Genomic DNA, 56,704 nt, shown 5'->3' with positions numbered 1-56,704 from the left:
CGCCCTGGCGACACGGCCCGGGCCCCACGGCGATGCGCCGTCTGCCCGCCCTGTGGATGCGGGTCTGTGCCAATCTTCGTCGGACATGTTTCAGCCAATGCTTGTTGAGGAGTGCTGATGGGCGAACAGCCTCTTTACGATTTAGCGCCGCTGCTTGAACTGATGGCCCTGGGTGCCGTCATCGCCCTGGCCCCGCTGCTGTGGGTCTGGCACCGCAACCGCGGCGCCGGCCCTGCCCGCCGCCTGCAGGCCCTGGGCCTGCTGACCCTGTTCCTGACCTTCGACCTGGTGCTGTTCGGCGCCTTCACGCGGCTGACCGATTCTGGCCTGGGCTGCCCCGACTGGCCGGGCTGCTATGGCAACACCAGCCCCCTGGGCGCGCACGCCGAGATCACCGCCGCCCAGACCGCCATGCCCACCGGGCCGGTGACCTTCAGCAAGGCCTGGATCGAGATGATCCACCGCTACCTGGCCACCACCGTGGGCGTGCTCATCATCGCCCTGGTGCTGCTGGCCTGGCGCGAGCACCGCAAGGCCCCGCTGCACGGCCCGCGCCACCCCTGGTGGGCCACGGCCACGCTGGTCTGGGTGCTGATCCAGGGCGCCTTCGGCGCGCTGACGGTGACCATGAAGCTGTTCCCGGCCATCGTCACCCTGCACCTGCTGGGCGGCCTGCTGCTGCTGGTGCTGCTGTGCGTGCAGGCCGTGGGCCACCAGCAGGCCGTGCTGCGCCAGCCCCCCGCCCCCATTCCCGGCACGTTGCGCGCGGCGCTGTGGGCCTGTCTGGCGCTGCTGTTCGCCCAGGTGGCGCTGGGCGGCTGGGTCAGCACCAACTACGCCGTGCTGGCCTGCTCCACCTTCCCGGACTGCAACGGCCAGTGGTGGCCGGCGATGGACTTTGCCCAGGCGTTCGAGATCTGGCGCCCGCTGGGCCTGCTGTCCGACGGCAGCCACATCAGTTTCGCGGCGCTGACCGCCATCCACTACGTCCACCGCCTGGCAGCCTATGGGGTGATCGCGGCCGTGGTCGCCGTGGCCCTGGCGATGCGCAGGCAGCCGGCCCTGGCCGGCCAGGGCCGCTGGCTGCTGGGCCTGATCGGCCTGCAATTTCTGACGGGCCTGTCCAACGTGGTGCTGGACTGGCCCCTGGTGGCCGCCGTGCTGCACACCGGCGGCGCGGCCGCCCTGGTCACGGTGATGACCTGGGCCCTGGCCGCCACCCGCACCCACAGCGCACCCGCGCTGCAAGACGATACACAGGCGCCCCACGGCGCACGGAGAGTTGTGGCATGACTGCACAGACTTTGAGTGACACCCAAGGCTCGCGCTGGAGCCAGTTTTACGCGCTGACCAAGCCCCGCGTGGTGCAGCTGATCGTGTTCTGCGCCCTGATCGGCATGGTCTTGGCCATCCCCGGCGTGCCGACGTTCCAGCAGTTGGGCGACATGGCCGTGGCCTGCCTGGGCATCTGGCTGGTGTCGGCGGCGGCGGCGGCCTTCAACTGCCTGGTCGAGCGCCACATTGATGCGCGCATGAAGCGCACCAGCTGGCGCCCCACGGCCAAGGGCGATCTGACGCCCCAGCAGGCCCTGGCCTTCTCGGCCATCCTGTGCACGGCCGGCGCGGCCATCCTGCTGGCCTTCACCAACACCCTGACCATGTGGCTGACGCTGGCCACCTTCATCGGCTATGCCGTGATCTACACCGTGGTGCTCAAGCCCGCCACGCCGCAGAACATCGTCATCGGCGGCGCCTCGGGCGCCATGCCCCCCGTGCTGGGCTGGGCGGCCATGACCGGCCAGGTCAGCCCCGAGGCGCTGATCCTGTTCCTCATCATCTTCCTGTGGACGCCCCCGCACTTCTGGGCGCTGGCGCTGTACCGCGTGGACGACTACCGCAAGTCCGGCCTGCCCATGCTGCCCGTGACGCACGGCGCCAAGTACACCCAGCTGCAGATCCTGCTGTACACCCTGGTGCTGTTTGCCGGGTGCCTGCTGCCGGTGATCTTCGGCATGAGCGGCTGGCTGTACTTCACCGTGGCCTCGGCACTGTGCCTGGGCTTCAGCTGGTATGCGCTGCGCCTGTGGATGCACTATTCGGACGCCCTGGCGCGCAAGACCTTCCGCTTCTCGCTGATCCACCTGAGCGGCGTGTTTGCCGCCCTGCTGATCGACCACTACCTGGTGACCTGAGCGCCCCGCTAACGGCGCTCCAGCGCCTCTGTCCAGCCCACGCGGGCAGCACTCAGCACCCGCACCCCCCAAGGCCGCCATTGCGGCCTTGTTTTTTGGGCGAGTACCTCCGACCCGCGTCACGCACCACCTCCAGGCACGGTGCTCACTCGACGGAGTAAGGCTGCCTATATGTCGAACAAAAAGGTCTACAGCGCGTGTCCAGCCTGCGCAGACTGCTATGCAAAACAAGGGCCGCGCGCGGCCTGGGAGCGGGTGGACGCAGAACTACCGTCGGAAGGATCTGGGTCGGTCCAGGCCGCCCCGCTCAGGACGGCCGTCTGCGCCGCTCACAGCACACCACCAAGCCCAGATCTCACAAGGCCATCATCGCGGCCTTGTGGGTGGAGGCAGCGGCCTGGCACCCGCGCCACGTTCCACTTCCAGACCAGGCACTCCATCAATGGTGTCACACCGCCCACATTTCAGCCCCAAAGGCCTGCAGCGCCCGTCCAGCCTGTTCAGGCTGCTATGCAAAAAAAACAAAGGCCGCATGCGCGGCCTTAGAGGGGATGGGGAGCCGGGCTCCCGTCGGAAGGATCCGGGTCGGTGCCGACAGTCCCGCTCAGGTCGACCGTTTGCGCCGCTCGTGGCGCACCACCAGCCAGGCCGCGCCGACCACCATCAGGGCCAGGCCGTACCAGGTCAGCGCATAGACCGCATGGGTGTTGGTGAACTGGATCACCGTCAGCCCCGGCCGTGGCCAGGTGGCCGCCACGGCGGCGCCAGGCAGGCCCTGATCGACAAAGAACGGGGCCGCCTGCTGCAGGCCCTTGGCCTGGGCGATCGCCTGCACATCGCGCGAATGCCAGCGGTCTTCCGCAGGCACGTTGTCCCGCATGAAGCCGCCCTTGGGCTCGGAAAAGCGCAGCAGGCCTTCCACCGTCACGGTCGCGCCCGCAGCCTCCTGCGGTGCGGCGGCGATGCGGTCGGCGAAGTCCTTGCGCTGCTCCGCAGGCACAAAGCCGCGGTTCACCAGCAGCTGGTTGCCATCGGCCTGCTGCAGCGGCGTCAGCAGCCAGAAGCCGGCGCCCAGCTCGGTCACGGCCTGGGTCAGCACGCTGCGCCCTTCCATCCACTGGCCCTGGGCCTGCACGGGCAGGTATTCATGCGTGGGCGGCTGCACCTGCGGCCATGCCGCCACAGCCGGCACCGGCACGGGGGCGCTGTGCACGCGGGTGTTGACCCGCTCGATCAGGTCCAGCTTCCAGGCGCGGCGCTGCACCTGCCAGGTGCCCAGGCTGAGGAAGGAAATAAAAAGGGCGATGCCCGCTAGCGCGAGCACCGCCTTCACGAAGGTGGAGCGAGAGCGCCGGGGCGCCCTCGTGGTGTCAACCGTCATGTTCAGTTGCTGCTGTGGCCACTGTGTGCGGCGGCAGGTTCTGCCGCGGGTTGCACGGCCGCAGGGGCCGGCGCCGCGACCGCGGGCTGGTCCACCGGAGGCAGGTCGGTGTGGCTGGGCATCATGTTGGTGTTCATGTGGAACATGACCCACAAGGTACCCGCCAGGGTGATGGCCACGAAGACCACCGAGAAGATGGTGGACAACATGGTCCAGCCGCCCTGGATCTTGCCGTTCATGTGCAGGAAGAAGTACATGTGGACCACCACCTGCACGGCGGCAAACAGGCCCAGCACCATCGCGGCGGTGGCACGGTTGTCAATCACCTTGGCCATGACCAGCCAGAAGGGGATCACGGTCAGGATGACCGCCAGGATAAAGCCGGTGACGTAGCCGCCGGTGGTGACGTGAATCTCTTCCTCACCATGGTGGTCGTCGTGACCAGCATGCAGATCATGCGCGCTCATTTACAGCACCCCCATCAAATACACAAAGGTGAACACACCGATCCAGACCACGTCCAAGAAGTGCCAGAACATCGACAGGCACATCAGGCGGCGGTTGTTTTCACGGGTCAGGCCATGCTTGCCCAGCTGGATCATCAGCACGATCAGCCAGATCAGACCGAAGGTCACGTGCAGACCGTGGGTGCCCACCAGGGTGAAGAAGGCCGAGCCGAAGGCGCTGGACTGGGGTGTCAGGCCTTCGTGCATCAGGTGCGCGAACTCATACAGTTCCACCGCCAGGAAGGCCAGACCGAACAGGCCTGTGATGGCCAGCCAGGTCAGGGTGCCCTTCAGGTTGCCCTTTTGCTTCTGGATCAGCGCAAAGCCGAAGGTGATCGACGAGATCAGCAGGAAGGCCGTGTTCAGGGCCACTAGCTTCAGGTCGAACAGCTCGGCGCCCGTGGGGCCGCCGGCGTAGCTGCGACCCAGCACGCCGAAGGTGGCGAACAGGGCTGCGAAGATGAGGCAGTCGCTCATCAGGTACAGCCAGAAGCCCAGCGAAGTGCCGTTCTCGGGATGGGGCTCGTGCGCGGGGTGGTACTCGCGCTGACCCGCTTGGATGGAAATATTAGACATGGCGTGCGAGCTGTTCAGTACGTGCGTCTTCCGTCGCCTGCACTTCAGCTGCAGGGATGTAGTAGTCGCGGTTGTAGTTGAAGGTGTGGATGATCGAAGCCAGGATCATGCCGACGAAGGACACCACGGCCAGCCACCAGATGTGCCAGATCAGCGCAAAGCCCAGCACCATGGCGATCATGGAGATCACAAAGCCGGCGCCCGTGTTCTTGGGCATGTGCAGGTCTTCGAAGCCGTTCAGCGGACGCTGGTAGCCGTGCTTCTTCATGTCCCACCAGGCGTCGATGTCGTACACCACGGGGGTCTTGGCAAAGTTGTACGCGGGAGGTGGCGAGGATGTCGCCCACTCCAGGGTACGGCCGCCCCAGGGGTCGCCCGTCACGTCACGCAGCTTGTCGCGCTGGAAGTAGGACACCACCAGTTGCAGCAGGAAGGCACCGATACCGCAGGCGATGATGGCCACGCCGACGGCAGCGATCACGAACCAGATCTGCAGCGATTGGTCGTCAAAATGGCTCACGCGGCGGGTCACGCCCATCAGGCCCAGGATGTACAGCGGTGTGAAGGCGACCCAGAAGCCGACCAGCCAGCACCAGAAGGACACCTTGCCCCAGAACTCGTTGAGACGGTAGCCGAAGGCCTTGGGGAACCAATAGTTGATACCGGCCAGCAGACCGAACACCACGCCACCGATGATCACGTTGTGGAAGTGGGCAATCAGGAACAGCGAGTTGTGCAGCACGAAGTCAGCAGGAGGCACAGCCAGCAGCACGCCGGTCATACCACCGATGGCGAAGGTGCACATGAAGCCCACCGTCCACATCATGGGCGGCTTGAAGGCAATGCGGCCCTTGTACATGGTGAACAGCCAGTTGAAGATCTTCGCGCCCGTGGGGATCGAGATGATCATCGTGGTGATACCGAAGAAGGTATTCACCGCTGCGCCGGACCCCATGGTGAAGAAGTGGTGCAGCCACACCAGCCAGGACAGCACGGTGATACACACGGTCGCGTACACCATGGAGGTGTAGCCGAACAGGCGCTTCTTGGAGTAGGTCGCCACGATTTCGGAGAAGATGCCGAAGACAGGCAGCACCAGGATGTAGACCTCAGGGTGGCCCCAGATCCAGATCAGGTTCACGTACAGCATGGGGTTGCCGCCCAGCTCGTTCGTGAAGAACTGCGTGCCGAAGTAGCGGTCCATGGACATCAGCACCAGGGCTGCGGTCAGGATCGGGAACGAGGCGACGATCAGCGCGTTGGTGCACAGCGAGGTCCACACGAACACGGGCATCTTCATCAGGTTCATGCCGGGGGCACGCATCTTGATGATGGTCACGATCAGGTTGATACCCGACAGCGTGGTGCCCACACCCGACAGCTGCAGCGCCCAGATGTAGTAATCCAGACCCACACCCGGGTTCTGGTTGCCCAGATTGGACAGCGCCAGCCAGCCGGAGGTCGAGAACTCACCCAGGAACAGCGACACCATCACCAGCACGGCGCCGGTGGTGGTCATCCAGAACGAGAAGTTGTTCAGGAAGGGGAACGACACGTCGCGCGCGCCGATCTGCAGCGGGATCAGGTAGTTCATGAAACCCGTGACCAAGGGCATGGCCACGAAGAAGATCATGATCACGCCGTGCGCGGTGAAGATCTGGTCGTAGTGGTGCGGAGGCAGGTAGCCCAGGTTGTCACCAAAGGCCATGGCCTGCTGGATACGCATCATCACCGCGTCGGCAAAACCGCGCAGCAGCATGACGATACCCAGGATGATGTACATGATGCCGATCTTCTTGTGGTCGATCGAGCAGATCCAGTCGCGCCACAGGGGACCCCACAGCTTGAACTTGGTCAGTGCGGCCATCATCACGAGGCCGCCGAGCACCACGGCAATAAAGGTCCACAGCACGATGGGCTCATGCGCCATCGGTATGGAGTCCCAGCTGATCCGCCCAATCAGCGGATCGTGGGGCAGCGTTGTTTGTCCAGACATAGTTGTGTCTCTTTCAGTGGCTGCCTGACGCGCCGGAGCGCATCAAGGCCGCCGTCCTTGCTTATTGCTGTGCCACAGCACCCTGGGAATCGCGCTGGTCCAGGAGGGCCACCACGCGGTCTGCGTTCTCCACCGAGCACACATCGTCAGGCAGGTTCAGGCCCACCTTCTTCATGTAGGCCGCGCCGCCAGCAGCGTCGATGGCCATCATGTGGTGCATGCACATCTTTCCCTCTTCCACGCACATGTTCAGCACGCGGTTGTAGAGCCCATCCTGCACGGACGAGAAGCGGGTCACAGGGTGACGCTCGCTGGGCTTGACCAGGTCCAGGTAGGAGGCACGATCGAGCACCTTGCCTTCGGTCTTGGCCTGCTGCACCCAGGCGTCGAAGCCTTCGTTGCTCAGGCCGTGGAACTTGAAGGTCATGCCCGAGAAGCCCGCACCGCTGTAGTGCGAGTTCATTCCCTTAAAGGTACCTTCCTTGTTGATCACGGCGTTCAGCTGGGTCTCCATGCCAGGCATGGCATAGATCATGCCCGCCAGATCAGGCACATAGAACGCGGCCATGGTCGAGGTGGCGGTCAGCTTGAAGCGAATGGGACGGTCCACCGGCGCGGCAAATTCGTTCACCGTGGCAATGCCTTGCTCGGGGTACAGGAACAGCCACTTCCAGTCCATGGACACCACCTGCACTTCCAGCGGCTGGACGTTGGGGTCCAGGGGCTTGGTTTCCGAGATGCGGTCCAAGGGACGATAAGGGTCCAGCTTGTGGGTGCTGATCCAGGTCAAAGCGCCCAAAGCAATAATGATGATTAATGGAACACTCCAGATGACCAGCTCCAGAGCGGTCGAGTGGTGCCATTCCGGGTCGTACTCGGCCTCGGTGTTCGACTGGCGGTACTTCCAGGCAAACAACAGGGTCAGCAGGATCACGGGAACGATGATGATCAGCATCAACAAGGTGGCAGTCACCACCAAGTCGCCTTGCTGAGCAGCAATGTCCCCTGCGGGATTGAGCACGACGGCCTTGCTGCAACCCGTGAGGGTCGCTAGCAGAGCCGCGGCAGCGAGCCAAGCTGGCCCGCGGTTTTCCGTGGATGTAGGCATGCTGTGAACGCGAAAAAACGCGCGTTGTTAGGTGTAAACGCGGATTACAAAACCTGCCGAATTTACTCCGCCCACCCATCTTCTGGCGTCCCCTTGGCACTCAACGCAGTGCCGCGTGTTGTCTTTCTGTAGGAATTTGACAATCCGCCTTGTCCATTGATGGCCGTCAAGCCATCTCTAAATCCTTGTTTTTTCAGGAAATCCTGAAATAAATAAAACCCGTTGATAAATGTCAAGGGCGTCCCCACATTGGGGCAAGCTCGCCACAGACCACGCCCACTTTCAGAGCATGGTTTTTGCCACTTTGGTGTCGCATCCATCTCCCGATAAACCCTTTTCCTACACGGCAGGCAGACAAATCTCGCTTGTTGATACATATCAAGCGGCGTACAAGAGGTGCATTGTTTCGAGGAGATTGCACCTATGAACAGCTTGGCCCACCCTGGCACCCCTTCTGGTTCTGCATCCATCGACCAACGACAGGCACCCGCCCACAGCCACGACGACGTGAGCCCAGGCGAAATCGCCGCCGGCGTGATCATCGGCCGGGCCTCCGAATACTTCGACTTCTTCGTGTTCGGCATCGCCTGCGTGCTGGTGTTCCCGTATGTGTACTTCCCCTTCCTGACCACGCTCAACGGCATGTTGGCCGCCTTTGCCGTGTTCGCACTGGCCTTCATCGCGCGGCCGGTCGGCACGGCCGTGGGCATGGCCGTGCAGCGCCGCTGGGGCATGGCCGTCAAGCTGACGATTGCCCTGTTCCTGCTGGGCAGCGCCACCGTGGGCATCGCCCTGCTGCCGGGCTATGAAAGCATCGGCGTGGCGGCCATCTGGTGGCTGGTAGGCCTGCGCGTGGCGCAGGGTCTGGCCGTGGGCGGCTCCTGGGAAGGGCTGCCGTCCTTGCTGGCGATGAATGCGCCCAAGGCCAAGCGGGGCTGGTACGCCATGATCGGGCAACTGGGTGCGCCGATCGGCTTCGTGGCGGCCGCCTCGGTGTTCGCCTACATCTACACCCAACTCTCGCACGAGGAGCTTCTGGCCTGGGGCTGGCGCTATCCTTTCTGCGTGGCCTTTGCCATCAACGTGGTGGCCCTGTTTGCCCGCCTGCGCCTGGTCGCCGACGAGAGCTACACCACCATGTTCCAGACCCTGGAGCTCACGCCCACGCCCACGCTCGAGCTGGCGCGCAGCGGTGAGGGCCGCAACGTGTTCCTGGGCGCGCTGGCCGCGCTGGCCAGCTTTGCCCTGTTCCACCTGGTCACCGTGTTCCCGCTGTCCTGGATGACCTTGTACGGCGAAGCCTCGCCCCCGCAGATCCTGTGGACCCAGGTGGCGGGTGCGCTGGTGGCCTGCGCGGCCATCGTGCTGTCGGGCTGGATGGCGGACCGCTTTGGCCGTCGCAACACCCTGGGCGCCATGGCGGTGCTGATCGGCTTGTTCAGCTTTGCCACCCCGATGCTGCTCAATGGCGGCACCGCCGGCCAGAACCTGTTCATCCTGATTGGCTTTGCGCTGCTGGGCCTGTCGTACGGCCAATCCTCGGGCACGGTCACGGCCAACTTCTCGCGCAAGTTCCGCTTTGTGGGGGCGGCCTACTCGGCCGACCTCGCCTGGCTGCTGGGCGCGGCCCTGGCGCCGCTGGTGGCCCTGTACCTGTCCTCGCATTTCGGTCCGGTGGCGGTCGGTGGCTACCTGCTGTCGGGGGCCGTCTGCACCCTGGCCGCGCTGGGCATCAACCGGGCGCTGGAGACCTCGCGCAAATAAGGCCTCCACGCCGCACCACCCCAGGCCTGCTGTCACCAGCAGGCCTTTTTGCTGCCCGTTTACCAGCACGGACCGCATGCGCTTTGACCAGACCGGCCGATCCACGGCATCAGCCTGCCTAGAATGGTCGGCCGCTTTGTTTTTGACGCTTCTTCTTCGCGCAGCACACCATGACCCAAGGCCAGATCCGCATCCGTGGCGCACGCCAACACAACCTGCAGAACGTGGATGTGGACATCCGCACGGGCGAATTGACCGTCGTCACTGGGCCCAGCGGCTCAGGCAAGTCCAGCCTGGTGTTCGACACCCTGTTTGCCGAAGGCCAGCGCCGCTACGTGGAAACCTTCAGCGCCTACGCGCGCCAGTTCCTGGACCGCATGGACAAGCCGGCCGTGGACCGTGTCGAAGGCGTGCCGCCGGCGATTGCCATTGACCAGACCAACCCGGTGCGCAACTCCCGCTCCACCGTGGGCACGATGACGGAGCTGAACGACCACCTCAAGCTGCTGTTCGCGCGCGCTGCCCATCTGTTCGACCGCCAGACCACCCTGCCCGTGCAGCACGACACGGCCGAGACCATCTTTGCCGCCCTGCAGCAGCGCTGCGAACAGGCCGGTGACCCGCGGATTGCGCTGACCTTCCCGGTCGAGTTGCCCGCCAACACCTCGCAGGAAGAAGTGGAGCAATGGCTGTCGGCCAGCGGCTTCACCAAGGTGCAGGCCGAACGCGACGTCGAGCGTGCGGCCACCGTCGAAGAACCCGCCAAGGGCAAGAAGGCCAAGGCCGCCGCCCCCGAAAGTATCAAGGTGCTGGACGTGGTGGCCGACCGCTTCCGCTTCAGTCGCGTGGAGCGCGCCCGGGCCATGGAGGCCATCGAGGTCGCCCTCAAGCGCGGCAACGGCCACCTGACCGTGTACGTCATGCCCGAAGCGGGTGAGGCGGAGACGTGGAAGTTCTCGCAGGGTCTGCACTGCCCCGAGAGCAACCTCAGCTACACCGCGCCCATGCCGTCGCTGTTCTCCTTCAACTCCGCCGTGGGTGCCTGCGACGCCTGCCGGGGTTTTGGCCGCGTGATTGGCGTGGATTGGGGCCTGGTGATTCCCAACGACAAGCTCACGCTGCGCACCGGGGCCATCAAGCCCATCCAGACGCCCGGCTGGAAGGAGATCCAGGACGACCTGATGCGCCATGCCGAGGCCGAAGGCATCCCACGCGACATCGCCTGGAGCAAGCTGACCCCGGAACAGAAACACTGGGTGATCGAAGGCTCGCCGCTTTGGAAAGGCCAGTGGAACAAGCAGTGGTACGGCATCCGCCGCTTCTTCGAGTACCTGGAAACCAAGACCTACAAGATGCACATCCGCGTGCTGCTGTCCAAGTACCGCAGCTACACGGAATGCCCCACCTGCGCCGGCGCACGCCTGAAGACCGAAAGCCTGCTGTGGCGCATCGGCAGCAAGGCGCAGGCCGATGCGGTGCTGCCCCCTGCACAACGCTTCCTGCCCACCGGCGTGGCCTGGAGCCGTGCCCAGCTCGAAGCCCTGCCCGGCCTGTGCCTGCACGACCTGATGCGCCTGCCCATCACGCGGCTGCGCAGCTTCTTCGACAGCCTGCACCTGGGCAACCAGACCGGGCTGGCCGAGGGCGAGCTGCAGGCGTTGAAGCTGCTGAACGAAGAAATCGGCACGCGCCTGAAGTACCTGGTGGACGTGGGCATTGGCTACCTCACGCTGGACCGGCAAAGCCGCACGCTGTCCGGCGGCGAGGTGCAGCGCATCAACCTGACCACCGCGCTGGGCACCAGCCTGGTCAACACGCTGTTTGTGCTGGACGAGCCCAGCATCGGCCTGCACCCGCGCGACATGGAGCGCATCACCCAGGCCATGCACCGTCTGCGCGATGCCGGCAACACCCTGGTGGTGGTGGAGCACGACCCGGCCGTGATGTTTGCCGCCGACCGCATGATCGACATGGGCCCGGGCCCCGGTGCGCGCGGCGGGCAGATCGTGTTCGACGGCACGCCCGAGGAACTCAAGCGCGCCGACACCCTGACCGGCGCCTACCTGGGCGGGCGCAAGCAGGTGGGCTTTGGCGTGAAGCGCATGGTGACCGAATCCACCCCGCGCCTGATTCTGGAAGGCGCACGCCAGCACAACCTGCAGAACCTCAATGTGGACTTCCCGCTGCAACGCCTGGTCACCATCACCGGCGTGTCGGGTTCGGGCAAATCCTCGCTGATCCAGGACATCCTGGCCCCGGCCCTGCTGCGCCACTTTGGCAAGCCCACCGACAGCCCCGGCGCGCACGACCGCCTGCTGGGCGCCGACCACCTGGCCGACGTGGTGTTTGTCGACCAGTCGCCGATCGGCAAGACCGCACGCTCCAACCCCGTCTCGTACGTGGGCGCGTGGGACAGCCTGCGCGAGCTGTTTGCGCTGGCCCCGCTGTCGGCCCAGCGCGGCTACACGGCCAGCAAGTTCAGCTTCAACAGCGGCGATGGCCGCTGTCCCACCTGCGGCGGCTCGGGCTTCGAGCACGTGGAGATGCAGTTCCTGTCCGACGTCTACCTGCGCTGCCCCGACTGCAACGGCAGCCGCTACCGCGCCGAGATTCTGGAAATCACCCTGGAACGCGATGGCCGCGCCCTGAACGTGGCCGATGTGCTGGAGCTGACGGTGGCCGAGGCCGCCCAGCTGTTCCGCCAGGATGCCGAGGTCCTGCGCGCCCTGCAGCCCATCGTCGATGTGGGGCTGGAGTACGTGAAGCTGGGCCAGCCCGTGCCCACGCTGTCGGGCGGCGAAGCCCAGCGGCTGAAGCTGGCAGGCTTTCTGGCCGAGGCGGCCAAGACCGCCTCCAAATCCAAGCAAAAGATTGCGCGCAAGGGCACGCTGTTCCTGTTCGACGAGCCCACCACCGGCCTGCACTTCGAAGACATCGCCAAGCTGATGCGCGCGCTGCGCAAGCTGCTGGAGGCGGGCCACAGCCTGATCGTCATCGAGCACAACCTGGACGTGATCCGCGCCAGCGACTGGCTGATCGACCTGGGTCCCGAGGGCGGCGACGGCGGCGGCCAGATCGTGGCCCAGGGCACGCCCGAGGACGTGCGCCAAGTCAAGGGCTCGCACACCGCGCAGGCGCTGCGCGAGTACGACCTGGCCATGGGCGTGGGCGGCCAGCTGGTCGAAGAAGTGGCGCCCATGCTCTACAAAAAAGAGCTGTCAGCGCCCGCCCGCAAAGCGCCAGCAGGCAAAAATGCCATTGAAATCGTCAACGCCCGCGAGCACAACCTCAAGGGCCTGAGCGTGGACATTCCGCGCGGCAAGTTCAATGTGGTGACCGGCGTGTCCGGCTCGGGCAAGTCCACGCTGGCGTTTGACATCCTGTTCAACGAAGGCCAACGCCGCTATCTCGAATCGCTGAACGCCTATGCGCGCTCCATCGTGCAGCCCGCGGGCCGACCCGAGGTGGATGCCGTCTGGGGCATTCCGCCCACCGTGGCCATCGAGCAGCGCCTGTCGCGCGGCGGGCGCAAGTCCACCGTGGGCACGACCACCGAGGTCTGGCACTTCCTGCGCCTGCTGTACGTGAAGCTGGGCACCCAGCACTGCGTGCACGACGGCGCCGCCGTGGAGCCGCAAACGCCCGAGCGCATTGCCGCCCAGTTGCTGACCCAGTTCAAGGGCCAGCACATCGGCCTGCTGGCCCCGCTGGTGGTGCACCGCAAGGGCGTGTACACCGAGCTGGCCGACTGGGCCCGCCCCAAGGGCTACACGCACCTGCGCGTGGACGGCGCCTTCCTGCCGACCACGGGCTTCCCGCGCCTGGACCGCTTCAAGGAACACACCATCGAGCTGCCCGTGGCCAGCGTCAAGGTCACGGCGGCCAACGAGAAAGAGCTGCGCGCGCAGTTGGCCAAGACGCTGGAGATCGGCAAGGGCGTGGTCCATGTGCTGTCCGGCATCGACACCCTGGAGGCCGCGATTGGGGCGCCCGAGCAGGGCAAGGGCGTGGGCACGCTGCAAGTGTTCTCCACCCAGCGCGCCTGCCCGGTCTGCGCCACCAGCTATGCCGAGCTGGAGCCCAGCCTGTTCAGCTACAACAGCAAGCACGGCTGGTGCCCCGACTGCGTGGGCACGGGCGTGAAGCTAACCAAGGAGCAGCGCAAGGTCTACGACGACAGCACCCTGGCCGAAGACAACCGCGGCCGCGAGCTGACGCTGACCGCCAACGAGGTCGAAGACCTGGAGGAATGCACCTGCCCGACCTGCGAGGGCACACGCCTGAACGCCCGCGCCCGCGCCGTGCGCTTCCACGGCAAGACCATCACCGAGCTGGCCCACCTGTCGGTCAGCGCGCTGCGCCAGTGGTTCCAGCAGCTGACGACGACCGGCCGCGAAACCGACATCGCGCGCGACCTGCTGCCGGAAATCCTGGGCCGCCTGGAATTCCTGGAGGAGGTCGGGCTGAACTACCTGACCCTGGACCGGGGCGCGCCCACGCTGTCCGGCGGCGAGGCACAGCGCATCCGCCTGGCGGCGCAGCTGGGCAGCAACCTGCAGGGCGTGTGCTATGTGCTGGACGAACCCACCATCGGCCTGCATGCGCGCGACAACCACATCCTGCTCAACGCCCTGCACAAGCTGGGTGACAAGGGCAACACCCTGGTGGTGGTGGAGCACGACGAAGACACCATCCGCCGTGCCGACCACGTGATCGACATCGGCCCCAGCGCGGGCAAGCGCGGCGGCCAGCTCGTGGCCCAGGGCACGCCGGCCGACATCATGGCCGCCGCCGATTCGCAAACCGGCCGCTACCTGCTGCACGCCATGCGCCACCCCTACCAGGCGCGCCGTGCGGTGCATGGCGTGGCGGATGCAGCCGCTATCCCAACAGAAGCTGCCAGCGCAGATGCAGCGAGCACAAAACCCAAAAAACGCACCAAAAAGCAGATCGCGGCCGATGCCGCCACCGCCTTGGCCGCCGACAGCGCCGCCCTGAATGCCGAGCTGGCCAACCCCAGCCAAGCCACCGGCCCGCTGCACTGGCTGGTGGTGAATGGCGCGAACCTGCACAACCTGCAGGACATCGAAGCCAGCGTACCCCTCCAGCGTCTGGTGGCCATCACCGGCGTGTCCGGCTCCGGCAAATCCACGCTGGCGCGCGATGTGCTGCTGACCAATGTGGCCAGCCTCGTCAGCCAGCGCGCCACCAAGGCGGGCCGCGAAGCGGCGCAAGCGGGCCAGACACCAACGCTGGTCGGCTGTGAAGCCGTCTGGGGCACGGAAGCCATCGACCGCGTGCTGGAGGTGGACCAGACGCCGATCGGCAAGACCCCGCGCAGCTGCCCCGCCACCTACATCGGTTTCTGGGACACCATCCGCAAGCTGTTTGCCGATACTTTGGAGGCCAAGGCCCGTGGTTACGGCGCGGGGCGCTTCAGTTTCAATACCGGCGAAGGCCGCTGCCCGGCCTGCGAAGGCCAGGGCATGCGCACCATCGAGATGAGTTTCCTGCCCGATGTGAAGGTGCCCTGCGAAACCTGCCAGGGCGCGCGCTTCAACCCCGAGACGCTGGCCGTCACCTGGCGCGGCAAGAGCATTGGCGACGTGCTGCAGATGGAGGTGGACGAGGCCGTGGAGTTCTTTGCCTCCATGCCCAGCATCGCCCACCCGCTGCAACTACTGAAGGACGTGGGCCTGGGCTATCTGACGCTGGGCCAGCCCTCGCCCACGCTGAGCGGCGGCGAGGCCCAGCGCATCAAGCTGGTGACCGAGCTGACCAAGGTGCGCGACGACATCACCAAGCGCGGCAACAAGGCGCCCCACACGCTGTATGTGCTGGACGAACCCACCGTGGGCCTGCACATGGCCGACGTGGACAAGCTGATCCGCGTGCTGCACCGCCTGGTGGACGGCGGCCACAGCGTGATCGTCATCGAGCACGACCTGGACGTGATCGCCGAGGCCGACTGGATCATCGACCTGGGCCCCGAAGGCGGCAGCGGCGGTGGCTGCATTGTGGCCGCCGGCACCCCCGAAGAGGTGGTGGCCCTGGGCACGCACACGGGCCAGGCGATTGCGCCGGTGCTGGCGCGTACCGCCTGAGCGGCCAGCCCGCCCCGCTGGCCCGCCTCAGGCCCGCGCCAAATCGCAGGTCTGGGGCACAGGGTGGCGTACCGGCAGGTAACGGCTCCAGGCCGTCAGCAGCAGGCCCACGGCCGTCAGCGCGGCGGCGACCCAGCCCAGGTGCACCAGGCCCAGCCCCCCGGCCAGGGCCAGGCCACCGGCCCAGGCCCCCAGTGCATTGCCCAGGTTGAAGGCCGCGATGTTCAGGCTGGACACCAGGTTGGCGCCGTGGGGACCGGCCTGGTCCAGCACGCGCATCTGCATCGGGGCCACGGTGGCAAAGGCCATGACACCGAGCACGACCACATAGGCCATGGCCACGCCCGGGTGCCCGAAGGCCCAGCGGCCCAGCGCCAGCACCACCAGCAGGGCCACGAGGCTCCAGGTCAGGGCCCGCAGCACGCCGCGGTCGGCCAGCTTGCCGCCCAGCAGGTTGCCCGCGGCCAGGCCAGCGCCGAACAGCAGCAAGGTCAGGGCCACCAGGCTGCCCGCCATCCGGGTCACCTGGGTCAGCAAGGGCTCGATGTAGGTGTAGAGCGCGAACACGCCGGCAAACCCGAACACGGTGATGCCCAGGCCCAGCCAGACCTGGGGGTGGCGCAGCGCGGCCAGTTCCTGCTGCAGCGGGGGCACGGCCGGACGGCCCAGGTCTCGCGGCACAAAGGCCACTAGGATGGCGAAGGCCACCACGCCCACACCCGCCACGGCAGCGAAGGCCATGCGCCAACCGAAGTGCTGGCCGATCCAGGCCCCGGCGGGCACGCCCAGCAAGGTGGCCAGGGTCAGGCCCGAGAACATCAGCGCGATCGCCGAGGCCTTTTTTTCCAACGGCACCAGGCTGGTGGCCACCACAGCCCCCACGCCGAAGAAGGTGCCGTGGGTCAGCGAGGTCAGCACCCGCGCCGCCATCAGCGCGGTGTAGTTCGGCGCAAACACCGCCGCCAGGTTGCCGGCGATGAAGATCAGCATCAGTGCCAGCAGCAGGCGCTTGCGCGGCCAGTGGCGCGTCAGCAGGGTCAGTACGGGCGCGCCCACGGCCACGCCGATGGCGTAGCCCGAGATCAGGGTGCCGGCCGTGGGAATGCTGATCCCCAGGTCGCTGCCGACCTGGGTGAGCAAGCCCATGATGATGAATTCCGTGGTGCCGATGCCAAAGGCACCGGCCGCCAGGGCCAGAAGAGAGAGCGGCATGGGAAAGGTCCTTGGGGTATCCAGAAAAATCCGAGGGGGTGACTGTGCCCCCGACCAGGATCTTTGTGTAGATGGAATAATGGCAATGCATTTGTTCCCAAGCGGAACAAATTACCTCCTGGTTCCCGCCCTGCAATTCCGGAGACTCCATGCCCGACACCCCCCGCTTGTCGCCCTTGGCTGCCCAGGGCAGTGAGGTCAACCGCTCCGGCGAACTGGAGGTGCTGGTGCTGGTGGCCGAACAGGGCAGCCTGTCGGCCGCCGCGCGGCAGATGGGTGTGTCGCCCTCGGCCATCAGCAAGACCGTGTCGCGGCTGGAGGCCCGCCTGGGGGTGCAGTTGTTGCAGCGCAGCACGCGGCGCATGCAACTGACAGCCGAAGGGGCGCAACTCGTGGAGCGCGGCAAGCGCCTGCTGGCCGACCTGGACGAGCTGGAGGCCACCGTGGCCGCCCGCAGCGCCCCTAAGGGCGTGGTGCGCATCAGCGCCAGCACCTCCACCGGCCAGCGCCTGCTGGTGCCGCTGGTGGCTCCGCTGATGGCGGCGCACCCGGGTCTCCGGCTGGAGCTGTTCTTCACCGACCAGATCGTGGACCTGGTGGAGGACAGCATCGACATCGCCATCCGCTGGGGACAGTTGCCCTCCTCGGACATGGTGGCGCGGCGCCTGGGCTGCACGCGCCAGGTCATCGTCGCCGCCCCGGACTACCTGGCCCGCCATGGCGTGCCGCAGCACCCGAAGGATCTGGCGGACCACCGGCGCATGGGCTGGACCTACCCGCGTGCGATCCCGCACTGGCCGTTTCTGGTCGAGGGCGAGCGCATGGCGGTGGAGATCGGCCAGGCGCTGCGCGTCAACGACGGCGATGTGCTGCGCGGCCTGGCTTTGGGCGGCGCCGGGTTGGCGCGGCTGTCGCTGTTCCACGCCTGGGAGGACCTGCAGGCCGGCCGGCTGGAGGTGGTGCTGGAAGACTTCAACACCGGCGACCTGGAGCCCATCCACGCCGTCTACCCGGGCAAGCCCGATCGCCTGCCACCGCGCACGCGGGCGGTGCTGGACTTTCTGCAGGCCCACGTCGACCTGGCACATGCCGAACAACTGCCCGCCGCCTGGCGAGCCTAAGATCGCGCCATGGCCTTCCACGCAGTCCTCCCGCCAACCGTCGCCGCCACGGCGCGCCGCCCCGGTCCACGGGCACCGGGGGCACCGCGTGCCTAAACGCATCATCTACCTGCAGCCGGCGGCACCGGCCAAACCCGCCATGGGCACGCCCTGCAATGGCTGCGGCATGGTCAGCGATCCTGGGGCCGTGCTGGGCTGGCGCCGCCCCTGGGCCGTGCGCCTGGTGGCCCGGCTGGCGCGGCGCTGGATTGCGGCGGGCATCGGCTGCGATACCGATTGGGAGCCCCAGCCCCCACGCTAAAGGCCCTGGCCCCATGGCCACAAGACACACCGCGTGGGGCGGCATGCGGTACGGCCCCAGGCCGTGCTATGTGCGCGCCGGCTGGCACGGATTCAATTGCCGACCACCTCTGCCGCCAGCAATTCCGCCAGCCACTGGCGGCCCTGGGGCCAAGGGCCCAGACCGCTGTCGGCATTCAGATGGCCCAAGGCACCCGCCACTTCCAGACGGGCGCCCCAGGCGGTCGCAAACACCTGGGCCCGCTCCAGCGTGACCCGGGGGTCGTTCGTGCTGGCGACCACCAGGGTTGGAAACGGCAAGCGCTGCATCGGCATGGGGGCAAAACCCAGGGGACCCGGCGGCCAGGTGGGAGATTCCACATCGCTGGGGGCCACCAGCAAGGCCCCGCGCACGGGCAGGGGTCGGTCCGGGTGGTACCGCGGCCAGGCGGCCACCAGGTGATTCACCAGGGCCACGGCCACCGAATGCGCCACCAGCACGGCCGGCGTCTGGCGCTGTGCCAGCACCGCCACCAGGGTCTGCACCCAGTCGGCGCACTGGGGGGTCTGCCATTCCCGCTGCCACACCCGCTGCATCCGTGGGTCATCCGCTTCCCAGTGGGACAGCCAATGCTCCGGGTTGGCATTGCCACGGCCCGGCAGCAGCAAAATCGAGGGTTCTTGCATGTCGCTCCTTGTACGAGGGCCGCCCGGCTCGGCAGCGCCTGTGCCCCATTGTGGCCTGCGGGGGAACCCCGACGGGACACCCCCGCTGGCTTGATGCCCCTGCGACAGCCGCCGAGGGATTGCCCTCGGTATGGCCGCGCGATGCGGCTTTTACAGTACAAATGTCGCGCTCACAAAACCAGCCCGACATTCAGGGAGTGGCAGCCCCTGCTGCCCGCATAACGAGACAACTGGAGATTCCCCCATGGCATTTGCCCCTCATCGCAGCCGTCGCTCGGCCCTCTGCGCCGCCCTGGCGCTGTCCAGCCTGGCCCTGACCGGCACCAGCTGGGCCCAGGAACCCACCGCCCAGTGGCCCAGCAAGCCCATCAAGCTGATCGTGCCCTACACCCCCGGCGGTTCGACCGACATCGTCAGCCGCACCGTGTTCGAGGCCGTGGGCAAGCGCCTGGGCCAACCCGTGGTGATCGAGAACAAGCCCGGCGCCAACAGCACCATCGGCGTGACGCAGACAGCGCGTGCGCCGGCCGACGGCTACAACTTCGTCAGCGTGCTGGCCGCCTACACGGTCAACATGTCGCTGTACAAGAAGCTGCCCTACCAGCCCAGCGACCTGGTGGCCGTCAGCCATGTGGCCGACCTGCCCATGTTCCTGTTCGCGGCCAACAAGCTGCCGGTGAAGAACGCCAAGGAACTGGCCGAATACGGCAAGAAGCAGCCGCTGAACTACGCCTCCAGCGGCACCGGCGCCAGCGCCCACATGATCGGCGCGCGCTGGGCGCAAGAAAACGGGCTGAATGCCCAGCACGTGCCCTACAACGGCAGCGCCCCCATCCTGGCCGACCTGATGAGCGGCCAGGTCGACATGCTGTTCGACCCCGCCCTGGTGCCCATGCCCCACGCCAAGAGCGGCAAGATCAAGGTGCTGGCCGTGGCGTCGAAGCAGCGCTGGCCCGGTGAGCCCGACATCCCCACCATGGAGGAAGCGGGCTTTCCCGGCTTTGTGATGAACTCCTGGGTCGGCGTGCTGGCGCCCAAGGGCACGCCCCAGCCCATCGTCGACAAGCTGTCCAAGACCATCGCCGAGGCCGTGCAGTCGCCCGAGGTCAAGGCCAAGCTGACGCAGCTGGGCTTCGGCGCCATCGGCAGCACGCCCGCGCAGTTCCAGCAGCTGATCGACCAGGACACGGCGATGTACAAGGCCGTGATCACCAAGGCCCAGGTCAGCATCGACTGAGCGCGGCCCCGCCCACCAAAAAGCCCGCAGGCGACAGGCCATGCGGGCTTTTTTTATTTCAGGAGCAGTTACCGCGCGTCCTGGGTAGGTTTCAGCGGTTTTTTATATGGAAAACCAGGAATATCGCGCGCCAAACGCTCTTATTTTGCAAGCAGGTGGTCCGCCAGCTGCACAAAGCCATCGCCGCGCTCGGCCGTGGTCACATAGCGCGGCAGGTGCTGCAGCTGGGGCACGAAACGCGCGATGTTGGCCACGCCCACGCTGTGGGGCATGTGCTGGAACATCAGTTGGTCGTTGGTCGAATCGCCGATGTAGACCCACTGGCCCAGCGTCGCGTCCAGGTCGATGCCGAACAGGCTCTGCACGATCCAGCGTGCGCCTTCGAGCTTGTTGTGCGTGCCAAACCAGCCGTTGATGTGGATGGAGCTGACGGTGGCGTTCATGCCGGCGTCGCGCATGATGGCCACGCAGGCATCGATCTGCGCCTGCGACAGGGTGGTGAACTCGCTGTGGTCCACGGCGATGTCGCACTCGCGGCCGTGCGAATCGGTGGCGCGCTGCGCGCCGGGTACCTGCTGCTCGATCTGCGCCAGCACCTCCTGCATCTTGGCGAAGTTGTGCACGCGCGTGTCGTCGTCCTGCTGGTAGAGCTTGTCCAGTCCGCCCCGGTCGTTGCGGCGCAGGGCCACGGCACCGTTCTCGGCGACGATGGCCTCCACCGGCCAAGCGCGCGCAAACGGCACGCTCCAGCCCACGGGGCGACCGGTGATGGGCACCACCTTCAGGCCCGCAACCTGCAGGCGGCCGATGGCGGCCACCACGTGCGCAGGCACCACGCCCTCGGTGGTCAGGGTGTCATCGATGTCGGTCAGCACGCCCAGCAGGTTCGCGGGCACCGGCAGTTCAGACAAGGGGCGCAGAAATTCTTGGCTCACAGCAAACTCTCAACAACCAACCCGTGCCAGGCACGGGTGAGATCAAACACAGCGTAGAAATCAGTAGCGGCCAGCGCAGCGGTGCAGGCGAGGCGCCGGATCGAAGCCAGTAGCAGCGCTACGGCGAGATTCGGCAACGACGCATGCAGGCCGCTAGTGATTTCAATTAATGGGCACTACCCAGGGCCAGGCCGGCGTGTTCGCGCAGGGGGTGGAAGTGGATCTTGGGGAAGCGTTCCTGCGCCAGGCGCACGTCATAGGGGCTGGTGCACAGGAAGGCCAGGGTGTCGGCCGCATCGTGCGCCAGGCGCATGGGGTAGGCGTTCTCGAACTCGCGCAGCTCGGCGGGCGAATCGGCCGTGATCCAGCGCGCGCCGGTGTACTGGCAGCCTTCCAAGCGCACGTCGCAGTCGTACTCGGTCTTCAGGCGATGCTGCACCACTTCAAACTGCAGCTGACCGACCGCGCCCAGCAGCATGTTGCCGCCGACATCGGGCTTGAACACCTGGATCGCGCCCTCTTCGCCCAGCTGCATCAGGCCCTGCTGCAGCTGCTTGGTGCGCAGCGGGTTCTTCAGCACCACGGTCATGAACATTTCGGGCGCGAAGAACGGCAGGCCGGTGAACTGCAGGCTGGGGCCGTCGGTGATCGAATCCCCCAGCTGCACGCCGCCGTGGATGGTGAAGCCGATGATGTCGCCGGCGTAGGCCTCGTCCACCGCCTCGCGGCGCTGCGACATGAAGGTCACCACGGACGTGGGGCGCAGCTCCTTGCCGGTGCGCTGCACCTTCATCTTCATGCCGGGCGTGTACTTGCCGCTGGCCACGCGCACGAAGGCGATGCGGTCGCGGTGGTTGGCATCCATGTTCGCCTGGACCTTGAACACCACGCCGGCGAAGGTCTTGTCTTCGGGGTGGATGGTGACTTCTTCGCGGTTGCGGTTCACCTCGGTGAAGGCGATGCGCGGGCCGGGCGGGGGCGACATGTCGACCACGGCGTTCAGCACTTCCATCACACCGAAGTTGTTCACGCCGGAGCCGAAGAACACGGGGGTCAGCTTGCCTTCCAGGAAGGCCTGGTGGTCCCACTCGGCGGACGCGCCCTGGGCCAGTTCCATGCTCTCGATGGCATCGTCAAAGGCCTGGCCGAAGCGCGCACGCAGCCGGTCGGTTTCGGTCAGCGGGATCACCTCGAAGTCCTCGGGGCGCTTTTCGCTGCCGGCGGCAAACACCGTCATGGTCTGCGTCTGCAGATTGATGATGCCGCCGAAGCTCTTGCCCTGGCCCACGGGCCAGGTGATGGGGCAGCAGGGCATGCCCAGCTCGCGCTCGACCTCGTCCAGGATGTCCAGCGGGTCGCGCACTTCGCGGTCGAACTTGTTGACGAAGGAGAGGATGGGCGTGTTGCGCTGGCGGCAGACCTCGATCAGGCGGCGGGTCTGCGATTCCACACCGTTGGCCGCGTCGATCACCATCAGCGCCGAGTCCACGGCCGTCAGCACGCGGTAGGTGTCTTCCGAGAAGTCCTTGTGGCCGGGGGTGTCGAGCAGGTTGATCACGTGGTCGCGGTAGCTCATCTGCATCACCGACGACGCCACCGAGATGCCGCGCTGCTTTTCGATTTCCATCCAGTCCGAGGTGGCGTGGCGGCTGGCCTTGCGCCCCTTCACGGCACCGGCGATCTGGATCGCCCCCGAGAACAGCAGCAGCTTTTCGGTCAGCGTGGTCTTACCCGCATCCGGGTGGGAAATGATGGCAAAGGTGCGGCGACGCCGGGTTTCTGGAGCGTATGACACTGGTCGGGGACGGGTTCGGTCGTGGCGGCGGCCACGCGTTTGCGACAAAGGGCCGCAAGCGCAGCAGTGCGCAGCGGGCCTCTCAAGGTAAAGAGGGTCGATTTTAAGGGAAAGCACGAAACTCCACCGGCCCCGGAGAATGCGCGCCCACGGCGTCCGTGGCCCACCCCGCAAGGCGGGACAGCCCCAATGCCCAGCCGTGCGCGTGGCCCGCAGACTGGCCGGCATGCACCTGCTTGCCCACCTCCATCCGCTGCAATGGGCCATGGCCCTGTGCGCCCTGCTGGCGATGCTGGCCGGCCACCTCGGGCCCTTCGCCGCCTATGCCCTGCTCAAACCCCTGCCGCTGCTGCTGTGCCTGGCCCTGGTCTGGCGGCGCGCCGACCACCACGGCCAGCCCGTGGCCACCCGCTGGCTGCTGGCCGGCCTGGCGCTGAGCCTGCTGGGCGATGTCTGCCTGCTTCCTCGCCGGCCTGGCGGCGTTCCTGCTGGCCCACGGCTGCTACATCGTGCTGTTCCACCGGGGCCTGCCGTGGCTGCCGCACCGCCCGGCCCTGCTGGCGGTGCTGGCCTGCGCCGCGCTGGTCTACGGCTACCTGGCGACGCACGGCCTGCCTGCCGACATGCGCCTGCCCGTGGCCGCCTATGTGCTGGTGATTGCCGGCATGGCGGCCCAGGCCATCGGCCGCGCCCAGGTGCTGCGCAGCGCGGGTGCACGCTGCGTGGCCTGGGGTGCGCTGAGCTTCATGGTCAGCGACAGCATCCTGGCGATCGACCGCTTCGTGCAGCCCCTGCCCGCCGCCACCGTGTGGGTGCTTGGCAGCTATTACCTGGCCCAGGGTCTGATCGTGCACGGCATGCTGCAAGTGCTGCGCGTGCCACAGACAAAATAAGAGCACCCTGCGCAGGCAGGACGAGCGCCAGCAGCCAAAAACACTACATGTGCGGCGTGTGCGTGTCCTGGGCGATCTGGCCGTCGACCATTTCCACCAGCCGGTCGCAGCGTGCCGCCAGGCGCGGGTCGTGGGTGACGATCAGAAAGGCCGTGCCCTGCTGGGCATGGATCTCGCGCAGCAGCGCGAACACATCGTCGGACGATTGCGTGTCCAGGTTGCCCGTGGGCTCGTCGGCCAGCACCAGGGCCGGCTGCTGCACCAACGCCCGGGCGATGGCCACGCGCTGCTGCATGCCGCCCGACAGCTCCGACGGTTTCTTGTGCAGCGCCTGGCCCAGGCCCACGGCGCGCAGCAGTTGCAGGGCGCGGTCCTTGTCCGCGCCGGACACCACCCCGTGCGCCATCAGCGCCGGCAGGGTCACGTTCTCCAGCGCGGTGAAGGCCGGCAGCAGGTGGTGGAACTGGAACACGAAGCCCAGGCTCTGGCGGCGCAGCAGGGTCAGGCGGTCGTCGCTGAGCCGGTGGGTCTCCTGCCCCAGCAGCTGGTAGCTGCCGCTGCTCATGCGCTCCAGCAGGCCCAGGATGTTCAGCAGGGTGCTCTTGCCCGAGCCCGACGGGCCGACCAGGGCAATGAACTCACTGGCGCGCAGCTGCAGGTCGATGCCGTGCAGCACCTCGGCCTCGCTGGGCTGGCCCACGTTGTAGGACTTGCGCACGGCCGACAGCTGCAGCAGGGGCGCGGTGGTGGGGTCGTGGGCCATGGGGGTCACATCCGTATCGCCTGGGCCGGGTCCATGGACGCGGCACGGCGCGCCGGCACCACGGCCGCCAGCACGCCGCACACGGTGGCAATCAGCGCCGCACTCAGGGCGTCGGGCAGGGTCAGGTGAATCTCGAACAGCGCGCCGCCCTCGGCGCTGCGCGCCAGCGTGGTGAACAGCTGCACCATGGCCCAGGACAGCAGCACCCCGCCGACCGAGCCCAGGGCCCCGACCACCGCGCCCTGCAGCAGAAACACGCGCAGCACCTGGCCGCGCGTGGTGCCCATGGCGCGCAGGATGCCAATCTCGCGGCGTTTTTGCACCACGCTGACCACCAGCACGCTGGCAATCCCCAGCACCACCACCACCAGCACCACCGCGCGGATCACCGTGGTGCTGATGGTCTGGGCCTTCAGCGCCGAGAGCAGCTGCGCATTCGTGTCCTGCCAGCTCTCCACGTCATAGTCGTAGCGCGCACGCAGCTGGCGCGCGATGGCATCGGCCTGCCACACGTCGGCCACCTGCATCTCCAGCACCGTGGCGCCGCCGGGCACGCCCAGCAGGCTTTGCGCGCTGCGCAGCGGGATGATCACGGTGCGGCGGTTCAGGTCCTTGAGGCCCAGGTCCAGCAAGGCCGTCACGCGCACCGGCTCGTTCACCGCGCCGGTGGCGATGGTGAAGCGGTCGCCCGGGCGCACGCCCAGGTCGGCGGCCAGCTCGGTGCCGATCATGGCCTCGCCCGGGGCCAGGCCCCAGGCACCGGCCACCAGCTTTTCGCGCAGGTTGACGATGCGCTGGTAGCGCTCCAGCTCCACCCCCATCAGGGCGATGGACTGCGAGGCCTCGCCGCGCAGCGCCAGCCCGGCGCCCGAGACCATGGGCGACACGGCGATCACGCCCGGTTCGCGCTCCAGCACCGGCAGCAACTGCTGCCAGTTGGCCACCGAGCGCAGGCGCTGGGCGCGCGGCTGGGTGTCCGACAGCAGCACCGCATCGCCCACCGCCGGGCGCGGCAGGGGCGTGACCACGTCCTCGGGCGCCCGCAGGCTGATGTGGGCCTGCGTGCCCAGCGTCTTGCGCACGGTGTTGGCCTGCAGGCCATGGATCAGCGCCGTGATGTAGGTGACCACGGCCACGCCCGCCGCCACCCCGGCGACGATCATCAGGCTTTGCATGCGCCCTTCGCGCAGAAAGCGCAGGGCCACCTGCCACTCGAAGCCCCAGGGCATGCGCACGGCCATCAGTGCTCCTGCTGTGGCGCGGCCGCGCGCACCCGCTGGCCGGCCTGTGCCGGGGGCAGCAGCACGGTGTCCCCGGCGTGCAGGCCGTCCACAATTTCCGCAGCCTCCAGGGTGCGCAGGCCCACCTGCACCGGGCGCGGCGTGGCCCGGCCGGCCTGCAGCACCAGCACCTGGGCGGCGCTGTGGCCTTCACGCAGGCCTTGCAGGGCCTGCAGCGGCAGCACCAGGGCCTGGGCCTGGCGGCCGGTCTCGACCTGCACCGACAGGCTCATGTCCTCGCGCAGGAAGTCCGGCGGCGCGGCCTGCAGCGCCAGCTTGACCTCCACCGCGCCACGCTGCGCGTCCACGCCCGGGGCGATCGACACCACGCGCGCCGCCAGGCGCTGGTCGGCAAAGGCATCGGCCACCACCTGGGCGCTCTGGCCCTCGCGCAGCTGGTCCAGGAAACGTTCATCCACCTGGGCCACGATCAGCGTCGGCCCCTCCAGGGCCAGCTGCAGCAGCGCCGTGCCGGCCTGCACAATCTGGCCGGGCTCCACCGCGCGCGCCAGCACCTTGGCGGCGCTGGGCGCGACGATGTGGGTCTGCTGCAGCTTGGCCTGGGCGGCCGCCAGGGCCGACTGCGCCTGCTGCACCTGGGCCTCGGCGGCCTGCAGTTCGGCCCCACCCTCGGCCGCCGCCTGGGCCTGGGCCTGGGCGGCCTGCAGCTGCGCCTGGGCCACGCCCAGGGCCTTGCGTTTTTCGTCCAGGCTGGCCTGGCTCAGAAAACCTTGCTGCACCAGTTGCTGGTTGCGCGACCAATCGGCCTGGGCCTGCTGCAGCGTCACCTGGGCCTGGGCCACCTGCGACTGCTTGCCGATGCGCCCATTGGTGCGCACATTGGCCAGCTGGGCCCGCGCCTGGGCCAGGCTGGCCTGGGCCTGCTGCACGCTGGCCTGCAGTTCGGGGGGCTCCAGCTGCACCAGCAGCTGGCCGGCCTGCACGTGGTCGCCTTCTTGCACGGCCACGCGCTCGACGCGGCCGACGATGGTGCTGCCCACGCCCACGCGCGAGCGGGTCTCCACCCGGGCCGAAAACTGCAGGCTGCGCACCAGTGCCTGGGCCTGCACCTGCACGGCGGGCACCTGCGGGCCGCGCCAGCGCTGCACGCCCCAGACGGCAGCCAGCAGCAGCACGGCAGCGGCGCCGGCCAGCCACCACCAGCGGCGCGGGCGGCGGGCGGGTGCCGAGTGGGTGGTTTCAGATGCGTGTGGACTCACAGTGCGTTCCCCTGGTCCCGGGTGCCGGTGCGGCCGGCCCCGGTTGCGGCCTTATTCGTTGAACAGACTGCCGGCCGCCTGCGGTGCCACCAGCCCCAGGTGCTGGTAGGCGGCCTTGGTGGCGATGCGCCCGCGCGGCGTGCGCTGCAGATAGCCCTGCTGGATCAGGTAGGGCTCGATCACATCCTCGATCGTGCCCGCGTCCTCGCCAATGCTGGCCGCGATGTTGTCCACGCCCACCGGGCCGCCGTCAAAGCGGTGCACCACGGCTTCGAGCAGCTTGCGGTCCATCACGTCGAAGCCGCGCGGGTCCACGTCCAGCATGGACAGGGCCTTGCGCGCCATGTCCTGGGTGATGGTGCCGTCGCCCTTGACCTCGGCATAGTCGCGCACGCGGCGCAGCAGACGGTTGGCGATGCGCGGTGTGCCGCGCGAGCGGTTGGCGATTTCCTGCGCGCCCGCCGCATCGATGGGTGCGCCCAGCAAGCCGGCACTGCGCGTGACGATGCGCGCCAGCTCCTCGGCGTTGTAGAACTCCAGCCGCGCCACGATGCCGAAGCGGTCGCGCAGCGGGTTGGTCAGCATGCCGGCGCGCGTGGTGGCCCCGACCAGGGTGAAGGGCTGCAGGTCCAGCTTGATGGAGCGTGCGGCCGGCCCCTCGCCGATCATGATGTCGATCTGGTAGTCCTCCAGCGCGGGGTAGAGGATTTCCTCGACCACGGGGCTGAGGCGGTGGATCTCGTCAATGAACAGCACATCGTTGGCCTCCAGGTTGGTCAGCAGCGCCGCCAGGTCCTTGGGCTTTTCCAGCACCGGGCCGCTGGTCTGGCGCAGATTCACACCCAACTCGGCGGCGATGATGTGCGACAGCGTGGTCTTGCCCAAACCGGGCGGGCCGAACAGCAGCACGTGATCCAGCGCCTCGCCGCGCTTGCGCGCCGCACCGATGAAGATTTCCAGCTGCTCGCGCGCCTTTTCCTGGCCCACGTATTCCTGCAGCAGCTTGGGGCGCAGGGCGCGCTCCAGCACCTCTTCGTGCTTGTTGACCGGCGCGGGCGAGATGGCGCTGCTGCGCACGGCGGGCTGGCCCGGGTCGTCCGGGCGCGGCGCCTGGGGCGCGGCCTTGGCGCGCGGCTTGCGCGCCGGCGCGGCCTCGAAATCGCCAAAATCTTCGGTGTGGATGCTCATGGCGGCTTACTTTGCCAAGGCCTTGAGGGCCAGCTTGATGCCCTCGCTCACGCCCACATCGGCGGGCAGGGCTTTGAGGCTGGCGGCCGCTTCCTTGTCCGAATAGCCCAGCGCCAGCAGCGCCTGCAGGATGTCGGACTGGGCATCGTTTTTGACCTGCGCCGCGGCCGTACCCACCACGGCATCGCCCAGCTTGCCCTTGAGCTCCAGCAGCAGGCGCTCGGCGGTCTTCTTGCCGATGCCCGGCACCTTCACCAGCCGCCCCACTTCCTGCAGGGCGATGGCCTGCACCAGGTCCTCGATGGTCATGCCCGACAGCAGGGACAGGGCCATGCGCGGACCGATGCCGCTGACCTTGATCAGCTCGCGGAATGTCTGACGCTCCTGTGCGGTCGCAAACCCATACAGCAGCTGCGCATCCTCGCGCACGATAAAGTGCGTCAGCAGACTGACCGGCTCCCCCAGTGCGGGCAGGTTGTAGAACGTGCTCATGGGCACCTGCACCTCGTAACCCACGCCATGGCAGTCCACCAGGACTTGGGGCGGGTTCTTCTCCAGCAGGGAACCTGTCAATTTGCCTATCATTGCGATCCTTTGTTGCCGCCCGGCGCGGCCTTCCTTCAGGGAATTATCAGCGTGATCTTGCGCCACACCTTCACACCGCACAACAACCTGCGCCTGACCCACCTGTGTGGCCCGGCCGACGCCCACCTGCGCACCATCGAAACCGGCCTGCAGGTCAAGATTGCCCACCGCCACGAGCAGTTCAAGGTCGACGGCCCCAAGGCCAAGGCCCAGCAGGCGCTGGAGCTGCTGCAGGCGCTGTATGAAATGGCCGACCACGCCATCCCCGAGGACACGCTGCAGCTGATGCTGGCCGGCGATGCCGAGATGCTGGAGCCCGACGCCACCGCCGTGCAGCTGACCACGCGCCGCGCCGACCTGCGCGCGCGCACGCCCAACCAGGCGCTGTACCTGCAGAACATTGCCGAGCACGACATCACCTTCGGCATCGGCCCTGCCGGCACCGGCAAGACCTACCTGGCCGTGGCCTGCGCCGTGGACGCGCTGGAGCGCAGCGCCGTGCAGCGCATCGTGCTGACCCGCCCGGCCGTGGAGGCCGGCGAGCGCCTGGGCTTCCTGCCCGGTGACCTGACGCAGAAGGTCGACCCCTACCTGCGCCCGCTGTACGACGCGCTGTACGACCTGATGGGCTACGAGAAGGTGCAAAAGGCCTTCGAGCGCAACGTGCTGGAGATCGCCCCGCTGGCCTTCATGCGCGGTCGCACGCTGAACAACGCCTTCGTCATCCTGGACGAGGCGCAGAACACCACGCCCGAGCAGATGAAGATGTTCCTGACCCGCATCGGCTTTGGCGCCAAGGCCGTGGTCACCGGCGACGTCAGCCAGATCGACCTGCCCAAGGGCGCGATGAGCGGCCTGATCGATGCCGAGCGCGTGCTCAAGCGCGTCAAGGGCATCAGCATCAACCGCTTCACCAGCGCCGACGTGGTGCGCCACCCGCTGGTGGCACGCATCGTGGACGCCTACGATGCCAGCAACGGCCGCAGCCGCAGCTGAGACTCTCAGAATCCATAGCTAACAGCGCTTGACCAGCAAGCGCCAGAGCCCCAAATGGCACTCAACAACCTGTCCCTCTCCCTGCAATTCGGCCAGTTCGACAACCTGGCCGCGCACCGCGCCCTGCTGACCCGCGCGCGCGTCACCAAGTGGATCAAGCACGCCCTGGCCGTGGACGCGGAAATGGCTGTGCGCATCGTCGGCGAGGACGAAGGCCGCCAGCTGAACGCCCAGTTCCGCAAGAAGGACTACGCCACCAACGTGCTGACCTTCGACTACCAGCAGGCCCCCACGGTGATGGCCGACCTGGTGATCTGCGGCCCGGTGATCGAGCGCGAGGCCCAGGAGCAGAACAAGTCGCTGGAAGAGCACTACGCCCACATGCTGGTGCACGGCACCCTGCACGCCCAGGGCTGGGACCACGAGACCAGCGAGGAGGACGCCGACGAGATGGAGGCCTACGAGACCGACATCCTGGCCGAGCTGGGCTACGCCGATCCCTACGCCAAGGACTGAGGCCCGCCTGCACGGGCACCCGCGCAACGCAGCCCCCCTATGCAAAAAGGACGCCCTGTGGCGTCCTTTTTTTGTGGTCCCTGGGGGGGCTTCAGCGGTCGATGCCCGTGGCCAGCACCACCAGCAGCAGCACGGCGCTGACCAGGCCCAGCCAGGGCTGCAGGCCCACCAGCAACATGGGCACGCACCACATCAGCAGGCGCACCGCCAGCGCATAGAAATGCCCGGCACGGCGCAGGCTGGTCTGCCCCAGGGGCAGCCACTGCGCGCGCAGCGGGCTGTCCGTGGGCATGCCGGCCACAAAGCCGGCATGGTGCCACTGGCGCGCCGCCAGCATGGAGCTGATGAAGGACAGGCCCAGCAGCACCAGCACCGCCAGGGTGTGCAGCTGCAGCACCTCGGCACGGCCGTTGGTCGCCGCCTCGGCCCAACTGCTGTGCAGCAGCGAGACCCCGCCCATCAGCGCCAGCGTGGCCGTGGTCGCCGTCATGGTGCAGGACATCAGGGAGTTGCGGATGGTCTGCACGCCCAACACTTCCGTGCCCTTGCTGTCCGAGATGGCCTGCAGCCAGTCCTGGCGCAGCTGGTCGTGCATGCGCGTGGCGCGCGCCGGGCGCAGCCATTGCTTGGCAAAGTAGGCCAGCGCCAGTCCCAGGGTGACCCACATGGGCCAGATGTATTCATACATGGCTGCTCACTCCATCGTCCATCCCGTGCCAGACCGGACCTCTGCACATGAAAAAGGCCTGCAGCCCAATCGCCACCTGCGCGGGCTGCTCTGGTTTTTTAAGACCCACTCCGCTTCGCCCAGGCGTGCTGCGCCAGCATGCCCACCAGCATGGCGGCGACGAACAGCCAGACCTCGCCATGGCCGGTGCTCAGGTTCATCAGCGCCGGACCCGGGCAAAAACCGGCCAGCCCCCAGCCGATGCCGAACAGCGCCGCACCGGTCAGCAGCTTGCCGTCCAGGGCCATGGCCGTGGGCAGCTGCATGGGCTCGCCCAGCAGCGAGGTCTTGCGCCGCTTGGCCCAGGTGAAGGCGAAGATGGCGACCGCAATCGCGCCCGCCATGACCAGGGCCAGCGACGGGTCCCAGGTGCCGAAGACATCCAGAAAATTCTGGACCTTGGCCGGGTTGCCCATGCCCGACAGGATCAGGCCCAGGCCGAACACCAGGCCTGCCAACAATGCCACGAATGCGATCATGGTTCAGCCCCCCAGCACATGGCGCACCACGAACACCGTGGCCACGCCGGTGGCGATGAACACCACCGTCGCCGACAGCGAACGCAGCGACAGCCGCGAAATCCCGCAGACCCCGTGGCCGCTGGTGCAGCCCGAGCCCAGGCGGGTGCCAAAGCCCACCAGCAAACCGGCGGCGATGATGACCAGCGGGTTGCCCGGCATCTCCATCGCCGGCAGCGGCGCAAAGCCCTGCCACAACAGGGGCGCCGCCAGCAGGCCGACCACGAAGGCCGCACGCCAGCGCCATTGGGGCGCGCTGCGCCAGGTGCCAGCCTGCAACAGCTGGCCCACGATGCCGCTGATGCCCGCGACGCGGCCCAGCAACACCACCATCAGCGCGGCGGCCGCGCCGATCAACAGCCCGCCGGCCAGCGCGGCCCCGGGCGTGAACAGGTCCCATGCAATGCTCATGCAGGTTCTCCTTGCTTGCAAAACAGCTGGTGCACCACCTGCATCAGTTGCAGGGCGCGTGCATCGGCCAGCTGGTACCAGATGAATTTGCCTTCGCGGCGCGTCGTCACCAGGCCTTCGCGCCGCAGCACGCCCAGCTGTTGCGACAGCGTGGGCTGCTGAATGCCGGTGAGCTGCTCCAGCTCGCCCACCGTGCGCTCCTGCAGCGTCAGCTGGCACAGCAGCATCAGCCGGTCCTGGTTGCCCAGCACCTTGAGCATGGCCACGGCCTCGTCCGCATGGGCGCGCAGGGCGTCCAGGTCCAGGGTGTCAGCACGGGTGTCGGTCGAAGATGGCTGGGTCATGGCAACAAATGCGGTGGGTGGCGAAAAGGCAGGGCCCTGACCTTAGGGGAAAACGCAAAGCGCTGCCCCCGACAAGGCCAAGCCCCCCGGTCCGGCCGCGGCGCCTTACTTGCGCGACGACAGCGGGCAGCTGCTGATGCCCAGCAGCGGGTACAGCGGGCAAAAGCGCAGCAGCCCGGTGGCCAGCGGCACCACGCCCAGCCAGCCCCACCAACCCACCGTGCCGGTGGCGGCCAGGGCGATCAGCACCAGCCCCACCAGGATACGCAGGACGCGGTCGATGCCGCCAACATTTGCTTTCATGGTCTTCTCCTTGCAGTTGATCCACACTGTCCAGATCCGGCCGGCGCCCCATGCGCCAGCCCGTGGTCACGACACGCCGGGCTGACCCTGCCAGTCCTCGCCATCCAGAAAGAGAAAGGCGTGCGTCACAATCTGTTTTTATATATTATATTAAAAAGTAAATTGATGCGGCCCACAGCAGCTTCCCGACTGTTCCCCCGCATTGGCGCCTGAAAGGACACACCATGCACATCGAACCCTTCTACGACGACGTCACCGGCACGGTGAGCTACGTGCTGGCCGACACCGCCAGCGGCCAGGTCGCGGTGATCGACCCGGTGCTGGATTTCGAGCCCAAATCCGGCACGCTGACCAGCGCCTCGTCCGACCGCATCATCGACTACGTGCGCGCCCAGGGCTGGCAGGTGCAGTGGATCCTGGAAACCCACGCCCATGCCGACCACCTCTCGGGCGCGCAGCACATCCGCCACCACCTGGGCGGGCAGATCGCCATCGGCACGCACATCCGCACGGTGCAGCAGATGTTCCGCAGCATCTTCCACTTCGAGCGCAGCTTCCTGCCCGACGGCAGCCAGTTCGACCGCCTGCTGGCCGACGGCGAGCGCTTCCAGGTCGGTGGCCTGACGGTCACGGCCCTGCACGTGCCCGGCCACACGCCGGCCGACATGGCCTACCAGGTCGAGGACGCAGTCTTCGTCGGCGACACCCTGTTCCTGCCCGACGTGGGCACGGCGCGCGCCGACTTTCCGGGCGGGCATGCCGCGCAGCTGTACCACTCCATCCAGCGCCTGCTGGCCCTGCCCCCCGCCACGCGCCTGTTCGTCTGCCACGACTACCCGCCCCAGGGCCGCGCCCCGGCCTGGGCCTGCACCGTGGCCGACCAGAAGGCACGCAGCATCCACGTGCGCGACGGTGTCACCGAGGCCGACTTCGTCGCCATGCGCACCGCCCGCGATGCCACGCTGGCCATGCCCACGCTGATCCTGCCGTCCGTACAGGTCAACCTGCGCGCCGGCAAGCTGCCGCCCGCGGCCGAGGACGGACGCACCTACATGCAGGTGCCGATCAATGCCTTTGCGCTGCACCAGCCCGCGCCCGACGGCGTCTGGCAGCCGGCCCGCGCCGACTGAGTGCCACCGCCTTTTCTTTCATCCACCGAGGAGACCTGCATGAGCAGCTTTGACCACCAGCACCTGACCCGCGACATCAACAACGCCCTGCGCCCCTTCCGCCAGTCCCAGAGCGGCACCATGGAGGCCTTTGCCCAGTTGGCCCAGGCCTCCATGGCCGAGGGCGCCATCAGTGCCAAGCACAAGGAACTGATTGCCCTGGCCATCGGCGTGACGCAGCGCTGCTCGGGCTGCATCGGCTTTCACACCAAGGCGCTGCAGAAACTGGGCGCCACCCGCCAGGAACTGGAAGAGATGCTGGGCATCGCGGTTTACATGGGCGGCGGCCCGGCGCTGATGTACGCTGCCGAAACCCTGGACGCCTGGGACAAGCTGACCGCAACCACCCTGCAGGCCTGACCCACGCCCGTTTGCCCCTCTTCGCCTGCCTGCCATGTCCGCACCTGCCCCCGCCAGCCCGCATGCGCTGCACCTGCTGTTCGCTGCCCAGTCCCTGGGGGGCGCCTCGCCCCCGATCATCATCTCGCTCGGCGGGCTGGTGGGGCAGCAGCTGTCCGCCGATCCCACGGCCGCCACGCTGCCGGTCAGCCTCTACCAGCTGGGCCTGGCGCTGTCGACGCTGCCGGCCGCCTGGGTCATGCAGCGCCATGGCCGCCGGCCGGCCTATGTGCTGGGGGCGGTGCTGGGCGTGCTGTCGGGCCTGATCGCCGCGCAGGGCATTGCCCAGCAGGACTTTGTGCTGTTCTGCCTGGGCACGGCCCTGGCCGGTTTCTACGCCGCCTGCGTGCAAAGCTACCGCTTTGCGGCCATCGATGCGGTAGGGGATCCGGGGCTTCAGGCGCGCGCCATCTCGCGCGTGATGCTCGGCGGGCTGATTGCCGCCGTCATCGGCCCGCAGCTGGTGATCTGGACGCGTGACGCCCTGCCCATGACACCGTTTGCCGGCAGCTTCTACGGCCAGGCGGCCCTGGCGCTGCTGGCCCTGCCCCTGCTGCTGGCCCTGCGCCTGCCCCCGCCCACCCAGGCCAGCGTCAGCGGCCCGGCACGGCCGCTGGGGGCGATCGTGCGCACCCCGCAGTTCATCGTGGCCTGCACGGCCGGCGTGGTCAGCTACGGGCTGATGGCCTTTCTGATGACCGCCACCCCCATGGCCATGGTGGGCTGCGGCTTCAGCGTGGGCGAGGCCGCCCTGGGCGTGCAGTGGCATGTGCTGGCCATGTTCGCCCCCAGCTTTGTCACCGGCCGCCTGATGGCACGCTGGGGCAAGCTGCCGGTCACGGCGCTGGGCCTGCTGCTGACGGGTGCCTCTGGCGTGATCGCCCTGATGGGGCTGGAGCTGCTGCACTTCTGGGGCGCGCTGATCCTGCTGGGCGTGGGCTGGAACTTCAGCTTTATCGGCGCCACTGCGCTGCTGACCGAAAGCTACCGCCCGGCCGAGCGCGCCAAGGTTCAGGCGCTGAACGACTTCCTGGTGTTCGGCACCGTGGCCCTGGCCTCGTTCGGCTCGGGCCGTTTGCTGCACACTGCGGGCTGGGATGCCATCAATGCCGGCATGCTGCCCCTGGTGGCGGCCGTGCTGCTGATGCTGGCCGCCCAAGCCTGGCGCCAGCGCGCCGCCACCCCCACCGCCGTATGACCACCACCCTCCAGATCCTGCTGCACGCCCCCGACGCCGAAGGCCTGCAGCGCGCCCGCATGAACGCCGTCAACGCCCGCAAGGGCGACCCCCACTGCGCGGTGCGCATCATCGCCAACGCGGCGGCCGTGGCCGCGGCGCTGGACACCCCGCACGAACATGCCGACGCCCTGACCTGGCTGTGCCCCAATTCCCTGGCCCAGCTGCAGCGCCCGGCCCGCGCGCCCCTGCAGGTGCTGGACGGCCCCGCCATCCTGGCCCTGGCACGCCTGCAGACCGAGGGCTGGACCTACATCCGCGCCTGAGGCGCCACGCCCCGCCACCCGGCGCACTAGGCGGGCGCAGGTCCAAGGTGCTTTGCGTTTTGCACATGCCGGCGGCCCGGTCCAGCCACTAAGATCGATCCATGGCTGCACCAGCACGGTGCACGCGCGCCCATCACAACAACATTCGGGAGACACGCATGGACATTCTGGGCATTGGCCCCTGGGCCCACATCGCCCTGCTGCTGGCGGCCGCCTTTGTGGCCGGCGCCCTCAACGCCGTGGCCGGCGGCGGCAGCTTTCTGACCCTGCCGGCCCTGGTCTTCACCGGCGTGCCGCCCGTGGTGGCCAATGCCACCGGCACCGTGGCCCTGTTGCCCGGCTACGCGGCCAGCGCCTGGGGCTTTCGCGAAGACATGGCCGCGCCCCCGGGGCTGACCCTGGGCAAATCCATCGCCCTGGCGTTGATCGGTGGTGCCGGCGGTGCAGCCCTGCTGCTGGTCACCCCCGACGCCACTTTCCGCAAGGTCGTGCCCTGGCTGCTGCTGGGCGCCACCGCCCTGTTCGCCTTCGGCCCACAGATCCGCGCCTGGGCCTCGCGCAGCTCCCACCCCGACGCCCCTGCCAGCACCACCAAGGCCACGCTGGGCATGCTGGCCGTGGCCGTCTACGGCGGCTACTTCAACGGCGGCCTGGGCATCCTGTGCCTGGCGCTGTTCAGCCTGCTGGGCCAGACCCAGCTGAACGCCATGAACGGCATGAAGAACCTGGTCTCGGCCCTGCTGACCGCGATTGCCGTGGGCATTTACGCCGCGGGCGGTATCGTCGAATGGCCGCAGGCCCTGGTGATGATGGTCGCGGCCACACTGGGCGGCTACGGCGGCGCGCGCGTGGCCCGCAAGATTCCAGCCCACATCCTGCGCTGGGGGATTGTGGTCACCGGCTTGGTGATGGCGGCTTTGTTTTTTATGAAGGGCTAATTGCATAGCGCCTTGCGCTTGCTGTATCAGCGTTCGAGGCTGATTTGGCTTTTATTTCTTGTTGGAAGCTTTGCTGGACGCTGTACGCCTCAGCACTCCCAGAGGGCGTTAATGCAGAGAGCAAGCAGCAGCTTGCACATCTTTCTATAGCTGCTTGCGCTTGCTGGATAAGCGCTAGAGGCTGATTCAGCTTTGCTACTGCTTGAAATCTTGCTGGCCGCTTATCGCGCGGCGGCGACTTCCTTTTCTTGCTTTCCCAAGAAAAGGAAGCAAAAGAAGGGAACCCTGCTACCCGTGTCCCTTTGGGCTTTGCTGCGCAAATCCCAAGCGGGCAACCTGCGGTGCTCGATCCCAGGGAGGGGCCGCAGAACTCACTGCGCGGCTGTGCCGCTCCGTTCAAACAGCTGCGGCCAGTCAGATGACGAAGCCGATGCGTCCTGCGGCGCATCGGCCCACCCTGCGCTCTGCGCGCCTCGGCACGGGTAGAAGGGCGTGCGGCGAAGCCCCCAGCCTGCTTGGAGCCTGTTTTTGCAGCTGTCTCAATATTGATCACAAATGTGAGCTGCTTGCGCTTGCTGGATAAGCCCTAGAGGCGAATTTAACCTTGATGGCTATTTCGATTCTTGCTGACCGTTGCTCGCATGGCAGACGACTTCCTCTTCGTGCGCTCCCAAGAAAATGAAGCAAAAGAAGGGAACCCTCTACCCGTACTCCTTCGCTGCGCTCTATGCACCTCGGCACGGCTAGAAGAAAAATCAGCGCACGGCCAGGAATCCTGAATTCATATCTATCGTGTTTCTAACTCTGCCTCAGTAAAAAAATCGGATGGGTAACAGCTTTCAGTCCCAATCCTATCAAAAGCCCTTTCCAAACTCCCTTCTGCATAACGTACAACAGACGCAACCGTCTCATAAGCCTCTGTTAAATTTGCTGTATGTTTTCCTGCTGAAATAACAATTCTTGTACTTTTATGAAGACTGAATATTTCTCTTTCCGGAAGATCAAACCTCATATTCAAATCTTTAATTGTTACTCCCGGCCGAATAACACAAGCTTTAACCTTAAGTGGAGTATCTTCAAAAAATGATATCCACTTTATCTCTCCCAAAACAGAGGCATTCATCGCCACTATCTGCTCAATTTTTTGAGCAACATGATCCGCTACATTTCTTACTTCTCTGATATTTTTTAATTTTTCAGAAATTCTATCTACAGAAAAATCCGAAGGCAGGGTATCTATGGAGGGTTGTAATGCCCATAAAAGTCGAAATCTATCTACAGCGTCCACAAAAGCCCACGAATCTAAAAAAACAGATGTAAACCCTCCATTTCTTTCTATTATATTTCTGTCATTTGCGATATGCCAAAGATCATTATTCAATCTTTCATAAGCAAAGCTCAATATTTGTACAGCGTGCCTCATTCCATCCAAAAATACTGCCTGCTTTTTATCCACTTTAATAGGTATATTTCTGAATGGAGATTTAATTGAGAGCATATGAAAATTTGATTTGAAAGATATTTAACAACACAAACAATTGCAACAAAAAATCCACTCGCGCGCAAGCGTCGCGCCCCCACTTTGTGGATGTCCTTCATTTTTTTCGGCGGCTGTTTGAACGGAGCGCTGCACGCGCGCAGTGAGTTCCGCCGGACCGGCCGCCTGCAAGGCGCGCCTTTTCTTTCCCTGGTTTCTTTTGGCAAGACAAAAGAAATCGGGTCGCCGCCGGGCGACTCCCGGCCTCGGACACAAGTGCCACAACAAGCACAAGACAAGAAGCACAAACCATAGCTACCAGCACTTGCTGCATAAACGCTAGAGCCACCAAACTCCCACAAACAAAAAAGGCCGCCAGTCTTGCGACCAGCAGCCTTGGGCATCAGCAACAGCGAGCAACTGCCAGCCGCCCGCTGAAAAGATGTTTACAGCACACGCGCTCTCACGCTCTTGCCCTTCACACGGCCATTGTTCAGCTTGGCGCAGGCCTCCGCCGCAATGCGCCGGTCCACCGCCACATAGGTGGAGAAGTCGTTCACGCTGATCTTGCCGATCTGCTCGCGCGTGTAGCCGAAGTCGGCGCACATGGCGCCCATCACGTCGCCGGCGCGGATCTTTTCCTTGCGCCCGCCGATGAGCTGGATGGTCATCATCGGCGGCAGCAGGGCGCCGCCGGGGGCGGGCGTCAGCTCGGCCACGTCGAACCATTCCGAGGCACGGCCCTGCAGCTGTTCGATCTTGGCGACGTGCACCATCTCTTCCATGTCCACCAGGTGCAGGGCCAGGCCCTCGGCATCGCCGCGGCCGGTGCGGCCGATGCGGTGGATGTGGACCTCGGGGTCGGGCGTGACGTCGATGTTGATCACGGCCGACAGGTTGGCGATGTCCAGGCCGCGCGCGGCCACGTCGGTGGCGACCAGCACGCTGCAGCTGCGGTTGGCAAACTGCACCAGCACCTCGTCGCGCTCGCGCTGTTCCAGCTCGCCGAACAGGGCCAGGGCGCTGATGCCCTGGGCCTGCAGGGCGGTGACGGCTTCGCGGCACTGCTGCTTGGTGTTGCAGAAGGCGATGGTGGATTCGGGGCGGAAGTGCGCCAGCATCTGCACGACCACGTCGAGCTTGTGCCGGGCGGGTACTTCGTACCAGCGCTGGGCGATCTTGTGCGCGCTGTGCTGGGCGGCGACCTGGACCATCTGGGGTTCGCGCATGAAGCGCTGCGCCAGCTGGGCAATGCCTTCGGGGTAGGTGGCCGAGAACAGCAGGGTCTGGCGCTGCGCGGGGCATTGCTCGACCACGGTGACGATGTCGGCGTAAAAGCCCATGTCCAGCATGCGATCGGCTTCGTCCAGCACCAGGGTCTGCAGCTTGGAGATGTCCAGCGCGCCGCGCTCGATCAGGTCCATCACGCGGCCGGGCGTGCCGACGACGATGTGGGCGCCGTTCTCCAAGCTGGCGATCTGGTTGCGCGAGGGCACGCCGCCATAGACGGTGACGACCTTGATGTTTTCCTGGGCGCGCGCCAGGCGGCGGATTTCGGTGGCCACCTGGTCGGCCAGCTCGCGCGTGGGACACAGCACCAGGCCCTGCACGGCGAACCAGCGCTGGTTCAGGCGCTCCAGCAGGGGCAGGCCGAAGGCGGCGGTCTTGCCGCTGCCGGTGCTGGCCTGGGCGATCAGGTCCTGCCCGCGCAGCGTCAGCGGCAGGCTGGCGGCCTGGATGGGCGTCATCTGTTCATAGCCCAGCTGCTGCAGGTTCTGCAGGGTGGCGGGGTGGAGCGACAGGGAAGAGAACGCCGTGGATGCGGCTGCGCCGGCGGCGCTGGGCGAGGTAGTCATGGCCCGAATTATCCGGGGACGCCCCCACCGGCCGTGCGGCGGGGCGCAATACCCCGGCGTCAGGCCCTGTGGCCGGTCTGGCGCTCCAGCACGGTGACGGCGCCCTGCGGCAGCAGCTCGATGTGCACCTGCACGCTGGGGATGGCGGCCATCAGCGCGGCCTCGGTGCGGTGGCGCCAGTCGGCGGCCTGGGCCAGGCTCCAGTCCCCGGGCAGGTGCAGGTGCAGGTCGATGAAGCTGTGGCCACCGGCCTGGCGCGTGCGCAGGCTGTCGAAGACCAGGGCCACGCCGGTCTGGGCCTGGGCGGCCTGCACCTGGGCGTGCAGCACGGTCTCGACCTGCAGCAGCTGCTCGGGGTCCATGGCCACGTCCATCAGGCCCTGGGCGGCACGCCAGACCAGCACGGCGCCGTGCCACAGGATGTTCAGCGCCACGACCACGCCGGCCAGCGGGTCCAGCCACCACCAGCCGCTGAGGTGGGCCAGCCCCAGGCCCAGCACCACGCCCACCGAGGTGTAGACATCGGTCATCAGGTGGCGGGCATCGCCCTCCAGCGCCATCGAACGGTAGGTGCGGGCGCTGCGGAACATCAGCCAGGCCAGCGCGCCGTTGAGCACGGTGCTGGCCAGCGACAGGCCCAGGCCCCAGTCCAGGCGCTGCAGCGGCTGGGGGTCCAGCCAGCGGGCCACGCTGACCCAGATGATGGCCAGGCTGGCGCCAATCACCAGCAGCCCCTCAAAGCCGGCCGAGAAGTACTCCGCCTTGTGGTGGCCATAGGGGTGGTCGTCGTCGGCCGGGCGCTGGGCGATGGTCACCATGGCCAGCGCGAAGGTGGCGCCGGCCAGGTTGACGAAGGACTCCAGCGCATCGGACAGCAGGCCCACCGAGCCGGTCAGCAGCCAGGCCAGCATCTTCAGCACGATGGTGACCACGGCCACGGCGATGGAGATGCGCAACAGGCTGTGCGGCCTCATCCAGTCCGAAGTGCGTGCGGGTGTCTGCTCTGCCATGTCAGCCTCTGTAATTGAGAATGATTTTGGCTCTCAGCCCTTATATATCAAGCGCTGACAGCTATCGTTTTTTTCAACACTGCCTGCAGTGTGGCACAAAACGCCCGCCGGCGTGGTTCAGCGTCCGCGCTGGGCCTGGCGGTAGGCGCCGGGTGCCTGCCCGGTCCACTGGTGGAAGGCGCGGATGAAGCTTTTCTCGCCCGCAAAGCCGCAGGCCTGGGCCACGCGCTTGAGGGGGGTGTCGGTGCGCTGCAGCAGGTGCAGGGCGCGGTCGCGGCGCACCGCGTCCTTGAGGGCCTGCAGACTGGTGCCGTGCGCCTGCAGCTGCCGGTGCAGGCTGCGCGGCGCCAGGTGCAGCTCGGCGCACAGCGTGGCCGCCGTGTGGCTGCACTGCGGGTGGGCGGCCAGGGCCTGGCGCACGCGCTGCACCAGGGGCTGGGCCGGCTTGTAGGGGCGCACCTGCAGCGGCAGGGCACGCTGCAGCATGGTGTTGAGCGCGGCCTCGTCGCGCACCAGGGGCAGCTGCAGCCAGTGGGCGTCCAGCTCCAGGCTGGCCGCAGCAGCGCCAAAGCGCACCGGCGCGTCGAACAACCGGCCATAGACCGCCTGGTGGGCGGGCGCCGGGAAGGGAAAGCTGACCTGGCGCAGCGGCAGGCGCGTGTCCACCAGCCAGCTGGCAAAACCGTGCAGGTTGCGCAGCACGGACAGCAGGCAGAACTCCTGCATCGCGCCCAGCTCGCGCCGCGCCTGCACGCGGATGGTGGCCAGCGGGCCGTCGACCTGCAGCGCCAGCGCCAGGTCGTCCGTCAGCAGGCCGTGGTGGCGGCACCAGCGCGCCACGGCCAGCCCCAGCGAGGGGCTGCTGATGCTGGCGCGCGCCAGCAGGCCGTAGCTGCCCCAGGGCAGGCGGCGCTGGAACCAGCCCAGGCCCTCGTCGTCCAGCTCGCGCATGGCGTGGGCGCACAGCAGCTCCATCTGCAAGGCAGTGATGCGGGCCTGGTCATCGGCCAGCAGCGCTGGCGCAATTTGCGCCTGCTGCAAGGCCACACCCACCTCCATCCCACGCTGCGCATAGGCCAGCGCCACGCAGCGTACAAAGGCGATCGGGGTGAAAGCGGGGTGCTGGCCGGCGGCGGCCGGCACCAGGGCGGGGGTGGTCATATGGCCATTATTGCAACCTCTGTGACCACATCTGTATCGTGATTCGCCCTAGGCTTGCAGCATGCCCTGCCGGGCCGCACGCCGCGCCCGGCCCCACCCGACGGAGACGTTCACGCCCATGCGCCACCGCCCCCCTGCCCTGCCCACCGCCTCAGGCGGTGGTCTTGCCCGGCTTCAGGCCTGCGGCCCGGCAGGCCACGGCCAGGCGTTTGCGCAGCGACACCTCGGCCATGTCCAGCTCGCTGACCATGGCGCGCAGGGCTTCGTCGTTGATGCGGTGCGCCTGCCGCTCGGCGTACAGGGCGTCGCGCTCCACCTGGATGCAGCGCACGCGCAGCTCCATTTCCTTGACCAGGCGCTGGCGGCGCTCGTGCACCATCTCGGGGGTGTCGCGCTGCGCCTCGGTGGACGTGGCCACGCCCGAGCTGTCGTCCAGCAGGTGGATGCGGTTGCGGTATTCCTGCGTGATGCGGCCCACCACCTCCTGGTACTGGGCCACCCACTGCTCGTCGTGCTGCTGCATGTCCTCTTCGGTCAGCGTCAGGCTGGCGATCGCCGCCTTGCAGGCCACGGTGCGCGCGACACGTTCCTCCAGCTGGGCTTCCGTGTCCTCGTGCGGCGGCATACGGCGCAGGATCAGCGGCAGGGCGATGGCGCCCAGCACCAGGGTGAACAGGATCACGCCAGTGGCCAGGAAGATCAGCAGGTCGCGCTCGGGAAACGGGCGGCCATTGTGCAGGTGCACGGGGATGGACAGCGCCGCCGCCAGCGTGACGGCGCCGCGGATGCCGGCCATGGTGGTCGCCAGGTTCAGCAGGTGCGAGGGCTTTTCGGCCATCTTGCCTTCGCGGTGGGCCTTGCGCAGCGCGCCGTGCACGCCCAGCGTGATCCACGCCCAGCGCACCAGCAGCAGCGCGATCGAGATCACGGCCACATAGCCCACCAGCTTCCAGCCTTCGTGGCCGGCGTCCATCAGCGTGACGCCGATGATGGACGGCAGTTGCAGGCCCAGCAGCAGGAAGATGGCGCCGTTGAAGGCGGACTCCACCATGTTCCAGGTGCCTTCGGTCTGCAGGCGCTCCGAGATGAAATTGCTGCGGTCCAGGTCGGCGAAATTGGTGGCCACGCCGGCGGCCACGGCCGCCAGGATGCCGGACACGCCGATCTTTTCACCCACGATATAGGCCGCAAACGGCAGCAGCACCAGCAGCAGCACCATCTGCGTGGCGGCCACGTCGCCCACGCGGCGCGTGATGGCGTCGCGCGCATAGCTGAAGCCCCAGCCCATCAGCGCCCCGATGCCCAGGCCGCCCACGGCCATCCAGGTGAAATCCTTGGCGACATTGCTCCACGAGAACACGCCGGTCAGCGTGGCCAGCACGGCAAATTTGACGGCCACCAGGCCCGAGGCGTCGTTCAGCAGCGACTCGCCCTCGAGCATGTGCATGGTCTTGTGCGGCATGCCCAGGTTGCGCGTGATGGCCGAGACGGCCACCGCGTCGGTGGGCGAGACCACGGCCGCCAGGGCGAAGGCCACGGTCAGCGGCATGGCCGGAATCATCCAGTGGATCAGGTAGCCCAGGCCCAGCACGGTGATCAGCACCAGGCCGAAGGCCAGCAGCAGGATGGGGCGCGCCAGGGCAAAGAATTCGCGTTTGGGGATGCGCCAGCCGTCGGCAAACAGCAGCGGCGGGATGAACAGCAGCAGAAACAGTTCCGGGTCGAAGGCGATGTGCAGGCCGCGCTGGGGCCAGGCAATCAGGGCGCCCAGGGCAATCTGGATCAGGGGCAGCGGAATGGCGCGGACGTAACGGGCCGCGATGCCGGTCAGCGCCCCCAACATCAGCACCAGCAGGACGGTTTCAACGGTGTGCATGCGGCATTGTCTGGTGTCGCTGGTGCGCCTCCGTCGCAAACGATCACAAAAACCCTGAATCAACATCGGGATAACCCTAGGGATACCAAGGAGACAACATGGGCGTTCTAAACAGCCAACTCAACCCGCGCTCGGCCGACTTCCAGGCCAATGCGCGCGCGATGCAGACCCTGGTCGATGACTTGCGCGCACGTTGCGAGCAGATCGCCCAGGGCGGCGGCGAGGCCGCGCGCGCCAAGCATGTGGCGCGCGGCAAACTGCTGCCGCGCGATCGCGTGCAGATGCTGCTGGACCCCGGCACGCCCTTTCTGGAAGTGGCGCCCCTGGCGGCACTGAACATGTACCACAACGACGCACCGGGCGCGGGCCTGATCGCCGGCATCGGCCGCGTCAGCGGTGTGGACTGCATGATCGTGTGCAACGACGCCACGGTGAAGGGCGGCACCTACTACCCGATGACGGTGAAGAAGCACCTGCGCGCCCAGGAGATCGCCCAGCAGAACCGCCTGCCCTGCATCTACCTGGTGGACTCGGGCGGCGCCAACCTGCCCAACCAGGACGACGTCTTCCCCGACCGCGACCACTTCGGCCGCATCTTCTACAACCAGGCCAACCTCAGCGCTCAGGGCATTGCGCAGATCGCCGTGGTCATGGGCAGCTGCACCGCCGGTGGTGCTTATGTGCCGGCCATGAGCGACGAGTCCATCATCGTCAAAAACCAAGGCACCATCTTCCTGGGGGGCCCGCCGCTGGTGAAGGCGGCCACGGGCGAGGTGGTCAGCGCCGAGGACCTGGGCGGCGGCGACGTGCACACGCGCCTGTCCGGCGTGGCCGACCACCTGGCCGACAACGACCTGCACGCCCTGGCCCTGGCGCGCACGGCGGTGAAGAATTTGAATAAAAACAAGCCTGCAGCGCCCACCGATGCTGTGCCAGCAGCTCCGCTTTTTGATGCGCAAGAGCTGTATGGCGTGATCCCGACCGACACGCGCAAGCCGTTTGACGTGCGCGAGATCATTGCCCGCATCGTCGATGGCAGCGTGTTCGACGAGTTCAAGGCGCGCTTTGGCAGCACCCTGGTCTGCGGCTTTGCGCGCATCGAAGGCATGCAGGTGGGCATCATCGCCAACAACGGCATTTTGTTCAGCGAATCGGCCGTCAAGGGCGCGCACTTCATCGAGCTGTGCTGCCAGCGCAAGGTGCCCCTGGTGTTCCTGCAGAACATCACCGGCTTCATGGTCGGGCGCAAGTACGAGAACGAAGGCATTGCGCGCCACGGCGCCAAGCTGGTGACGGCCGTGGCCACGGCGGCGGTGCCCAAGTTCACCATCATCATCGGCGGCAGCTTTGGCGCCGGCAACTACGGCATGTGCGGCCGCGCCTTCAGCCCGCGCTTTTTGTGGATGTGGCCGAACGCGCGCATCAGCGTGATGGGCGGCGAGCAGGCCGCCAGCGTGCTGGCCACGGTCAAGCGCGACGGCATCGAGGCCCGCGGCGGCCAGTGGAGCGCCGAGGAGGAGAACGCCTTCAAGACCCCGATCCGCGAGCAGTACGAAGTCCAGGGCCACCCCTACTATGCCAGCGCCCGCCTGTGGGACGACGGCGTGATCGACCCCGCCGACACGCGCCGCGTGCTGGCCCTGGGCCTGTCCGCCAGCCGCAATGCGCCGATGGAGGACACCAAGTTCGGTGTCTTCCGCATGTAATGGACCGATGACCCAGCCAGGAGCACGCCCATGACCCGTCCCGTCACCCTGACCACCAACGCCGGTGTGGCCACCATCACGCTGAGCCAGCCGGAGATCCGCAACGCCTTCAGCGACGAGGTGATCGCCGAGATCACCGCCGCCTTCGAGGCCGTGGCCCAGCACGCCGCCGTGCGTGCCGTGGTGCTGGCCGCCGAGGGCCCGGCCTTTTGCGCCGGCGCCAACCTGAACTGGATGCGCCGCATGGCCGACTACAGCCGCGAGGAGAACCTGGTCGATGCCGGCAAGCTGGCGCAGATGCTGCGCACCATCTACACCTGCCCGCACCCCACCATCGCCCGCGTGCAGGGCGATGTCTACGCCGGCGGCCTGGGCCTGGTGGCGGCCTGCGACATGGCCGTCAGCGTGGACAGCGCCCACTTCTGCCTCAGCGAGGTCAAGATCGGCCTGATCCCGGCCACCATCGCCCCCTACGTGCTGCGCGCCATGGGTGCCCGCGCCGGGCAGCGCTATTTCCTGACCGGCGAGCGCTTTGACGCCGCCGAGGCCCTGCGCATCGGCTTCGTGCACCAGGTGGTCGCCCCCGAGGCGCTGGACGACGCCGTGGACGGCCTGCTCAAGCACCTGCTGCAGGCCAGCCCGGCCGCCGTGCGCGCCTGCAAGCGGCTGGTGCAGGACACGGCGGGCCACGCCATTGACGAGGCCCTGATCGCCCGCACCGTGGAAGGCATTGCCGAGATCCGCGCCAGCGCCGAGGGCAAGGAGGGCGTGCAGGCCTTCCTGGCCAAGCGCAAGCCAGCCTGGCTGTCCTGAGCCCCACCACACGCCACGCTGAACACCCATGAACGACCTCTGGAACACCCTGCTGCAGTGGCTGCACCGCGTGGGCCTGCACCCCGACCGCACGGCGGTGGAGCAGGCCGGCGGGGCCGTGCTGGACAGCGCCAGCGCCGCAGCGGCCGGGGTGGGCCAGGCCGTCGGCAGCATGGACATGGCCAGCCTGATGGCCCTGGCGGCGGCCCTGGGCTGGGCCAGCGGCTTTCGGCTGTACCTGGTGGTGTTCCTGGTGGGCCTGCTCGGAGCCACCGGCGCCCTGGTGCTACCCGGCAGCCTGCAGGTGCTGGCCCACCCGGCCCTGCTGTTCGCCAGCGGCGGGCTGCTGTGCGTGGAATTCTTCGCCGACAAGATCCCCGGCGTGGACTCGCTGTGGGACCTGCTGCAAAGCGTGCTGCGCGTGCCCGCCGGCGCGGCCCTGGCGGCCGGTGTGTTCGGCGCCGACCACACCACCATGGCCCTGGCCGCGGCGCTGATGGGCGGCACGCTGGCCGCCACCAGCCAGGCCGCCAAGACCACCACGCGCGCCGTGATCAACACCAGCCCCGAACCCTTCAGCAACCTGGGCGCCAGCCTTGCCGAGGACACGGCCGCCGTGGGCGCCGTCTGGCTGGCACTGGCCCACCCGGCCGTGTTCGCCGCAGTGCTGGCGGTCACGGTGGTGCTGATGTGGGTCGTCACCTGGATGCTGTGGCGCTTTCTCAAAGCCGCCCTGCGCAAGCTCAGAGGCTGGATGGGTGCGGCCGAACCTGCACCGCCGCAATTGCCAAAAACATAGCTGCTAACGCTGACCCAATAATCGCTAGAGCCTCAAAACACTTCAAACGGAGACAAGGCATGTTCACCAAAATTTTGATTGCCAACCGCGGCGAGATCGCCTGCCGCGTGGCCGCCACCGCCCGCCGCCTGGGCATCCAGACCGTGGCCGTGTATTCCGACGCCGACGCCCAGGCCAAGCACGTGGCCGCCTGCGACGAGGCCGTGCACATCGGCGGCAGCGCACCCAAGGACAGCTACCTGCGCTGGGAGCGCATCCTGCAAGCCGCCCAGGCCACCGGCGCACAGGCCATCCACCCCGGCTATGGCTTCCTGAGCGAGAACGAAGACTTCGCCCAGGCCTGCCAGGCCGCCGGCCTGGTCTTCATCGGCCCACCTGCCAGCGCCATCCGCGCCATGGGCCTGAAGGCCGAATCCAAGCAACTGATGGAAAAGGCCGGCGTGCCCCTGGTGCCCGGCTACCACGGCGCCGACCAGAATCCTGAGTTGCTGCAGCGCGAGGCCGACCGCATTGGCTACCCGGTGCTGATCAAGGCCAGCGCCGGCGGCGGCGGCAAGGGCATGCGCCTGGTGGAGCGGCGCGAGGACTTCGCCGCCGCCCTGGCCAGCTGCCAGCGCGAGGCTATCAACAGCTTCGGCAACGACGCCGTGCTGGTCGAGAAATACGTGCTGCGCCCGCGCCACATCGAGATCCAGGTGTTTGGCGACACCCAGGGCAACTGCGTCTACCTGTTCGAGCGCGACTGCTCCGTGCAGCGCCGCCACCAGAAGGTGCTGGAAGAGGCCCCCGCCCCCGGCATGACCGAAGCCCTGCGCGCCAAGATGGGCGCGGCCGCCGTGGCCGCTGCCCAGGCGGTGCACTACGTGGGCGCGGGCACGGTGGAATTCATTGTCGAGCAGCCCGGCGGCTACGACGCGCCCGACGCCATGCAGTTCTACTTCATGGAGATGAACACCCGCCTGCAGGTGGAACACCCCGTGACCGAGGCCATCACCGGCGAAGACCTGGTGGAGTGGCAGCTGCGCGTGGCCGCCGGCCAGCCCCTGCCCAAGCAGCAGTCCGAGCTGAAGATCATCGGCCACGCCATCGAGGCCCGCATCTGCGCCGAGAACCCCGACAACGGCTTTCTGCCCGCCACCGGCACGCTGCAGGTCTACCGCAAGCCGGCGTGCAGCAGTTTTGCCATCAGCGATGTGCGCGTGGACGACGGCGTGCGCGAAGGCGATGCCATCAGCCCCTTCTACGACAGCATGATTGCCAAGCTGATCGTGCGCGGCGACACGCGCGCCCAGGCCCTGGCGCGGCTGGATGCGGCCCTGGCGCAGACGCAGATCGTCGGCCTGGCCACCAACGTGCAGTTCTTGCGCCACGTGGTGCGCAGCACCGCGTTTGCCAATGCCCAGCTGGATACGGCCCTGATCGAGCGCGAGAAGGCCGCGCTGTTCGACCAGCAGCCCGTGCCCACCGCCCTGGCCGTGGCCGCCGCCGTGGCCCAGCTGCTGCAGGCCGAACAGGCGCTGCAGACAACCGACCCCTTCAGCCGCCGTGACGGCTGGCACAGCCACGGCACGCCGCGCCGCAGCCTGCAGTTGCTGCAGGGCGGCACGCCCGTCGCCGCCAGCCTGACCACGGGGCACGACGGCCAGTTGCAGCTGCAGGTGGGGGACACCACAGGCCGCCTGGACTGGCAACCCCAGGGCGACGGCCTGCTGGTGCAGTTTGCCGGCCTGCGCAGCACTGCCCAGGTGCATGTGCAGGGCGAGGTGCGCCACATCTTCACGCCCCAGGGCGCGGCCGTGCTGGAGCTGCCCGACCCGCTGGCCCACGCCGGCGAACACGGCGCCGAAGGCGGCCGCCTGACCGCGCCCATGCCGGGTAAAGTGGTGTCGTTTGCCGTGCAGGCCGGCGATGCCGTCACCAAGGGCCAGCCGCTGGCGGTGATGGAGGCCATGAAGATGGAGCACACCATCGCCGCCCCCGCCGACGGCGTGGTGCAGGAGCTGTTGTACGCCCCCGGCGACCAGGTCAGCGAAGGCGCGGAGCTGATCCGCATCGAGGCAACCGCCTGAACGCGCGCCGGCCGCAAACGGCCGGTGGGCGGGGGTAGGGCCCACCGGCCTGCTGGCTGCGTTCCGCGCCCCCCCTCCGCAGGCCCCGTTCGGTTGCACGCAAACCCATAGCTGCCCGCGCAGGATGTACGCCATCTTCCAATGAGAAAGCCTGCCAATTGCTTGCACTACTTGCGCCAGCAGCTCCTTTTTTGAAAGTAGCGCTGTCCCCGTGACAGACAGGCCATCGCCCACCCTGTAACCTTGCCGCCATGCGAGTGACTTTTTGCTGTACGGGTACCAAGGCCGAACCTTGGCTGGAAGGACTGCGCGCCGCCTTGCCGCATGCCGACATCAGTGTGTGGGCGCCCGGTGCGCCCCAGGCGGACTACGCCGTGGTCTGGGCGCCGCCCCAGCAGTTCCTGGACGAGCAGCCGGGGCTGAAGGCCTTGTTCAACATCGGTGCCGGGGTCGATGCGCTGCTGAAACTGCGCCTGCCGCCCCAGGCCCAGGTGGTGCGCCTGGACGATGCCGGCATGTCCGTGCAGATGGCCGAGTACGTGACCCAGGCCGTGATCCGCCACTTCCGCGAACTCGATGCCTACGAGGCCGACATGCGCCAGGGCCAGTGGCAATTCCGCAAGCCCCAGCTGCGCGCCGACTTCCCCGTTGGCGTGATGGGCCTGGGCGTGCTGGGTGAGCGCGTGGCCAAGGCGCTGGGCGTGTTCGAGTTCCCCGTGCGCGGCTGGAGCCGCAGCCCCAAGCAGATCGACGGCGTGCAGACCTTCAACGGCGAGGCCGGTTTCCACGACTTCCTGCGCGGTACGCGCGTGCTGGTCAACCTGCTGCCGCTGACGCCCGAGACCGAGAACATCCTGTGCCGCGACACGCTGCAGCAGCTGCTGCCCGGCGCCTACCTGATCAACGTGGCGCGCGGTGCCCACCTGGTGGAAGAGGACCTGGTGGCCCTGATCGCCCAAGGCCATGTGGCCGGTGCCATGCTGGACGTGTTCCGCCAGGAACCGCTGCCCGCCGGCCACCCGTTCTGGACCATCCCGCAGATCACCATGACGCCCCACACCTCGGCCCGCACCCTGCGCGAGGACAGCATTGCCCAGATCGCCGGCAAGGTCGCCGCCCTGAGCCGCGGCGAGGCCGTGGTCGGCATGGTCGACCCCCAGCGCGGTTATTGACCCGACCGTTCACAGACCCACAAGGACCACCCCATGAGCTACCCTACCCGCGTCAAACTGGTCGATGTCGGCCCCCGCGACGGCCTGCAGAACGAAAAGCAGCCCGTGCCCGCCGCGGTCAAGATCGAGCTGGTGCACCGCCTGCAGGCGGCCGGCCTGAAAGAGATCGAGGTCACCAGCTTCGTCTCGCCCAAATGGGTGCCCCAGATGGGCGACAATGCCGAGGTGATGGCCGGCATCGAGCGCCGCGCCGACGTGCGCTACTCGGTGCTGACGCCCAACATGAAGGGCTTTGAAGCGGCCGTGCTGTCGCGCCCCGATGAGATCGTCGTCTTCGGCGCGGCCAGCGAGGCCTTCAGCCAGAAGAACATCAACTGCTCGATCGCCGAGAGCATCGAACGCTTCGCCCCCGTGGTGGCCGCCGCCCGCGCGGCCGGCATCCACGTGCGCGGCGCCATGAGCTGCACCGTCGGCTGCCCCTACGAAGGCGAGGTGGCGCCCGAACGCGTGGCCTACCTGGCCGGTCTGATGAAGGGCATCGGCGTGCAGCACATCGGCGTGGCGGACACGATTGGCGTGGGCACGCCCATCAAGGTGCGCAAGGCCATCGAGGCCACGCTGCAGCACTTCGACCTGAATGACATCTCCGGCCATTTCCACGACACCTACGGCCAGGCCCTGTCCAACACCCTGGCGGCCCTGGCGATGGGCGTGTGGCAGTTCGACACCTCGGTGGCCGGGCTGGGCGGCTGCCCCTACGCCAAGGGGGCGACGGGCAATGTGGCAACCGAGGACGTGGTCTACATGCTGCACGGCATGGGCATCGACACCGGCATCGACCTGGACCAGCTGATCGATGCCGGCCAGTTCATCAGCGATCACCTGGGCCGCCCCACGCAATCGCGCGTGGCCAAGGCGATCCTGGCCAAACGCGCCAGCAGCGCGGCCTGCGAGGCGGTGTGAATGTGCGCTTCTGAATTGCATCCCCTGCCCGAAGGCGTGCAGCGCGTGGCGCGCTACCTGCAGGAAGTCGGTCACCCCCACACGCCCCAGATGCTCGAGGGTGCGGCCCGCACCGCGCAGGAAGCGGCCGACCAGTTGGGGATCGCGGTCGGCCAGGTGGCCAAGAGCGTGATCTTCAAGCGCAAGGAAGACGGCGCCTCGGTGCTGGTGGTGGCGGCCGGGGATCGCCGCGTGGATGAAAAAAAGGTGGCCGCCCTGGTCGGCAAGATCGGCCGTGCGGATGCCGACTTCGTCAAGGACCGGACCGGGTTCTCCATCGGCGGCGTCAGCCCGGTGGCGCACGCCCACGCACCCGTGACCTTGATCGACCGCAGCCTGCAACGCTTTGACGTGCTGTGGGCGGCAGCCGGTCACCCGCATGCGGTGTTTGCCTTGAACATGGAGGCCCTGCGCGCCCTGGCCCAGGCCCCGGTGGTCGACATTGCGCAGATGGTGGACACGGAGGCAGCACCTGTCGCCTGCGCCATCCCGCCTGTGCCCGACGCCTTGCGGCACAAGTTGCAGACCCTGCTGGCCCAAGGCAGCCTGCAGCCCTCGGCCGTCGAGGCACCGCCCTCGCCCTGCATCTCCGTCTGTCGTATGGATGCAGACCGCCAGTACTGCGTGGGCTGCCTGCGCACCCTGGATGAATTACGCTGCTGGGGCAAGGCCGATGCCACGGCCAAGCGCCACATCTGGCAGCAGATCCAGCAACGCTGCGGGCCGGCTTCTTAACCTCCTGAAAGGCAAGCGACATGCGCCACATCACCATGCACCTGGACTTTGTCTCGCCCTACGCATGGCTGGCCTTCCAGCAGTTGCCCCACACCCTGGCGGGCCTGCACTGCCACGTGGAGTACCGCCCGGTCCTGCTCGGTGCCTTGCTGCAGCAACACCACAACCCGGGGCCGGCCGGCATCCCCGCCAAGCGGGTGTGGACCTACCAGCACGCCGTGTGGCTGGGCCAGCACCTGCAGATTCCGCTGCAGATGCCGGCCAAGCACCCATTCAACCCCCTGCCCCTGCTGCGCCTGGCACTGCAAACCAGCCACGACGGCAGCATCAACCGCTATGTGGCGGAGACCATCTTCCGTCACGTCTGGCAGGGCGGCAAGGATGCTTTGGCCCCCGCGCGGCTGCAGGCCCTGCAGGCCGAACTGCAGCCGCGTTTCATCGCAGCCGCCGATGCCACCGAGGCCACCAAGCCCCTGCTGCGCAACAACACCGAAGCGGCCGCGGCCCTGGGCGTATTTGGCGTGCCCGCCTTCACCGTGGACGGGCAGAATTTCTGGGGGCTCGACAGCCTGCCGATGCTGCGCGACTACCTCGATGGGCACCCCTGGTTCCAAACCGAGGGCTGGGTAAATGCCGATGCCACTCCCTCGGGTTTGGCCTGATTTCAAGCACCGCCTTCCCCGGTAGGAATTTCCGGCCATGTCACATCCCGAAACAGACTGCGCGGGTTTGACCTGAATTTGTCAGAAGCACGTCAGTTTGACGCAAGTTCGCGTTGGATTCGCGTCAGAAGCGGGTCAGTACGGCCTCCAAGAATGTGATCGTCCGCACATGGCGGCAAGCAACAATCACATTCAGGAGACAACACCATGGCCATCAACGCTGCAAACGGCGTAGGACCGAAAGGCACAGCTGCCGCTCGGCCCATGACGCCAGAAGAACGCAAAGTGATCTTTGCGTCATCCCTCGGCACTGTGTTCGAGTGGTATGACTTCTACCTCTACGGTTCGCTGGCAGCCATCATTGCCAAGCAGTTCTTCAGCGGACTGGATGCCGGCTCCGCCTTCATCTTCGCGCTGCTGGCGTTTGCAGCCGGCTTCATCGTCCGTCCATTCGGTGCGCTGGTCTTTGGCCGCCTGGGTGACATGATCGGTCGCAAGTACACCTTCCTGGTGACGATCCTGATCATGGGCATCTCCACCTTCATCGTGGGTGTCCTGCCCAACTACGCCACCATCGGCGTGGCAGCCCCCATCATCCTGATGGTGCTGCGCATGCTGCAAGGCCTGGCACTGGGCGGCGAATACGGCGGTGCTGCCACCTATGTGGCCGAACACGCGCCCCAGGGCAAGCGCGGTGCCTACACCTCCTGGATCCAGACCACCGCCACGCTGGGCCTGTTCCTGTCGCTGCTGGTGATTCTGGGCACCCGTACCGCGATGGGCGAAGAAAAGTTCCAAGACTGGGGCTGGCGCATTCCCTTCTTGGTGTCCATCCTGCTGCTGGCCATTTCGGTGTGGATCCGCATGACGCTGTCGGAATCCCCCGCCTTCCAGAAGATGAAGGCCGAAGGCAAAACCTCCAAGGCACCGCTGGCTGAGTCCTTCGGCCAATGGAAGAACCTGAAGATTGTGCTGCTGGCCCTGGTCGGTCTGACTGCCGGTCAGGCCGTGGTCTGGTACACCGGCCAGTTCTACGCGCTGTTCTTCCTGACACAGCAGCTGAAGGTCGATGCCGTCACCGCCAACCTGATGATTGCCGCCGCACTGCTGCTGGGTACACCCTTCTTCGTGGTCTTCGGTTCGCTGTCGGACAAGATTGGTCGCAAGCCCATCATCATGCTGGGCTGCGCGCTGGCCGTGTTCACCTACTTCCCCGTGTTCAAGGCCCTGACCTCCGCCGCCAACCCGGACCTGGCCGCCGCACAGGCGAACGCCAAGGTCGTGATCGTGGCCGACCCCGCCGAGTGCTCGTTCCAGTTCAACCCCACGGGCACTGCCAAGTTCACCAGCTCCTGCGACATCGCCAAGCAAGCCCTGGCCAATCGCTCCGTCAGCTATGACACCGAACAGGCCCCGGCCGGCACCCCTGCCGTCATCAAAATCGGCGAGCACACCATCCCCAGCTACAGCTCGGTGGGTCTGAGTGCCGACGATGCCAAGGCCAAGGGTGCTGCGTTCACCAAGAGCCTGGCAGAAACCTTGAAGCAGGACGGCTACCCCGACAAGGCCGACCCCGCCAAGATGAACAAGCCCATGATGATTCTCATCTTGTTCTACCTGGTGATCCTGGTGACCATGGTCTACGGCCCCATCGCAGCCATGCTGGTGGAGATGTTCCCCACCCGCATCCGCTACACCTCGATGAGCCTGCCCTACCACATCGGCAACGGCTGGTTCGGCGGCCTGCTGCCCACCATGTCCTTTGCCATCGTTGCCCAGACCGGCAACATGTACAACGGTCTGTGGTACCCCATCATCATTGCCGGTGCCACCGCCGTGATCGGTACCCTGTTCTTGCGTGATACCAAGGACGTGGATATCTATGCCGACGACTGATTAAAAGGCTCTCCCCACAGTTGTGCGCCCCGCCTCAAAGCGGGGCGTTTCTTTTTATCGCGACCACGCATGGTGCACAGCAACATTCTTCTGTTGTTGTCATGCATCATTCGTCATCAAAACTTCACCCAAAAGCCCTGTACGGCAGGTGCAATCCCTAAAATTTGACCAGCCCTTTGCAAGTGCTAGTCACACAAAGTTGATGGCTACCCTCAACCCACCAAGGAAATAACATGACGAAGACAACTCGCGTAATGCTGGCCGTGCTGGCCGTTTGCGGTACTTCCGCCGCCATGGCCCAAAGCAGCGTGAACGTGTATGGCCGTATCAACACCACCGTGGAACACCAGAAAATCGGCGCCGATAGCAAGTCGGTCATGAATGACAACAGTTCGTTCATTGGCTTCCGCGGTACTGAAGACCTGGGCAATGGCCTGAAGGCGGGCTTCCAACTGGAAGGTCGCTTCAACGCAGATAACGGTTCTGGCGAAGGTGGCGGTGGTTTGAACTTCGCACGCCACAGCGAGGTGAACCTGTCCGGCAGCTTCGGTACCGTGCGCATGGGCCAGTTCTACGTGGGCTCTTACCTGGCCACTGCGGACTACATCAGCATGCACAACCACGACACCGGCACTTCTGCTGATGCCCTGTATGCTTATGTCTTCCCCGAAGGCAATCAGCTGTCCTACCGTTCGCCCGAATTCGGTGGCGTGACTGCTGAGTTCAACTACGGCTTTGGCGAAAAGAAGACTCGCACTATTGCAGACAAAAATGAAATCGGTTTGCCTGGCGGCGTTCGTACAGTGCAAGGCACAGAGAAGGGGGCATTCGACGCAGCTTTGAACTATGCCAATGGTCCCCTGGGCCTCGGCTTGGGCTACACACGCGCTGAAAGCAAGCGTTTTGGCGACACCCAAAAAGAACAGCAGCTGGGTTTGCGCGCAAGCTACACCATCAACAGCCTGACCCTGGGTGCCTACTACCAGTACTACAAGGTTGATTCGGAAGCGTTCGACACCAAGCGCCACGCCTACCGCCTGGCCGCCATGTACACCCTGGGCGCATCGGAATTCCACGCCAACGTGGGCCGTGCACAAAGCTACAAGGGCGTCGGTTTTGATGGCACAGCCGCTACGCAATGGACCCTTGGCTATAACTACAACCTGAGCAAGCGCACCAAGGTGTACGGCTACTTCACCAAGATCAACAATGGCGACAATGCCGCTTACGGCGTGACCAACGCTGGTGACAACTTCCGCTCCATCGCCGTGGGCGTGCGTCACCTGTTCTGATCACCCAGAGCGTAAGCTCTCTGCAAACCCTGGCTGGTGTAATGCCTCCAGGGTTTGCTCCAAGGTTTAAGCCCCAGTTCTTAGGAGTTGGGGCTTTTTTCTTGGCGACAGCCTCCAAGCTTGAAAAGTGGATACCCCTTCTTCAGAACAAAGGAGACTCTCATGTGGAAAATTGCTGTGGCTTTTGCCATCTTCGCCGCCATTTCGTTGTACATGATCATGCAATTTGGCGATCAGGTGGACATGAGCGGAGAAAAGCACGGAGCCGATGCAGTGCACGCACCTGCGCCTGCAGAAGCCAAGTGAGTGGCTTGGAATTCCAATCCGTGAGCGCCTGGCGCTGATCCAGATTCGGTTCTCAGGTCTTTGGTGCCTGATTCGCAATAAGAGCGCACGCAGTGCGCTCTTATTTTTTGAGAATTGGGAGTGAGCGCACTTGTGATCCATAAGCTGCCAACGCCGGTTCACAGCCAGGATGGACGTTCATCCCCCCCAAAAACAAAACCCCCTGCCTCGCTGGAGGTCAGGGGGT

At 66.6% G+C, this 56,704-nt stretch carries 50 protein-coding genes and 2 pseudogenes; 27 read left to right on the top strand and 25 right to left on the bottom strand.

Features of this window, described 5'->3' with window-relative positions:
- Positions 1 to 117: 117 nt before the first annotated feature.
- Both KAQ61_RS00255 and cyoE read left to right on the top strand, forming a co-directional pair.
- On the top strand, positions 118 to 1,293 hold the full coding sequence (locus tag KAQ61_RS00255) for a COX15/CtaA family protein (protein ID WP_210930125.1): 1,176 nt from the start codon (positions 118 to 120) through the stop codon (positions 1,291 to 1,293).
- The gene (cyoE, locus tag KAQ61_RS00250) at positions 1,290 to 2,192 is read left to right on the top strand and encodes a heme o synthase (protein WP_043385416.1); all 903 of its coding nucleotides are present in this window, start codon (positions 1,290 to 1,292) and stop codon (positions 2,190 to 2,192) included. Before KAQ61_RS00255 ends, cyoE begins: the two co-directional genes overlap by 4 nt.
- Before the next feature lie 604 nt (positions 2,193 to 2,796).
- Here cyoE and KAQ61_RS00245 read toward each other — a convergent pair.
- From KAQ61_RS00245 to KAQ61_RS00220, 6 genes are all read right to left on the bottom strand, one after another.
- Positions 2,797 to 3,573, bottom strand: a complete 777-nt coding sequence (locus KAQ61_RS00245) for an SURF1 family protein (RefSeq protein ID WP_210930124.1) — start codon at positions 3,571 to 3,573, stop codon at positions 2,797 to 2,799.
- A gap of 2 nt (positions 3,574 to 3,575) precedes the next feature.
- Positions 3,576 to 4,040, bottom strand: a complete 465-nt coding sequence (gene cyoD / locus KAQ61_RS00240) for a cytochrome o ubiquinol oxidase subunit IV (protein WP_042414455.1) — start codon at positions 4,038 to 4,040, stop codon at positions 3,576 to 3,578.
- Entirely contained in the window at positions 4,041 to 4,655 is a 615-nt protein-coding gene (cyoC, locus tag KAQ61_RS00235; RefSeq protein WP_042414457.1) for a cytochrome o ubiquinol oxidase subunit III, read from the bottom strand.
- Positions 4,648 to 6,585, bottom strand: coding sequence for a cytochrome o ubiquinol oxidase subunit I (gene cyoB, locus KAQ61_RS00230; RefSeq protein ID WP_244983106.1), 1,938 nt, complete (start codon positions 6,583 to 6,585; stop codon positions 4,648 to 4,650). The genes cyoC and cyoB overlap by 8 nt, the downstream gene beginning before the upstream one ends.
- Positions 6,586 to 6,712: 127 nt before the next feature.
- Positions 6,713 to 7,759, bottom strand: coding sequence for a ubiquinol oxidase subunit II (gene cyoA / locus KAQ61_RS00225; RefSeq protein WP_183303626.1), 1,047 nt, complete (start codon positions 7,757 to 7,759; stop codon positions 6,713 to 6,715).
- 62 nt (positions 7,760 to 7,821) lie between these two features.
- Positions 7,822 to 7,995: a hypothetical protein gene (locus KAQ61_RS00220; RefSeq protein WP_210930122.1), complete on the bottom strand. Its 174-nt coding sequence runs from the start codon at positions 7,993 to 7,995 to the stop codon at positions 7,822 to 7,824.
- Positions 7,996 to 8,182: 187 nt separating this feature from the next.
- Here KAQ61_RS00220 and KAQ61_RS00215 point away from each other — a divergent pair, with 187 nt between their 5' ends.
- Together KAQ61_RS00215 and uvrA are read left to right on the top strand one after the other, a co-directional pair.
- Positions 8,183 to 9,523, top strand: a complete 1,341-nt coding sequence (locus KAQ61_RS00215; RefSeq protein ID WP_210930121.1) for an MFS transporter — start codon at positions 8,183 to 8,185, stop codon at positions 9,521 to 9,523.
- 170 nt (positions 9,524 to 9,693) lie between these two features.
- Positions 9,694 to 15,627 (top strand): excinuclease ABC subunit UvrA, encoded by a 5,934-nt coding sequence (uvrA, locus tag KAQ61_RS00210; protein WP_210930120.1) that lies wholly within the window; start codon positions 9,694 to 9,696, stop codon positions 15,625 to 15,627.
- A 27-nt stretch (positions 15,628 to 15,654) separates the two neighbouring features.
- Here uvrA and KAQ61_RS00205 read toward each other — a convergent pair whose 3' ends face one another.
- Positions 15,655 to 16,839 carry an MFS transporter gene (locus KAQ61_RS00205; RefSeq protein ID WP_210930119.1) on the bottom strand — a complete coding sequence of 395 codons (1,185 nt, stop codon included), beginning with the start codon at positions 16,837 to 16,839 and terminating at the stop codon, positions 15,655 to 15,657.
- A 149-nt stretch (positions 16,840 to 16,988) separates the two neighbouring features.
- Here KAQ61_RS00205 and KAQ61_RS00200 point away from each other — a divergent pair, with 149 nt between their 5' ends.
- Together KAQ61_RS00200 and KAQ61_RS00195 are read left to right on the top strand one after the other, a co-directional pair.
- Positions 16,989 to 17,960 (top strand): LysR family transcriptional regulator, encoded by a 972-nt coding sequence (locus KAQ61_RS00200; RefSeq protein ID WP_210930118.1) that lies wholly within the window; start codon positions 16,989 to 16,991, stop codon positions 17,958 to 17,960.
- A gap of 88 nt (positions 17,961 to 18,048) precedes the next feature.
- Entirely contained in the window at positions 18,049 to 18,261 is a 213-nt protein-coding gene (locus KAQ61_RS00195; protein WP_210930117.1) for a hypothetical protein, read from the top strand.
- Between the two features lie 92 nt (positions 18,262 to 18,353).
- On the opposite strand, the gene KAQ61_RS00190 is transcribed toward KAQ61_RS00195, so the two are convergent.
- Complete coding sequence (locus tag KAQ61_RS00190) at positions 18,354 to 18,926, bottom strand: RBBP9/YdeN family alpha/beta hydrolase (protein ID WP_210930116.1); 573 nt, start codon at positions 18,924 to 18,926, stop codon at positions 18,354 to 18,356.
- A 244-nt stretch (positions 18,927 to 19,170) separates the two neighbouring features.
- Between KAQ61_RS00190 and KAQ61_RS00185 the strand changes: the two genes are divergently transcribed.
- Positions 19,171 to 20,163 carry a Bug family tripartite tricarboxylate transporter substrate binding protein gene (locus tag KAQ61_RS00185; RefSeq protein WP_210930115.1) on the top strand — a complete coding sequence of 331 codons (993 nt, stop codon included), beginning with the start codon at positions 19,171 to 19,173 and terminating at the stop codon, positions 20,161 to 20,163.
- Between the two features lie 140 nt (positions 20,164 to 20,303).
- On the opposite strand, the gene KAQ61_RS00180 is transcribed toward KAQ61_RS00185, so the two are convergent.
- Positions 20,304 to 21,098 (bottom strand): HAD-IIB family hydrolase, encoded by a 795-nt coding sequence (locus KAQ61_RS00180; RefSeq protein WP_210930114.1) that lies wholly within the window; start codon positions 21,096 to 21,098, stop codon positions 20,304 to 20,306.
- Between the two features lie 166 nt (positions 21,099 to 21,264).
- The gene (locus tag KAQ61_RS00175) at positions 21,265 to 22,893 is read right to left on the bottom strand and encodes a peptide chain release factor 3 (RefSeq protein ID WP_183303617.1); all 1,629 of its coding nucleotides are present in this window, start codon (positions 22,891 to 22,893) and stop codon (positions 21,265 to 21,267) included.
- 139 nt (positions 22,894 to 23,032) lie between these two features.
- Between KAQ61_RS00175 and KAQ61_RS00170 the strand changes: the two are divergent.
- Positions 23,033 to 23,786 (top strand): annotated as a pseudogene (locus KAQ61_RS00170) (lysoplasmalogenase).
- A 43-nt stretch (positions 23,787 to 23,829) separates the two neighbouring features.
- Here the strand turns inward: KAQ61_RS00170 and KAQ61_RS00165 are convergent.
- From KAQ61_RS00165 to ruvA, 5 genes are read right to left on the bottom strand one after another with little or no spacing between them, the layout of a single operon-like run.
- A complete protein-coding gene (locus KAQ61_RS00165) occupies positions 23,830 to 24,549 on the bottom strand; it encodes an ABC transporter ATP-binding protein (protein ID WP_042414483.1) in 720 nt (239 codons plus the stop codon).
- Positions 24,550 to 24,554: 5 nt separating this feature from the next.
- Entirely contained in the window at positions 24,555 to 25,790 is a 1,236-nt protein-coding gene (locus KAQ61_RS00160; RefSeq protein WP_244982946.1) for an ABC transporter permease, read from the bottom strand.
- The gene (locus KAQ61_RS00155) at positions 25,790 to 27,049 is read right to left on the bottom strand and encodes an efflux RND transporter periplasmic adaptor subunit (protein ID WP_210930113.1); all 1,260 of its coding nucleotides are present in this window, start codon (positions 27,047 to 27,049) and stop codon (positions 25,790 to 25,792) included. Before KAQ61_RS00155 ends, KAQ61_RS00160 begins: the two co-directional genes overlap by 1 nt.
- 51 nt (positions 27,050 to 27,100) lie before the next feature.
- On the bottom strand, positions 27,101 to 28,237 hold the full coding sequence (ruvB, locus tag KAQ61_RS00150; protein ID WP_154164241.1) for a Holliday junction branch migration DNA helicase RuvB: 1,137 nt from the start codon (positions 28,235 to 28,237) through the stop codon (positions 27,101 to 27,103).
- A 6-nt stretch (positions 28,238 to 28,243) separates the two neighbouring features.
- Positions 28,244 to 28,822 (bottom strand): Holliday junction branch migration protein RuvA, encoded by a 579-nt coding sequence (gene ruvA / locus KAQ61_RS00145; protein ID WP_043385372.1) that lies wholly within the window; start codon positions 28,820 to 28,822, stop codon positions 28,244 to 28,246.
- Positions 28,823 to 28,873: 51 nt separating this feature from the next.
- On the opposite strand from ruvA, the gene KAQ61_RS00140 reads away from it, so the two are divergent.
- Both KAQ61_RS00140 and ybeY read left to right on the top strand, forming a co-directional pair.
- Positions 28,874 to 29,818 carry a PhoH family protein gene (locus KAQ61_RS00140; RefSeq protein ID WP_210930112.1) on the top strand — a complete coding sequence of 315 codons (945 nt, stop codon included), beginning with the start codon at positions 28,874 to 28,876 and terminating at the stop codon, positions 29,816 to 29,818.
- Between the two features lie 54 nt (positions 29,819 to 29,872).
- Positions 29,873 to 30,334, top strand: a complete 462-nt coding sequence (gene ybeY / locus KAQ61_RS00135; RefSeq protein ID WP_042414493.1) for an rRNA maturation RNase YbeY — start codon at positions 29,873 to 29,875, stop codon at positions 30,332 to 30,334.
- 91 nt (positions 30,335 to 30,425) lie between these two features.
- Here the strand turns inward: ybeY and KAQ61_RS00130 are convergent, their stop codons facing one another.
- The 5 genes from KAQ61_RS00130 to KAQ61_RS00110 all read right to left on the bottom strand — a co-directional run bounded on the left by KAQ61_RS00130 (position 30,426) and on the right by KAQ61_RS00110 (position 32,637).
- On the bottom strand, positions 30,426 to 31,022 hold the full coding sequence (locus KAQ61_RS00130; RefSeq protein WP_210930111.1) for a DUF599 family protein: 597 nt from the start codon (positions 31,020 to 31,022) through the stop codon (positions 30,426 to 30,428).
- Between the two features lie 98 nt (positions 31,023 to 31,120).
- Positions 31,121 to 31,540, bottom strand: a complete 420-nt coding sequence (locus KAQ61_RS00125; RefSeq protein WP_210930110.1) for a YeeE/YedE family protein — start codon at positions 31,538 to 31,540, stop codon at positions 31,121 to 31,123.
- A gap of 3 nt (positions 31,541 to 31,543) precedes the next feature.
- Positions 31,544 to 31,990 carry a YeeE/YedE family protein gene (locus KAQ61_RS00120; protein WP_045267542.1) on the bottom strand — a complete coding sequence of 149 codons (447 nt, stop codon included), beginning with the start codon at positions 31,988 to 31,990 and terminating at the stop codon, positions 31,544 to 31,546.
- Positions 31,987 to 32,334 (bottom strand): ArsR/SmtB family transcription factor, encoded by a 348-nt coding sequence (locus KAQ61_RS00115; protein ID WP_042414502.1) that lies wholly within the window; start codon positions 32,332 to 32,334, stop codon positions 31,987 to 31,989. Before KAQ61_RS00115 ends, KAQ61_RS00120 begins: the two co-directional genes overlap by 4 nt.
- 105 nt (positions 32,335 to 32,439) lie before the next feature.
- On the bottom strand, positions 32,440 to 32,637 hold the full coding sequence (locus KAQ61_RS00110; RefSeq protein WP_042414634.1) for a YgaP family membrane protein: 198 nt from the start codon (positions 32,635 to 32,637) through the stop codon (positions 32,440 to 32,442).
- 224 nt (positions 32,638 to 32,861) lie between these two features.
- Between KAQ61_RS00110 and KAQ61_RS00105 the strand changes: the two genes are divergently transcribed.
- The 5 genes from KAQ61_RS00105 (at position 32,862) to KAQ61_RS00085 (ending at position 36,646) form a co-directional block, all read left to right on the top strand.
- Positions 32,862 to 33,767 (top strand): MBL fold metallo-hydrolase, encoded by a 906-nt coding sequence (locus KAQ61_RS00105; RefSeq protein ID WP_420839359.1) that lies wholly within the window; start codon positions 32,862 to 32,864, stop codon positions 33,765 to 33,767.
- Between the two features lie 39 nt (positions 33,768 to 33,806).
- A complete protein-coding gene (locus KAQ61_RS00100; RefSeq protein WP_210930109.1) occupies positions 33,807 to 34,166 on the top strand; it encodes a carboxymuconolactone decarboxylase family protein in 360 nt (119 codons plus the stop codon).
- 34 nt (positions 34,167 to 34,200) lie between these two features.
- Positions 34,201 to 35,403 carry an MFS transporter gene (locus tag KAQ61_RS00095; protein WP_210930108.1) on the top strand — a complete coding sequence of 401 codons (1,203 nt, stop codon included), beginning with the start codon at positions 34,201 to 34,203 and terminating at the stop codon, positions 35,401 to 35,403.
- Positions 35,400 to 35,708: a hypothetical protein gene (locus KAQ61_RS00090; protein WP_210930107.1), complete on the top strand. Its 309-nt coding sequence runs from the start codon at positions 35,400 to 35,402 to the stop codon at positions 35,706 to 35,708. Before KAQ61_RS00095 ends, KAQ61_RS00090 begins: the two co-directional genes overlap by 4 nt.
- Positions 35,709 to 35,866: 158 nt before the next feature.
- Positions 35,867 to 36,646 carry a sulfite exporter TauE/SafE family protein gene (locus tag KAQ61_RS00085; protein ID WP_210930106.1) on the top strand — a complete coding sequence of 260 codons (780 nt, stop codon included), beginning with the start codon at positions 35,867 to 35,869 and terminating at the stop codon, positions 36,644 to 36,646.
- Between the two features lie 787 nt (positions 36,647 to 37,433).
- On the opposite strand, the gene KAQ61_RS00080 is transcribed toward KAQ61_RS00085, so the two are convergent.
- The 5 genes from KAQ61_RS00080 to KAQ61_RS00060 form a co-directional block, all read right to left on the bottom strand.
- Positions 37,434 to 38,144, bottom strand: a complete 711-nt coding sequence (locus KAQ61_RS00080) for a hypothetical protein (protein ID WP_210930105.1) — start codon at positions 38,142 to 38,144, stop codon at positions 37,434 to 37,436.
- A gap of 425 nt (positions 38,145 to 38,569) precedes the next feature.
- Positions 38,570 to 39,979: an ATP-dependent RNA helicase DbpA gene (gene dbpA, locus KAQ61_RS00075; RefSeq protein ID WP_043385340.1), complete on the bottom strand. Its 1,410-nt coding sequence runs from the start codon at positions 39,977 to 39,979 to the stop codon at positions 38,570 to 38,572.
- Positions 39,980 to 40,038: 59 nt separating this feature from the next.
- Positions 40,039 to 40,989 carry a cation diffusion facilitator family transporter gene (locus KAQ61_RS00070; RefSeq protein ID WP_210930104.1) on the bottom strand — a complete coding sequence of 317 codons (951 nt, stop codon included), beginning with the start codon at positions 40,987 to 40,989 and terminating at the stop codon, positions 40,039 to 40,041.
- Positions 40,990 to 41,106: 117 nt separating this feature from the next.
- Positions 41,107 to 42,150 carry an AraC family transcriptional regulator gene (locus KAQ61_RS00065; protein WP_210930103.1) on the bottom strand — a complete coding sequence of 348 codons (1,044 nt, stop codon included), beginning with the start codon at positions 42,148 to 42,150 and terminating at the stop codon, positions 41,107 to 41,109.
- Positions 42,151 to 42,301: 151 nt separating this feature from the next.
- Positions 42,302 to 44,026: a Na+/H+ antiporter gene (locus KAQ61_RS00060; RefSeq protein WP_183303598.1), complete on the bottom strand. Its 1,725-nt coding sequence runs from the start codon at positions 44,024 to 44,026 to the stop codon at positions 42,302 to 42,304.
- A 98-nt stretch (positions 44,027 to 44,124) separates the two neighbouring features.
- On the opposite strand from KAQ61_RS00060, the gene KAQ61_RS00055 reads away from it, so the two are divergent.
- From KAQ61_RS00055 to KAQ61_RS00005, 12 genes and pseudogenes are all read left to right on the top strand, one after another.
- Positions 44,125 to 45,732, top strand: a complete 1,608-nt coding sequence (locus KAQ61_RS00055) for a carboxyl transferase domain-containing protein (RefSeq protein WP_210930102.1) — start codon at positions 44,125 to 44,127, stop codon at positions 45,730 to 45,732.
- A 30-nt stretch (positions 45,733 to 45,762) separates the two neighbouring features.
- The gene (locus KAQ61_RS00050; RefSeq protein WP_043385329.1) at positions 45,763 to 46,545 is read left to right on the top strand and encodes an enoyl-CoA hydratase/isomerase family protein; all 783 of its coding nucleotides are present in this window, start codon (positions 45,763 to 45,765) and stop codon (positions 46,543 to 46,545) included.
- A gap of 28 nt (positions 46,546 to 46,573) precedes the next feature.
- Entirely contained in the window at positions 46,574 to 47,344 is a 771-nt protein-coding gene (locus KAQ61_RS00045) for a DUF4126 domain-containing protein (protein ID WP_210930101.1), read from the top strand.
- Between the two features lie 59 nt (positions 47,345 to 47,403).
- A complete protein-coding gene (locus KAQ61_RS00040; protein ID WP_210930100.1) occupies positions 47,404 to 49,413 on the top strand; it encodes an acetyl-CoA carboxylase biotin carboxylase subunit in 2,010 nt (669 codons plus the stop codon).
- 251 nt (positions 49,414 to 49,664) lie between these two features.
- Complete coding sequence (locus KAQ61_RS00035; RefSeq protein ID WP_043385320.1) at positions 49,665 to 50,585, top strand: 2-hydroxyacid dehydrogenase; 921 nt, start codon at positions 49,665 to 49,667, stop codon at positions 50,583 to 50,585.
- 33 nt (positions 50,586 to 50,618) lie between these two features.
- The gene (locus KAQ61_RS00030; RefSeq protein ID WP_210930099.1) at positions 50,619 to 51,548 is read left to right on the top strand and encodes a hydroxymethylglutaryl-CoA lyase; all 930 of its coding nucleotides are present in this window, start codon (positions 50,619 to 50,621) and stop codon (positions 51,546 to 51,548) included.
- Positions 51,549 to 52,037: pseudogene (locus KAQ61_RS19005) on the top strand (YbaK/EbsC family protein); the annotation flags it as partial. It lies immediately after the preceding gene.
- Positions 52,038 to 52,322, top strand: a complete 285-nt coding sequence (locus tag KAQ61_RS19000; RefSeq protein WP_338026789.1) for a DUF1289 domain-containing protein — start codon at positions 52,038 to 52,040, stop codon at positions 52,320 to 52,322.
- Positions 52,323 to 52,342: 20 nt separating this feature from the next.
- Entirely contained in the window at positions 52,343 to 52,984 is a 642-nt protein-coding gene (locus KAQ61_RS00020; RefSeq protein WP_042414559.1) for a 2-hydroxychromene-2-carboxylate isomerase, read from the top strand.
- A gap of 207 nt (positions 52,985 to 53,191) precedes the next feature.
- Positions 53,192 to 54,880 carry an MFS transporter gene (locus KAQ61_RS00015; RefSeq protein ID WP_043385311.1) on the top strand — a complete coding sequence of 563 codons (1,689 nt, stop codon included), beginning with the start codon at positions 53,192 to 53,194 and terminating at the stop codon, positions 54,878 to 54,880.
- Between the two features lie 233 nt (positions 54,881 to 55,113).
- Positions 55,114 to 56,172, top strand: a complete 1,059-nt coding sequence (locus tag KAQ61_RS00010) for a porin (RefSeq protein WP_210930097.1) — start codon at positions 55,114 to 55,116, stop codon at positions 56,170 to 56,172.
- Positions 56,173 to 56,334: 162 nt separating this feature from the next.
- Entirely contained in the window at positions 56,335 to 56,478 is a 144-nt protein-coding gene (locus KAQ61_RS00005) for a hypothetical protein (RefSeq protein WP_169741455.1), read from the top strand.
- The last annotated feature ends 226 nt before the right edge of the window (positions 56,479 to 56,704 follow it).

It is taken from the genome of Comamonas aquatica (assembly GCF_018064205.1).
GTDB classification, from domain to species: Bacteria; Pseudomonadota; Gammaproteobacteria; order Burkholderiales; family Burkholderiaceae_C; genus Comamonas; species Comamonas aquatica.
Note: the sequence above shows the minus strand (reverse complement) of the source record. Positions and strands in the feature narration are given on the sequence as shown.

Bases quoted from the DNA above. Each gene is read 5' to 3' on its own strand.
- KAQ61_RS00245 (WP_210930124.1), bottom strand. From the start codon at position 3,573: ATGACGGTTGACACCACGAGGGCGCCCCGGCGCTCTCGCTCCACCTTC.
- cyoC (WP_042414457.1), bottom strand. From the start codon at position 4,655: ATGTCTAATATTTCCATCCAAGCGGGTCAGCGCGAGTACCACCCCGCG.
- KAQ61_RS00165 (WP_042414483.1), bottom strand. From the start codon at position 24,549: ATGGCCCACGACCCCACCACCGCGCCCCTGCTGCAGCTGTCGGCCGTG.
- KAQ61_RS00015 (WP_043385311.1), top strand. From the start codon at position 53,192: ATGGCCATCAACGCTGCAAACGGCGTAGGACCGAAAGGCACAGCTGCC.
- KAQ61_RS00050 (WP_043385329.1), top strand. From the start codon at position 45,763: ATGACCCGTCCCGTCACCCTGACCACCAACGCCGGTGTGGCCACCATC.
- KAQ61_RS00120 (WP_045267542.1), bottom strand. From the start codon at position 31,990: ATGAGCATTGCATGGGACCTGTTCACGCCCGGGGCCGCGCTGGCCGGC.
- KAQ61_RS00105 (WP_420839359.1), top strand. From the start codon at position 32,862: ATGCACATCGAACCCTTCTACGACGACGTCACCGGCACGGTGAGCTAC.
- KAQ61_RS00185 (WP_210930115.1), top strand. From the start codon at position 19,171: ATGGCATTTGCCCCTCATCGCAGCCGTCGCTCGGCCCTCTGCGCCGCC.
- KAQ61_RS00065 (WP_210930103.1), bottom strand. From the start codon at position 42,150: ATGACCACCCCCGCCCTGGTGCCGGCCGCCGCCGGCCAGCACCCCGCT.
- ruvA (WP_043385372.1), bottom strand. From the start codon at position 28,822: ATGATAGGCAAATTGACAGGTTCCCTGCTGGAGAAGAACCCGCCCCAA.
- cyoD (WP_042414455.1), bottom strand. From the start codon at position 4,040: ATGAGCGCGCATGATCTGCATGCTGGTCACGACGACCACCATGGTGAG.
- KAQ61_RS00040 (WP_210930100.1), top strand. From the start codon at position 47,404: ATGTTCACCAAAATTTTGATTGCCAACCGCGGCGAGATCGCCTGCCGC.
- KAQ61_RS00045 (WP_210930101.1), top strand. From the start codon at position 46,574: ATGAACGACCTCTGGAACACCCTGCTGCAGTGGCTGCACCGCGTGGGC.
- KAQ61_RS00255 (WP_210930125.1), top strand. From the start codon at position 118: ATGGGCGAACAGCCTCTTTACGATTTAGCGCCGCTGCTTGAACTGATG.
- KAQ61_RS00215 (WP_210930121.1), top strand. From the start codon at position 8,183: ATGAACAGCTTGGCCCACCCTGGCACCCCTTCTGGTTCTGCATCCATC.
- uvrA (WP_210930120.1), top strand. From the start codon at position 9,694: ATGACCCAAGGCCAGATCCGCATCCGTGGCGCACGCCAACACAACCTG.
- ruvB (WP_154164241.1), bottom strand. From the start codon at position 28,237: ATGAGCATCCACACCGAAGATTTTGGCGATTTCGAGGCCGCGCCGGCG.
- KAQ61_RS00080 (WP_210930105.1), bottom strand. From the start codon at position 38,144: ATGCTCTCAATTAAATCTCCATTCAGAAATATACCTATTAAAGTGGAT.
- KAQ61_RS00095 (WP_210930108.1), top strand. From the start codon at position 34,201: ATGTCCGCACCTGCCCCCGCCAGCCCGCATGCGCTGCACCTGCTGTTC.
- KAQ61_RS00190 (WP_210930116.1), bottom strand. From the start codon at position 18,926: ATGCAAGAACCCTCGATTTTGCTGCTGCCGGGCCGTGGCAATGCCAAC.
- dbpA (WP_043385340.1), bottom strand. From the start codon at position 39,979: ATGACTACCTCGCCCAGCGCCGCCGGCGCAGCCGCATCCACGGCGTTC.
- KAQ61_RS00090 (WP_210930107.1), top strand. From the start codon at position 35,400: ATGACCACCACCCTCCAGATCCTGCTGCACGCCCCCGACGCCGAAGGC.
- KAQ61_RS00115 (WP_042414502.1), bottom strand. From the start codon at position 32,334: ATGACCCAGCCATCTTCGACCGACACCCGTGCTGACACCCTGGACCTG.
- KAQ61_RS00030 (WP_210930099.1), top strand. From the start codon at position 50,619: ATGAGCTACCCTACCCGCGTCAAACTGGTCGATGTCGGCCCCCGCGAC.
- KAQ61_RS00085 (WP_210930106.1), top strand. From the start codon at position 35,867: ATGGACATTCTGGGCATTGGCCCCTGGGCCCACATCGCCCTGCTGCTG.
- KAQ61_RS00125 (WP_210930110.1), bottom strand. From the start codon at position 31,540: ATGATCGCATTCGTGGCATTGTTGGCAGGCCTGGTGTTCGGCCTGGGC.
- KAQ61_RS00110 (WP_042414634.1), bottom strand. From the start codon at position 32,637: ATGAAAGCAAATGTTGGCGGCATCGACCGCGTCCTGCGTATCCTGGTG.
- KAQ61_RS00130 (WP_210930111.1), bottom strand. From the start codon at position 31,022: ATGTATGAATACATCTGGCCCATGTGGGTCACCCTGGGACTGGCGCTG.
- KAQ61_RS00020 (WP_042414559.1), top strand. From the start codon at position 52,343: ATGCGCCACATCACCATGCACCTGGACTTTGTCTCGCCCTACGCATGG.
- KAQ61_RS00005 (WP_169741455.1), top strand. From the start codon at position 56,335: ATGTGGAAAATTGCTGTGGCTTTTGCCATCTTCGCCGCCATTTCGTTG.
- KAQ61_RS00055 (WP_210930102.1), top strand. From the start codon at position 44,125: ATGGGCGTTCTAAACAGCCAACTCAACCCGCGCTCGGCCGACTTCCAG.
- KAQ61_RS00205 (WP_210930119.1), bottom strand. From the start codon at position 16,839: ATGCCGCTCTCTCTTCTGGCCCTGGCGGCCGGTGCCTTTGGCATCGGC.
- cyoE (WP_043385416.1), top strand. From the start codon at position 1,290: ATGACTGCACAGACTTTGAGTGACACCCAAGGCTCGCGCTGGAGCCAG.
- cyoA (WP_183303626.1), bottom strand. From the start codon at position 7,759: ATGCCTACATCCACGGAAAACCGCGGGCCAGCTTGGCTCGCTGCCGCG.
- KAQ61_RS19000 (WP_338026789.1), top strand. From the start codon at position 52,038: ATGGTGGACACGGAGGCAGCACCTGTCGCCTGCGCCATCCCGCCTGTG.
- KAQ61_RS00010 (WP_210930097.1), top strand. From the start codon at position 55,114: ATGACGAAGACAACTCGCGTAATGCTGGCCGTGCTGGCCGTTTGCGGT.
- KAQ61_RS00060 (WP_183303598.1), bottom strand. From the start codon at position 44,026: ATGCACACCGTTGAAACCGTCCTGCTGGTGCTGATGTTGGGGGCGCTG.
- ybeY (WP_042414493.1), top strand. From the start codon at position 29,873: ATGGCACTCAACAACCTGTCCCTCTCCCTGCAATTCGGCCAGTTCGAC.
- KAQ61_RS00160 (WP_244982946.1), bottom strand. From the start codon at position 25,790: ATGGCCGTGCGCATGCCCTGGGGCTTCGAGTGGCAGGTGGCCCTGCGC.
- KAQ61_RS00035 (WP_043385320.1), top strand. From the start codon at position 49,665: ATGCGAGTGACTTTTTGCTGTACGGGTACCAAGGCCGAACCTTGGCTG.
- cyoB (WP_244983106.1), bottom strand. From the start codon at position 6,585: ATGGCGCATGAGCCCATCGTGCTGTGGACCTTTATTGCCGTGGTGCTC.
- KAQ61_RS00100 (WP_210930109.1), top strand. From the start codon at position 33,807: ATGAGCAGCTTTGACCACCAGCACCTGACCCGCGACATCAACAACGCC.
- KAQ61_RS00070 (WP_210930104.1), bottom strand. From the start codon at position 40,989: ATGGCAGAGCAGACACCCGCACGCACTTCGGACTGGATGAGGCCGCAC.
- KAQ61_RS00200 (WP_210930118.1), top strand. From the start codon at position 16,989: ATGCCCGACACCCCCCGCTTGTCGCCCTTGGCTGCCCAGGGCAGTGAG.